The 45,058-nt window shown below is 73.2% G+C and carries 46 protein-coding genes and 2 riboswitches; of the genes, 20 read left to right on the top strand and 26 right to left on the bottom strand.

The features are described 5' to 3' along the window. The 3 genes from AB0L65_RS60150 to AB0L65_RS60140 all read left to right on the top strand — a co-directional run. The coding region (locus tag AB0L65_RS60150) for a TCP-1/cpn60 chaperonin family protein (RefSeq protein ID WP_364266159.1) at positions 1-198 on the top strand (198 nt) is incomplete at its 5' end. A gap of 131 nt (positions 199-329) precedes the next feature. Further along, positions 330-485, top strand: coding sequence for a hypothetical protein (locus tag AB0L65_RS60145; RefSeq protein ID WP_364266156.1), 156 nt, complete (start codon positions 330-332; stop codon positions 483-485). Between the two features lie 140 nt (positions 486-625). Further along, positions 626-985, top strand: a complete 360-nt coding sequence (locus AB0L65_RS60140) for a hypothetical protein (RefSeq protein ID WP_364266153.1) — start codon at positions 626-628, stop codon at positions 983-985. A 128-nt stretch (positions 986-1,113) separates the two neighbouring features. Here the strand turns inward: AB0L65_RS60140 and AB0L65_RS60135 are convergent, their stop codons facing one another. Next, the gene (locus AB0L65_RS60135) at positions 1,114-1,935 is read right to left on the bottom strand and encodes an isocitrate lyase/phosphoenolpyruvate mutase family protein (protein WP_364266150.1); all 822 of its coding nucleotides are present in this window, start codon (positions 1,933-1,935) and stop codon (positions 1,114-1,116) included. Between the two features lie 78 nt (positions 1,936-2,013). On the opposite strand from AB0L65_RS60135, the gene AB0L65_RS60130 reads away from it, so the two are divergent. Then, positions 2,014-2,928, top strand: a complete 915-nt coding sequence (locus AB0L65_RS60130; RefSeq protein WP_364266147.1) for a LysR family transcriptional regulator — start codon at positions 2,014-2,016, stop codon at positions 2,926-2,928. 279 nt (positions 2,929-3,207) lie between these two features. Here AB0L65_RS60130 and AB0L65_RS60125 read toward each other — a convergent pair whose 3' ends face one another. From AB0L65_RS60125 to AB0L65_RS60115, 3 genes are read right to left on the bottom strand one after another with little or no spacing between them, the layout of a single operon-like run. Next, positions 3,208-3,714 carry an FBP domain-containing protein gene (locus tag AB0L65_RS60125; RefSeq protein ID WP_364266145.1) on the bottom strand — a complete coding sequence of 169 codons (507 nt, stop codon included), beginning with the start codon at positions 3,712-3,714 and terminating at the stop codon, positions 3,208-3,210. Further along, a complete protein-coding gene (locus AB0L65_RS60120) occupies positions 3,698-4,297 on the bottom strand; it encodes a WHG domain-containing protein (RefSeq protein WP_364266142.1) in 600 nt (199 codons plus the stop codon). Before AB0L65_RS60120 ends, AB0L65_RS60125 begins: the two co-directional genes overlap by 17 nt. 58 nt (positions 4,298-4,355) lie before the next feature. Then, positions 4,356-5,219: an SMP-30/gluconolactonase/LRE family protein gene (locus AB0L65_RS60115; RefSeq protein WP_364266139.1), complete on the bottom strand. Its 864-nt coding sequence runs from the start codon at positions 5,217-5,219 to the stop codon at positions 4,356-4,358. 213 nt (positions 5,220-5,432) lie between these two features. Here AB0L65_RS60115 and AB0L65_RS60110 point away from each other — a divergent pair, with 213 nt between their 5' ends. The 6 genes from AB0L65_RS60110 to AB0L65_RS60085 all read left to right on the top strand — a co-directional run bounded on the left by AB0L65_RS60110 (position 5,433) and on the right by AB0L65_RS60085 (position 10,780). Then, positions 5,433-6,266, top strand: coding sequence for a putative protein N(5)-glutamine methyltransferase (locus AB0L65_RS60110; RefSeq protein WP_364266137.1), 834 nt, complete (start codon positions 5,433-5,435; stop codon positions 6,264-6,266). Positions 6,267-6,286: 20 nt separating this feature from the next. Then, positions 6,287-6,907 (top strand): TetR/AcrR family transcriptional regulator C-terminal domain-containing protein, encoded by a 621-nt coding sequence (locus tag AB0L65_RS60105; protein WP_364266135.1) that lies wholly within the window; start codon positions 6,287-6,289, stop codon positions 6,905-6,907. A 144-nt stretch (positions 6,908-7,051) separates the two neighbouring features. Next, on the top strand, positions 7,052-8,173 hold the full coding sequence (locus AB0L65_RS60100) for an esterase-like activity of phytase family protein (protein ID WP_364266133.1): 1,122 nt from the start codon (positions 7,052-7,054) through the stop codon (positions 8,171-8,173). 78 nt (positions 8,174-8,251) lie between these two features. After that, positions 8,252-9,040 (top strand): HAD-IA family hydrolase, encoded by a 789-nt coding sequence (locus tag AB0L65_RS60095; protein WP_364266131.1) that lies wholly within the window; start codon positions 8,252-8,254, stop codon positions 9,038-9,040. Between the two features lie 144 nt (positions 9,041-9,184). Beyond that, positions 9,185-9,841, top strand: a complete 657-nt coding sequence (locus tag AB0L65_RS60090) for a pyridoxamine 5'-phosphate oxidase family protein (RefSeq protein WP_355212112.1) — start codon at positions 9,185-9,187, stop codon at positions 9,839-9,841. A 138-nt stretch (positions 9,842-9,979) separates the two neighbouring features. Next, positions 9,980-10,780: a hypothetical protein gene (locus AB0L65_RS60085; RefSeq protein WP_364266129.1), complete on the top strand. Its 801-nt coding sequence runs from the start codon at positions 9,980-9,982 to the stop codon at positions 10,778-10,780. Positions 10,781-10,839: 59 nt separating this feature from the next. On the opposite strand, the gene AB0L65_RS60080 is transcribed toward AB0L65_RS60085, so the two are convergent. Continuing rightward, positions 10,840-11,415, bottom strand: a complete 576-nt coding sequence (locus tag AB0L65_RS60080; protein WP_364266127.1) for a transcriptional regulator — start codon at positions 11,413-11,415, stop codon at positions 10,840-10,842. A gap of 56 nt (positions 11,416-11,471) precedes the next feature. Here AB0L65_RS60080 and AB0L65_RS60075 point away from each other — a divergent pair, with 56 nt between their 5' ends. Continuing rightward, positions 11,472-11,948 carry an FAD-dependent oxidoreductase gene (locus AB0L65_RS60075; protein WP_364266162.1) on the top strand — a complete coding sequence of 159 codons (477 nt, stop codon included), beginning with the start codon at positions 11,472-11,474 and terminating at the stop codon, positions 11,946-11,948. Here the strand turns inward: AB0L65_RS60075 and AB0L65_RS60070 are convergent. Together AB0L65_RS60070 and AB0L65_RS60065 are read right to left on the bottom strand one after the other, a co-directional pair. Further along, entirely contained in the window at positions 11,938-13,035 is a 1,098-nt protein-coding gene (locus AB0L65_RS60070; protein WP_364266125.1) for an aminotransferase class V-fold PLP-dependent enzyme, read from the bottom strand. The genes AB0L65_RS60075 and AB0L65_RS60070 overlap by 11 nt on opposite strands. Continuing rightward, complete coding sequence (locus tag AB0L65_RS60065) at positions 13,032-13,442, bottom strand: RidA family protein (RefSeq protein WP_364266123.1); 411 nt, start codon at positions 13,440-13,442, stop codon at positions 13,032-13,034. The genes AB0L65_RS60070 and AB0L65_RS60065 overlap by 4 nt, the downstream gene beginning before the upstream one ends. Positions 13,443-13,655: 213 nt before the next feature. On the opposite strand from AB0L65_RS60065, the gene AB0L65_RS60060 reads away from it, so the two are divergent. Together AB0L65_RS60060 and AB0L65_RS60055 are read left to right on the top strand one after the other, a co-directional pair. Further along, entirely contained in the window at positions 13,656-14,483 is an 828-nt protein-coding gene (locus AB0L65_RS60060) for an IclR family transcriptional regulator (RefSeq protein WP_364266121.1), read from the top strand. Positions 14,484-14,625: 142 nt separating this feature from the next. After that, positions 14,626-15,519: an ABC transporter permease gene (locus AB0L65_RS60055; RefSeq protein ID WP_350743055.1), complete on the top strand. Its 894-nt coding sequence runs from the start codon at positions 14,626-14,628 to the stop codon at positions 15,517-15,519. A 15-nt stretch (positions 15,520-15,534) separates the two neighbouring features. Here the strand turns inward: AB0L65_RS60055 and AB0L65_RS60050 are convergent, their stop codons facing one another. Beyond that, the gene (locus tag AB0L65_RS60050) at positions 15,535-16,566 is read right to left on the bottom strand and encodes a TIGR04222 domain-containing membrane protein (protein WP_364266119.1); all 1,032 of its coding nucleotides are present in this window, start codon (positions 16,564-16,566) and stop codon (positions 15,535-15,537) included. A gap of 165 nt (positions 16,567-16,731) precedes the next feature. Here AB0L65_RS60050 and AB0L65_RS60045 point away from each other — a divergent pair, with 165 nt between their 5' ends. Continuing rightward, on the top strand, positions 16,732-17,190 hold the full coding sequence (locus AB0L65_RS60045) for a VOC family protein (RefSeq protein ID WP_364266117.1): 459 nt from the start codon (positions 16,732-16,734) through the stop codon (positions 17,188-17,190). 234 nt (positions 17,191-17,424) lie between these two features. On the opposite strand, the gene AB0L65_RS60040 is transcribed toward AB0L65_RS60045, so the two are convergent. Continuing rightward, on the bottom strand, positions 17,425-18,009 hold the full coding sequence (locus tag AB0L65_RS60040) for a hypothetical protein (RefSeq protein WP_364266115.1): 585 nt from the start codon (positions 18,007-18,009) through the stop codon (positions 17,425-17,427). A 31-nt stretch (positions 18,010-18,040) separates the two neighbouring features. After that, entirely contained in the window at positions 18,041-18,631 is a 591-nt protein-coding gene (locus tag AB0L65_RS60035; RefSeq protein ID WP_364266113.1) for a helix-turn-helix transcriptional regulator, read from the bottom strand. A gap of 95 nt (positions 18,632-18,726) precedes the next feature. On the opposite strand from AB0L65_RS60035, the gene AB0L65_RS60030 reads away from it, so the two are divergent. Then, positions 18,727-20,313, top strand: coding sequence for an FAD-dependent oxidoreductase (locus tag AB0L65_RS60030; protein ID WP_364266111.1), 1,587 nt, complete (start codon positions 18,727-18,729; stop codon positions 20,311-20,313). On the opposite strand, the gene AB0L65_RS60025 is transcribed toward AB0L65_RS60030, so the two are convergent. Beyond that, positions 20,310-20,912, bottom strand: a complete 603-nt coding sequence (locus AB0L65_RS60025) for a flavin reductase family protein (protein ID WP_364266109.1) — start codon at positions 20,910-20,912, stop codon at positions 20,310-20,312. The genes AB0L65_RS60030 and AB0L65_RS60025 overlap by 4 nt on opposite strands. Before the next feature lie 55 nt (positions 20,913-20,967). Further along, positions 20,968-22,125 carry a mannose-6-phosphate isomerase, class I gene (gene manA / locus AB0L65_RS60020; RefSeq protein ID WP_364266107.1) on the bottom strand — a complete coding sequence of 386 codons (1,158 nt, stop codon included), beginning with the start codon at positions 22,123-22,125 and terminating at the stop codon, positions 20,968-20,970. A 137-nt stretch (positions 22,126-22,262) separates the two neighbouring features. Between manA and AB0L65_RS60015 the strand changes: the two genes are divergently transcribed. Further along, the gene (locus AB0L65_RS60015) at positions 22,263-22,886 is read left to right on the top strand and encodes a helix-turn-helix domain-containing protein (protein ID WP_364266105.1); all 624 of its coding nucleotides are present in this window, start codon (positions 22,263-22,265) and stop codon (positions 22,884-22,886) included. An 18-nt stretch (positions 22,887-22,904) separates the two neighbouring features. After that, positions 22,905-23,801 (top strand): ABC transporter ATP-binding protein, encoded by an 897-nt coding sequence (locus AB0L65_RS60010; protein ID WP_364266103.1) that lies wholly within the window; start codon positions 22,905-22,907, stop codon positions 23,799-23,801. 34 nt (positions 23,802-23,835) lie between these two features. Here AB0L65_RS60010 and AB0L65_RS60005 read toward each other — a convergent pair whose 3' ends face one another. From AB0L65_RS60005 to AB0L65_RS59945, 13 genes are all read right to left on the bottom strand, one after another. Further along, on the bottom strand, positions 23,836-25,143 hold the full coding sequence (locus AB0L65_RS60005) for a cytochrome P450 (protein ID WP_364266101.1): 1,308 nt from the start codon (positions 25,141-25,143) through the stop codon (positions 23,836-23,838). A 27-nt stretch (positions 25,144-25,170) separates the two neighbouring features. Further along, positions 25,171-26,259, bottom strand: coding sequence for an FAD-dependent oxidoreductase (locus tag AB0L65_RS60000; protein ID WP_364266099.1), 1,089 nt, complete (start codon positions 26,257-26,259; stop codon positions 25,171-25,173). Next, positions 26,256-27,200: a hypothetical protein gene (locus AB0L65_RS59995; protein ID WP_364266097.1), complete on the bottom strand. Its 945-nt coding sequence runs from the start codon at positions 27,198-27,200 to the stop codon at positions 26,256-26,258. The genes AB0L65_RS60000 and AB0L65_RS59995 overlap by 4 nt, the downstream gene beginning before the upstream one ends. Before the next feature lie 99 nt (positions 27,201-27,299). Next, positions 27,300-28,721 (bottom strand): RICIN domain-containing protein, encoded by a 1,422-nt coding sequence (locus tag AB0L65_RS59990; RefSeq protein ID WP_364266095.1) that lies wholly within the window; start codon positions 28,719-28,721, stop codon positions 27,300-27,302. Between the two features lie 4 nt (positions 28,722-28,725). Beyond that, entirely contained in the window at positions 28,726-28,848 is a 123-nt protein-coding gene (locus AB0L65_RS59985; protein ID WP_364266093.1) for a hypothetical protein, read from the bottom strand. Between the two features lie 193 nt (positions 28,849-29,041). Beyond that, entirely contained in the window at positions 29,042-30,298 is a 1,257-nt protein-coding gene (locus tag AB0L65_RS59980) for an amidohydrolase (RefSeq protein WP_364266091.1), read from the bottom strand. Next, entirely contained in the window at positions 30,295-32,298 is a 2,004-nt protein-coding gene (locus AB0L65_RS59975; protein ID WP_364266089.1) for a hydantoinase B/oxoprolinase family protein, read from the bottom strand. The genes AB0L65_RS59980 and AB0L65_RS59975 overlap by 4 nt, the downstream gene beginning before the upstream one ends. A gap of 2 nt (positions 32,299-32,300) precedes the next feature. Continuing rightward, on the bottom strand, positions 32,301-34,391 hold the full coding sequence (locus AB0L65_RS59970) for a hydantoinase/oxoprolinase family protein (protein WP_364266087.1): 2,091 nt from the start codon (positions 34,389-34,391) through the stop codon (positions 32,301-32,303). After that, positions 34,388-35,188 carry an ABC transporter permease gene (locus AB0L65_RS59965; RefSeq protein WP_364266086.1) on the bottom strand — a complete coding sequence of 267 codons (801 nt, stop codon included), beginning with the start codon at positions 35,186-35,188 and terminating at the stop codon, positions 34,388-34,390. Before AB0L65_RS59965 ends, AB0L65_RS59970 begins: the two co-directional genes overlap by 4 nt. Further along, the gene (locus tag AB0L65_RS59960; RefSeq protein WP_364266084.1) at positions 35,181-36,038 is read right to left on the bottom strand and encodes an ABC transporter permease; all 858 of its coding nucleotides are present in this window, start codon (positions 36,036-36,038) and stop codon (positions 35,181-35,183) included. Before AB0L65_RS59960 ends, AB0L65_RS59965 begins: the two co-directional genes overlap by 8 nt. Beyond that, positions 36,035-37,132 carry an ABC transporter ATP-binding protein gene (locus AB0L65_RS59955; RefSeq protein WP_364266082.1) on the bottom strand — a complete coding sequence of 366 codons (1,098 nt, stop codon included), beginning with the start codon at positions 37,130-37,132 and terminating at the stop codon, positions 36,035-36,037. Before AB0L65_RS59955 ends, AB0L65_RS59960 begins: the two co-directional genes overlap by 4 nt. Continuing rightward, the gene (locus tag AB0L65_RS59950) at positions 37,111-38,211 is read right to left on the bottom strand and encodes an extracellular solute-binding protein (RefSeq protein ID WP_364266080.1); all 1,101 of its coding nucleotides are present in this window, start codon (positions 38,209-38,211) and stop codon (positions 37,111-37,113) included. The genes AB0L65_RS59955 and AB0L65_RS59950 overlap by 22 nt, the downstream gene beginning before the upstream one ends. Before the next feature lie 54 nt (positions 38,212-38,265). Continuing rightward, positions 38,266-38,386: riboswitch (SAM riboswitch) on the bottom strand. A 50-nt stretch (positions 38,387-38,436) separates the two neighbouring features. After that, on the bottom strand, positions 38,437-39,411 hold the full coding sequence (locus AB0L65_RS59945) for a DUF5937 family protein (protein ID WP_364266078.1): 975 nt from the start codon (positions 39,409-39,411) through the stop codon (positions 38,437-38,439). 59 nt (positions 39,412-39,470) lie between these two features. Between AB0L65_RS59945 and AB0L65_RS59940 the strand changes: the two genes are divergently transcribed. The 3 genes from AB0L65_RS59940 (at position 39,471) to tenA (ending at position 41,870) form a co-directional block, all read left to right on the top strand. Then, positions 39,471-40,685, top strand: a complete 1,215-nt coding sequence (locus AB0L65_RS59940) for an MFS transporter (RefSeq protein WP_364266077.1) — start codon at positions 39,471-39,473, stop codon at positions 40,683-40,685. 71 nt (positions 40,686-40,756) lie between these two features. Continuing rightward, positions 40,757-41,035, top strand: a complete 279-nt coding sequence (locus AB0L65_RS59935) for a hypothetical protein (RefSeq protein ID WP_364266075.1) — start codon at positions 40,757-40,759, stop codon at positions 41,033-41,035. Between the two features lie 40 nt (positions 41,036-41,075). Beyond that, positions 41,076-41,171: riboswitch (TPP riboswitch) on the top strand. Beyond that, entirely contained in the window at positions 41,163-41,870 is a 708-nt protein-coding gene (gene tenA / locus AB0L65_RS59930) for a thiaminase II (protein ID WP_364266073.1), read from the top strand. It overlaps the preceding riboswitch by 9 nt. Here tenA and AB0L65_RS59925 read toward each other — a convergent pair. Further along, positions 41,851-44,679 carry a BTAD domain-containing putative transcriptional regulator gene (locus AB0L65_RS59925; RefSeq protein WP_364266071.1) on the bottom strand — a complete coding sequence of 943 codons (2,829 nt, stop codon included), beginning with the start codon at positions 44,677-44,679 and terminating at the stop codon, positions 41,851-41,853. The genes tenA and AB0L65_RS59925 overlap by 20 nt on opposite strands. Positions 44,680-45,058: the final 379 nt, after the last annotated feature.

The following is a 45,058-nucleotide window of genomic DNA, read 5'->3' as shown; positions in this document are numbered from 1 at the left end:
GGCCTGAACGCCGCTTCCGGCGAGTACGTCAACATGTTCGAGGCGGGCATCCTCGACCCGGCCAAGGTGACGCGCTCGGCGCTGCAGAACGCCGCTTCCATCGCGGCGCTCTTCCTCACCACCGAGGCCGTCATCGCCGAGAAGCCCGAGAAGAACGCCGCCGCTCCGGCCATGCCGGGCGGCGACATGGACTTCTAGCCCGAGCCCTCCCTCCGGAGGTGACATTCCGCTTCCGCGGACGCACGTTGAGTAGGCCATACTCATGCGCCGCGCCCGGCCGGCCCTGACCCTGGTCAGCGAGGGGTCTTCGTACGAGGGAGTGGTGTTCAGTGCTGATGGTCACCTTCGCCGGCCGGGCCGCGATCCCCGGGCCCACCGCCGGCATCGGATACAGCATCTGGTCCTACCGGGTGGACACGAACAACCCGGGGCCGGGCGGGCAGGGCCCCGGCACGTCTTCCCCGAGCCCGGCACCCGTTTGGTGACCGTATGCGTGAGCTCCCAGCGTGGAGGCGACCCGGACGCGCCGTACGCGCATCGGCGACCTCGCCCGGGTGCGGGTCGTGGTCGGCTGACGTCGGAGGCCGCCGCGGATCATGTGGGGCGCACCCGGTAGATTGCGCGCATGCCCTCCACCCCGCGCCCGGACGACCGCGTCGCCTCCGCGTTCCGGTTCGCCACCGAGCTGATCGCCTGGGTCGCGACCCCGTGGGCCCTCGCCCCGCACTCCGTGCCGCTGGCCGTGTTGTCGGTCGTCGTGCTGATCGGCCTGCCCACGCTGTTCTCGACGCCGGGCGACAAACGGAACGTGATCGTCGCGGTGCCGGGGCCGGTGACGATCGCGCTGGTCCTGCTGCAACTCGTGGCCGCGGTGGCGGCGGCGTGGGCCGCCTGGCCCGTCGTCGTGGCCGTGGCGGTGTCGGTGCTGGCCGTGGTCACCGCGGTGCTGGAGCTGCCACGCTGGCGGTGGCTGCTCTCCCGGTGAGCCCGCGCATCGGCGACCTGCTCGGGTGACGATTCCCGGGCGGCGGCTCTCGGGAAGCCCGGGCGGCGGCGATCTCTTCGGGCGGCGGTTCTCGGGGGCAGTGCTCGGGAAGCTCGGGTGATGGCGGTCTATTCGGGCGGCGGGGCGAAGGCCTCGTGGAGCTCGGAGATCGAGGCCATCTCGGTGACGAACCCGAACCGGCCCGCTCGCATCTGCCGGGCTCCGTCCAGGAATGACCGCAGGGCCAGCCGGGAGAGCGCGCCGCCGATGCTCACCCGGCGCACGCCGATCTCGGCGAGTTGCTCCAGCGTGATCGAGGGGTCGGCGAAGCCCATCACGACGTTGACCGGCCTGCCGACGGAGGAGACGACCGCGCGCATCTGGTCGAGCGTGCGCAGGCCCGGCGCGTACAGGACGTCGGCGCCCGCCGCCTCGAACGCCTGCAACCGCCTGATCGTGTCGTCCAGGTCGGCGACGCCGTACAGGAGGTTCTCGGCCCTGGCGGTCAGGACGAGCGGGACGGGCAGGCCGCGGGCGACCTCGACGGCCGCGTGGATCCGCTCGACGGCGAGCCCGAAGTCGTAGATCGGCGTCCGGGGGTCGCCCGTCGCGTCCTCGATGGACGCCCCGACGGCGCCGTACGCGCAGGCGTCCTCGATCATCTTGGCCGCCTCGGCGGGCTCGTCGGCGTAGCCGTTCTCGAGGTCGGCGTTCACGGGCAGCGGCGTCGCCTCGCTGATGAGGCGGCAGTTGTCGAGGATGTCCTGCCGGGTCGCCCGGGTGCGGCCGAGCATGTTGGCCACGCCGAGGCTCGTGGTGGCGATCGCCTCGAAGCCGAGGCCGGCCAGCAGCCGCGCCGTTCCGGCGTCCCACGGATTGGGCAGCAGGAAGGGCTCCGGCCACTCGTGGAGAGCCCGGAACCGGGCGGCCCTGGTCATCTGATCGGTCATGAGCTCACTGTCGTCGCCGCCGTCGTGATCCGTCAAATGCATAGATCTGACATTTGACATCAGGAATACTGATGGGTCGTGACGGTGGAAGAGCTTGAGGCGTTCGTGTGCATCGCCCAGTCAGGCGGGTTCACGGAGGCGTCCAGGAGGCTCGACCGGTCCCAGCCCGCGATCAGCCGCCGGATCAGGGAGCTGGAGCGCTCGCTGGGCGCGGCGCTGTTCGAGCGGGCCGGTCGCCGGGTGGTGCTCACCGAGGCCGGACAGGCGCTGCTGCCGTACGCCGAGGCCGCCCTCGCCGCGATGCGCGACGGCGAGCGGGCCGTACGGGACCTGTCGCGGGAGCCCGCCGAGGCGCAGGCCCTCAGCCTGGCCATCGTCGGCACCCTGGCCGACTCGCACATCGTCCGGGCGCTGCGCGCGTTCGAGGCGGAGTTCCCCGACGCCTCGGTCGAGCTGCGCACCGCGACCAGTCGCGAGGTGAGCGCACTCGTACGCGGTGGCGAGGCGTCCCTGGGCCTTCGCTACTTCTCCGACGCCGACCCCAAGCTGGAGTCGATCCCGCTGGGTGTGGAGAAGCTCCTGGTCGTGGTGGCCGCCTCGCACCCGGTCACGGCCCGCCGCCTGCCCGACCTGCGGGAGCTCCAGGGGGAGCGGTGGCTCGGCTTCCCGCCCGAGCGGGGTCAGTCCGACTCCTTCGGCCACCTTCTCGAACGCCTGCTGCTCGCGTCCGGGCCGGCCGAACCCGCGATCACCAGGATCGACAGCCTCACCGCGCAGCGCAGGCTGGTCGAGGCCGGGCTGGGCGTCGCGCTCATGCCCACCGGCAGCGTCCGCGAGGAGCTGCGCATCGGCAGCCTGCGGGCGATCGAGGTAGAGAGCATGGACGCGGGCCTGCCCGTGGTCGCCGTGCGGAGGCGGAGCGGCCACCGGAGCCGGTTGGCGGCGGCCTTCCTGGACACGCTCAAGGATCACACGCCTGAGCTGCTGGGTTGACGCGGATGCGGGTTCGCCGGCGTTTCGATGGAACCGCCCGGCGGGCAAACGCTGTCCAAGCCATGGGCGACGCCCACACCGGCGCCTCACAGAGCGCCGGGACGGCGCCGCGGACGGCCCTTCCCGTCCACGGACGCGCGCTGGACGTCGCCCCCGCCAACCCACGTCACCTCAGGCCGCCGTCACCGAGGCACGTCGCCTCAGGCCGCGGTCACCGAGGCACGTCGCCTCAGGCCACCGTCACAAAGCCGCGTCCCCTCAGGCCGCCGCCGAGCCGCGTCACTTCAGGTCGCCGTCGAGCACCCGCTCCAGGAACCCGTCCAGGTTGGCGGCGGCCCGTACGATCCGCTCCTCCACCGTGAGCGACTCGAACCGGGTGCCCAGCTCCGTCCGCTTCTTGTCGCGGACGTAGAGGGAGCAGGCCAGGTCCGCGCACATGTAGGCGCCGACCGTGTTGCCCTGCCGGCCCGCCGCCCCGGTCCTGGGCGCGGTGAACAGCGCCACCCCGGTGCCCGAGTGCGGCGTCACGCAGACCGAGCACAGCGTGGACTTCGTGAAGCTCCTGCGCACCTCCTGCGCCGGGCGCAGCGCCACACCGACCGCCCGGCCGTCGCGCTCGGCCACCAGGTACGCCCGCTCGGGCGCCCCCGGGTCACGCCAACCCAGGAAGTCGAGGTCGGTCCAGGGGGACTCGGACAGGTCGCGCGGGAGGCCGAGCCGGCGGGCCTCGCCCTTGGAGCAGTTGACGAAGGACGCGCGGATGTCGTTCTCAGTGAGGGGATTCATGATCGTTTCCTTGGGGGTTGCTCGGCCAATGCCTCAGCGCGACGTCCAGCACGTCGAGGATCTTCGTCCAGGTGTCCTGGAGGTCGCGCGGGTGGTTGAACCCGGCGCTCGCCTCCAGGCTGAAGAATCCCTGGTACGTGCTGCGCAGCAGGCGGATGGCGTCGGTCAGGTCCGGCTCCGGCAGCCCGTACGCGCTCAGGTGCGCGTACGTGATGGACATGATCCGCAGATGCCCCGCGGACTCGGCCACCACGGCCGCGTCCAGGGGCATCTGGGTGGCCTGGTAGCGGCCGGGACGGGTCCGCGCGAACTCGCGCCACGCACTGGCGAACCCGGCCAGCGACTCCTTGCCCGCCCGTCCCGCCGTCGCGTCGGCGAGCCGGTCGGCCAGGTCGCGGGCGGCCAGGACCGCCACCCGGACCCGCAGGTCCTTGAGGTTCTTGACGTGCGAGTACAGGCTCGCGTCCGCCACCCCGAACCGGCGTGCCAGCGCGGACACGGTGATGTTGTCGAACCCGACCTCGTCGGCCAGCTCCGCGGCCGCCTCGGTCACCCGGTCCGCCGTCAGCCCGGCACGGGCCATGGCCACCTCCTGAACCTAAGCCATCTAGTTATCTTCCTAGATGGCCTAGGTTAGCACCTCACAAGGTAGTGAGGAGGACCGGCCGCCCCTGGACGCCGGGGTTGGCGGCGAAGACGGCGCCCGCGTCCGGCTGCTCCGCCCGGTCCACGCCGAGCGCGGAGGTGGTGATGAACAGCCGGTCGAGGCCCTCGCCGCCGAACGTCACCGCCGTGACCCTCCGTACCGGCAGGCTGACGACGGCGTCGAGCCGGCCGCTCGCGTCGTAGCGGCGCACGGCCGCGCCCTCCCACAGCGCCACCCAGACCCCGCCCTCGGCGTCGACGGTCAGCCCGTCGGGAGCCCCGTGCTCCGGATCGACGACCGCGAACGGGCGGCGCCCGCTCAGCCCGCCCTCCGGGTCGTAGTCGAGCACGTCCACCCGGCCGGTCGTGGTGTCGGCGTAGTAGGCCAGGGAGCCGTCCGGGCTGAAGTCGAACCCGTTCGAGATCGTCACCTCCGGCAGCACCACCCGCAGGTCGCCGCCGGGCCCGGCCACGTAGAACGACCCGCCCCCCGGGGTCTCGTCGTAGGCCATGCTGCCGATGTAGAAGCGGCCGTCGGGGTCGCAGCCGCCGTCGTTCATGCGGACCCCGGGGTCGCTCCACGCCTCGCCCAGGGAGCGCAGCGGGGCGTCCAGATCGTCGCCGTCGGACAGCAGCAGCTCGCGCTCGCCCGCGACCACGTAGCCGCCCGACGTGCGCGGCCGCAGGGCGGCGGCCACCTTGCCCACGTGGCGGCGGCGCACCCCGCCCCGCGGGTCGAGCGCCAGCACGTCGCCGGCCAGCATGTCCACCCACCGCAGCCCGCCCCACCGGCTCGACCACACGGGCCCCTCGCCGTGCTCGGCCACGGGGTCGGTCACGGTGTACGGGGCGATGCTCATGACGCTCTCCCAGGAGGTCGCGGGGTCGTGATCCAGACCCTATCGGGAGCCGGGGATCCCGCCTCGGGCGCGGTGAGAAAGCTCTGGTACGCTCACGGCCAGATCGTCCCTAGGAGGTGAGACCCATCAACGCTGTGGCAGGCCGGGTGCTCCCTCCCCATGATCAGGATTAGGTGACCACGGGAGCGCCCATCGGCATCCCGAAAGGCTCTCATGTCGGTTTTTTCGTCATCTGTCCCTTCAGCCGTCCCCACCCCCGCCGTCGTCGCCAGGCTGCGCGCCGCCGGCTGCGTGTTCGCCGAGGACGAGGCCGAGCTGCTCGTCTCCACCGCCCGCACCCCCTCGGAGCTCGCCGCGATGGTCGAGCGCCGCGTCGCCGGCGAACCCCTCCAGCACGTCCTCGGCTGGGCGGAGTTCTGCGGCCTGCGGATGGTCGTGGAGCCGGGGGTGTTCGTGCCCAGGCCGCGCACCGAGTTCCTCATCGGCCGGGCCGTCGCGCTGGCCCGCCGCGTCGCGGGGCCGCCGGTCCTCCTCGACCTGTGCTGCGGCAGCGGCGCGGCTGGGGCGGCGCTGGCGGCCGGGCTGGGGGAGGCCGAGCTGCACGCCGCCGACCTCGACCCCGCCGCCGTGCGGTGCGCCCGCCGCAACCTGGCCGCCATGCCCCTGCCATCGGGCGGCACGCTCGCGGGCCAGGTCTACCAGGGCGACCTGTACGAGCCGTTGCCCGCCTCGCTGCTGGGCCGGGTGGACCTCGTGATCGCGAGCCCCCCGTACGTGCCGTCGTCCTCCATCGACCTGCTGCCCGCCGAGGCCCGGCTGCACGAGCCGCTCATGGCGCTCGACGGCGGCGGCGACGGGCTCGACGTCGTGCGGCGGGTGATCGCGGGCGCGCCGCGCTGGCTCGCCCCTGGTGGCCACCTCCTGGTCGAGACCAGCGAGCGGCAGGCCGCCGCCACCGCCGAGGCCGTCGCCCGGGCGGGACTGGCCGCCCGGGTGGCGAGCTCGCACGAACTGGACGCCACCGCAGTGATCGGGACGCGCCCTTAGCGATGTTAAGGTGTCCCGCGATGGCACAGAAGGGACTGGCGCGGGACACCGTCGTGCGCGCCGCGCTGGAACTGCTCGACGAGGTGGGCCTGGACGGGCTGTCGGTACGCCGCCTCGCCGCCCGCCTCGGCGTGCAGAACCCGGCCCTCTACTGGCACTTCCGCAACAAGCAGGAACTGCTGGACGAGATGGCGCGCGAGCTGCTCGCCCCCGAGATGGGCGGCCCCGGCGAGGACGAGACCTGGCGGGAGTGGCTGACCCGGCGCGCCCACCGCTACCGGCGCACGCTGCTGAGCCACCGTGACGGGGCGCGGCTGGTCACCGGGAGCGACCCGGGCGCGAGCGTGGCGCGGGGGTTCGAGGAGGAGCTCAAGACCATGGTCGGGCTGGGGTTCACGCCCGGTCAGGGCCTGCACGCCATCGGGTCCGTCAGCCACTACACCCTCGGCTTCGTGCTCAACGAGCAGGCCCAGCGCGAACGCCGGGAGCGGGGCCAGGCCCGGGACCTGGACGCGTACGCCGACTACCCTCTCACGGTCGCCGGCGTGCGCGAGGGCGGGGCCCCCACAAGCGAGGAGGCGTTCGCGCACGGGCTGCGGCTCATCCTCGACGGCGTGGCCGTCTCTTTGCGGGACGCCTGAACGGCTTTCTTGCAGTGATTTGCCCTTTTTGATGGGCGGCGTGCTGTTATTTGTCCGTGGACTTCGCCTCTGATCCGCGCTTTCATTTTCTCCGTCGGTTCGGCATCGAATTACGGGGGTCAGATGGCTCGTTCGCGGCGAATCATGCAAATCGCCGTCGCTTTCACGGTGGTGGCGAGCGCCGCCCCTCCGGCGTCGGCGGCGCAGCGGGATCCCGTGCGGATCACGCGCTTCCTCGGGGAGCAGCGGCTGGCGCACCTGCTGAAGTTCGAGGACACCACGGTGGGCGGGCTGTCGGGGATCGACCGCGATCCCGGCACCGGCACCTGGTATTTCGTCTCCGACGACCGCCGGCGCTACAACCCCGCCCGCTTCTACACCGGGCAACTGGACTTCGACCGGGACACGGGGGAGTTCGTCGGCGTGCGGCTGACCGGGGTCAGGACGCTGACCAGGGCCGACGGCACGCCGTACGCGGCGTACGGCCGGCCGGGCTCGGCCGACCCCGAGTCGATCAGGTACGACCGGTGGAGCGGGCGGCTGATATGGGGAGACGAGGGGGACCGGCCGGACGGCGCCCAGCAGGACATTCCGATTTCCGCCGCCGCGGTGCACACGACTGACCTTCAAGGACGTAATGCCGGAGAATTGCGGGTGCCGCCGAATTTGCGGCTGACGGACACCGAAAGAGGGCCCAGGCGTAATTTCGGCTTCGAAGGGGTGGCGGTCACGGAAAGCGGCATCACCGCCGTCACCGAGGGCCCGCGCCACGAGGACGGACCCGTGCCCTCGGTGGCGCGTGGCGCGCCCGCGCGCCTGACCGTGTGGAACCGCATGGGCATCGCGCGCGCCCAGTACGCCTACCCGCTGGATCCCCTGCCCACCGCGCCGATCCCGCCCGAGGGGGACGCCGACAGCGGGGTGTCGGAGATCCTGGCGATCGACGATGACCGCTATCTCGCGCTGGAGCGGTCCTGGATCCAGGGCGTCAACTACCGGGTCAAGCTCTACGAGATCGACCTGCGCGGCGCCACGAACGTGCTGACCAGGGACGACCTGGCGCAGGGCAGACCATATCGGCCGGTGACCAAGCGGCTGGTCTACGACCTCGGCTCCTTCCGGCCCCCGGTCCAGAACCTCGAGAGCCTGGCCTGGGGGCCGCGCCTGGCCGACGGGTCGTGCACGCTGGTGATCGGCTCGGACGACAACTTCGACCAGCGCGAGGTGACCCAGTTCCTCGCCTTCGCCGCCACGGGGTGCCCGTGAGGACGCCGGCCCGGAAGGCGTGTCGTACCTGGTCAGGCGGCACGGCTGGGCACCGCGAGCGTGGGTAGCGTGCTGGATATGGCCACCTTCGACCTGACCATGCTCCGGGCGGTCGTCTTCGACACCGACGGGGTGGTCACCGACACGGCGCGGGTGCACGCCGCCGCGTGGAAGCACGTGTTCGACGCGTTCCTGCGGGGCCGTTCCGCGCCGTTCGACGTGCGCGCCGACTACCTGGCCTTCGTGGACGGGCGGCCCCGGCTGGACGGGGTGCGCACGTTCCTGGCCTCGCGCGGCATCTCGATCCCCGAGGGCGGCCCGCAGGACGAGCCGGGGGCGGAGACCGTACACGGGCTGGGGCTGGCCAAGGACGCGCTGTTCGTGGAGGCGATCGCGCACCACGGCGTGGCCGCCTTCCCCTCCACCGTCGCCTTGCTGCACGAGCTGCGGCAGCGCGGCTGCCGCACCGGCGTCGTCTCGGCCAGCAGGCACTGCCGGGCGGTGGTGTCGTCGGCGGGCCTGCTGCACCTGTTCGACGTGGTGGTCGGCGGGGAGGACGCCGCCGAGCTGGGGCTGCCCGGCAAGCCGGATCCCGCGCTGTTCCTGGAGGCCGCGCGCCGCCTGGAGCTGGCCCCCGGCGTGGTGGCGATCGTGGAGGACGCGCTGCCGGGCGTCGAGGCCGCGCGGAAGGGTGGGTTCGGCCTGGTCGTCGGGGTGGACAGGAGCGGGTCAGGGGTGCCGGGAAACGGGCCGCGGGCCGCCGCGGGGACCGGTGCCCGGGCGATGCTGGCCGCCGGGGCGGACGTCGTGGTCGCCGATCTGGCCGACACGGACGTCTCCGGCCGCGTGCCGGTGGGACGGCCATGAACGGCGCGCTCGGGCCCGTGCGCCGCGCGCCGCCGTTCGACGCCGATCCGCTACCGCGGAGGCCGGCTCTCCATCGACGCCGGCCACCACGAGGCACGCGTGAACGGCACCGCGCGCCGTAGCCACACGCGAGGAGAAACGATCATGACTGGCACCGGAGATCTCGGACGCCGCCTCATCCACTGCCGCGAACGCCTCGGCCTGACCCGTGAGCAGGTCGCCGAGCGTGCGGCCATGTCGGCGGGTTACCTGAGATACCTGGAGGAAAATCCCGATATGCCGGACACCGGGGCCCTCTACCGCCTGGCGGACGCGCTGCAGACCACGGTGCACGAGCTGCTGGGCGGCGGCCTGGACCGCCCACCCGGGCACGGCCCCGCCATGGCCAACCCGACGATGGAGGTGCTGGACCCGGAGGAGTGCCTGCGGCTGATCTCGCCGGGCGGGATCGGGCGGGTGGCGTTCAGCGGCTCGCGCGGGCCCACCGTGCTGCCCGTCAACTACAAGCTGCACCACGGCGTGATCGTCTTCCGCACCGCGTCCGGCGGCCCGATGGACCAGGACCTGCGTTCGGGGCTGGAAGGGGTGGACATCAAGATCGCGTTCGAGGTCGACAAGATCGACGAGGCCAACCGCGAAGGGTGGAGCGTCCTCGTGCAGGGGCCCGCCCACCACGTGACGGCGGACGAGATGGAGGAGGTGGCCGACTCGGGCGTCACGCCCTGGGCGGGCGGCGAACGCCGCCTCTACATCCGCATCGTCCCCCACCAGATCGCGGGCCGGCGCATCCACGGCATGTAGTGGCCCCGGCGTTTCGCCGCAGATCAGAGGCGGTGGGCTGGGATACTGGCGCCCGTCGTTTCGCTGCTGATCAGAGGCCGTCGGCTGGGATACCTCGGTAGCCGGCCGGGCATGATCGCCACTGTCAGGAGGTGCCGCATGAAACGCTTCACCGGGCCGGCCCTACAGGTGCTCATCGTGCTCGCGGTGGCGACCGCCGGCTGCGGGGCCGTGGGCGACCCGCGGGGCTCGGTCCCCGGGACGGCCTCACCCGAGGAGACCACCCCGCCGGGCAGTGCTACGACCACGCCTCCCGGCACGCCGGCCCCTGGCGGGGGCCTGGTCGCCGGCCGCTACCAGCCGCTGTGGCCGTTCTCCACTCCCGGCGAGGCGATGGCGTGGCGGGAGGCGCACCGCAGGGACGGCCGCGAGGCGTGGCACCTCGACGCCCGCCGCACCGCGCTCGCCTTCACCCGAGACTTCCTCCGCTTCACCGAGATCGACCGGGTCGCCAAGTCCGTCCGGCAGGGCGACCACGCGCGGGTGCACGTCGCCTACCAGGCCGAGGAGGGCCCGCGACTGCTGGTGGCGGCAGTCGTGCACCTGGTCAAGTTCGGCTCGGGCGAGGACGCGCCGTGGGAGGTGGTGGGCACGGACGACACCTCGCTCTCGCTCACCAGACCCCGCTACGGCGCCACCGTGCGGTCCCCGCTGACCGTGGGCGGCCGGATCACGGGCGTGGACGAGAGCGTCAAGGTCCAGGTCCGCCGGCCCGGCTCGACCACCCCGATGGGGGAGTCGTGCTGCGTGGGCGCCGGCGGGACCGGCTCGCCGTGGTCGGCCCGGGTCTCCTTCAAGGCGCCCCCGGGGCGGACGCTGACCGTCGTGGCGTCCACCGGCGGCCACGTGGCGACCGTCGAACGCTTCGCGGTGACGGGCGTGAACGTCGCCCCCTCCTGAACCCCTGCCCGGCAACCCCTGCCCGGCAACCCCTGCCCGGCGCGCCGCGAGATCCGGTCTCAGCAGGGGGTCTGGCCGGTCGGGTGGAGGCGGACGCAGCAGTGTTCGGGGGCGGGTTCCAGGCGGGCGGTGACGCCTGTCGCGGCGAGGCCTTCGAGGAGGCCGGTGAGGAGACAGAGGTTCATGCCGCAGACCAGCTCGGTGTGCTGCCGGGCCAGGCTGTGGAAGGGGCAGTTGACGAGGGTGATGGTGTCGCCTTCGGCGCGGGGCTCGAATCCGAGGGCTTCCAGGGCCGGCACGACCGCGGCGCGCGGGTCGGGGGCGGGGTCGGCGGGGCGGGCCTCGCGGCCGAGCTCTCTGCCCAGTTCGCGGGCCCGCCGGTCGAGCACGTCGCGTGGGGGCTCTCCTGAGGCCTGCGCTTCGTGGAGGGCGTCGGCGAGCAGGTGGGCGGCGGTTTCGTAGCGCCGGTCCGGCAGGGAGATCGTGATCTGCCCGAGCGCGCGCCGGTAGAGCTTGGCCGGGCGGCCGGCGCCGGGCCCGGTGCGGCCGGTGCGGCGTTCGTAGACGGCTTCGAGCAGCCCTTCGGCCACCAGTTTGTCCAGGTGGAACGAGACCGTGTTGCGCGGCGCCTGCACGGCGTCGGCGGCGGCTCGGCGCCCGCCTCGCCGCGGTCACCGAGGCCGGCGTACGGCTGGCCGACGGCACGCGCATCGACGCGGACGCCGTGGTGGCCGGCATCGGCGCCGTCCCGGAGACCGATCTGGCCGCCGCCGCGGGGCTGCCGGTCGACAACGGCGTCATCACCACAGCCGACCTGCGCACCGGCGATCCCGACATCTTCGCCGCCGGCGACGTCGCCAACGCCTACCACCCCCTCCTGGGCGGGCACATCCGCGTCGAGCACTGGGCCAACGCGCTCAACCAGCCCGCCGTGGCCGCCCGCGCCATGCTCGGCCGGCAGGCCGCCTACGACGAGCTGCCCTACTTCTACACCGACCAGTACGACCTGGGCATGGAGTACGTCGGCCACGTCCCGCCCGGCCTCGCCCATGACGTCGTCATCCGCGGGGACCTGACCGAGCGGGAGTTCCTCGCCTTCTGGCTCCGGAACGACACGGTGATCGCGGCCATGAACGTGCTGGCCGTGCTCGCCTACCTCAAGGCGTGATCCTCCCGTCGGTGAGGACGCTCAACGTCGCCCGTACGTCGTCCTCGTTGTTGAAGTAGTGAAAGCCGAAACGCACGCGGTCGCCGAGCGCGGTCGCCCGCACGCCCCGTTCGCGCAGCCGCGCGGAGAGGCGGTCGGCATGATCGGTGCGCAGCACGACGATCTGGGAGAGCGGGCCGTTCACCACCCGCCGGAACCCGGCCCTTCGCGCCTCCTCGGTGAGCTGCCGCGCGAGATCGAGGCAGTGCCGCTCGACGCGGCCGGCGTCCAGCGAGCGGAACAGGCGGAGGGCCGCGCAGGCGCCGATCCAGGAGAACCAGGCGGGGGAGGTGTCGCACCGGCCGGCATCGTCCGTCAACCGCATGGGGCCGCCGAAGTACCCGTGCGGAGGGCTGGTGGACTTCCAGCTCGGCGCGAGCGGCGTCAGGCCGCCGAGCCGGTCGGGCCTGGTGACGAGCCAGGCCGCGCCACGCGGGCACAACAACCACTTGTAGCCGTGTACGGCGAGGTAATCGGGGCGCACAGCCGCCGGGTCGTAGCGCAGCGCGCCCAGCGACTGCGTGAGGTTGACGAACAGCCGCGCGCCCACGCGGTCGGTCGCCTCCCGCAGGGCGGGCAGGTCGAGGCGCTGCCCCTCCCTGCTGGTCACCTCGCTGACGGCGAGCAGGACGGTGTCGTCGTCCAGTGCGGCGATCAGATCCTCCACCCGGGTCTCCCCGTCGCGCGCCGGGACGGCGACCACGTCGTGCCGGGCCAGCCACGGGAACAGGTTGCTGCGGAACTCCTCGGCCGCCACCACGATCCGGCCGGGCGGCAGGGACGCGGCGATCGTGGCGGCAGCCTCGGAGAGCGAGCCGAGGGCCGACACCGTGGCGGGTTCGACCCCGATCAGCCGGGCGAACAGGGCGCGGGCCCGGGCCGCCGCCGCGTCCCAGGCGGGCCAGTCGAGCTCGCCGGTGGACCAGTCGGACACGGCCTGGTGCATGGCCTCGGTCACCGGGTCCGCACCGGGAGGAACGCCCGGCGTGTCCAGCCATACCGTTGAGCGCAGCGCGGGGAAGAGCCCTCGGAAGTCCTCCGGGCTCATCGGCGCGGCAGGGCGGCCACGCCCTCGATCTCGACGGTCAGCGCCGGATCGGCCAGGGCCGTGACCACCGCGAGCGAATGGGCGGGCCAGTCGCCGTCCGGATACCACTTCGCGAACGTCTCCGCCCGCGCCGCGCGGCAGCCCGCGACGTGTTCGACGCCCGCGACCAGGGTGAACAGTTTCACCAGGTGCTGCGGCCCCGCGCCGAGCGAGTCGAGCAGCAGCTCGATGTTGGCGAAGATCTGCCGCGTCTGCGTCTCCGCGTCCGGGCCCGCGAGGGTGCCGTCCGGCAGCGCGCCGACCTGGCCGGAGATCATCACCAGCTCATGGTCCGCCGGGACCGAGGCGAGGTGACTGTACTGGCCGATCGGCGGGGCCAGCGTGGCGGGATTCCAGCGGCGGATCATCGGGTCTCTCCTTGGAGGGCCGGTTTCTGGGGCGTCATAACGCTAGGCGGGGGCGACCGGCCGGATCACGCGCCCACCTGCGGAATTTCAGATAGTCGAAAATCGGCCGCCCCCTTCGGCGCGACCGCGCCCCGCTGACGTGGCCGGGGCCCGGCGCACCATGATGGAGACCGCGGGCGTACTCGCCCGGCGGGACCTGACAGGGAGGCGGACATGAGCGAGCCGGAGGCCGGCGGGAAGACCGTGCTGCTCACGCTGGAACGCGGCCTGCAGGTGCTGGAGGCCGTGGCCGCCGCGGACGGCACCGCCACCGCGAAGGTGCTCAGCCGCCAGCTCGGCATCAAGCTCGGCACCTGCTACCACCTCCTGCGCACGCTGCTGGCCGGCGGCTACGTGGTGCGCCTTTCCGGCGGCCGTTACGACGTCGGCCACCGGGCGGCGTCGCTGAACCGGCACCTCCAGCGCCGGGCGGGGCCGGCACCCGAGCTGGCGGTGATCCTGGCCCGGCTGCACGACAGGACGCACGAGACGTCCTACATCTCCGGCTGGCAGCACGGAACGCTGACGTTGCAGCACTACATCTCCGGGCCGCACGCGATGAGCGTCGGCGAGCTCGACGTCGGCTACACCGGGCACCTGCACGCGCGCGCCTCCTGCAAGGCGGTGCTCGCCTTCCTGCCGGAGGACCAGGTGGCGGCGATGTTCAAGGGAGTGGAGCTCAAGGCGGTCACCCCGCGCACGATCGTCGACCACGACCACCTCACCGTCGAGCTGGCCCGGGTGCGCAGGCAGGGCTACGCGGTGGATCGTGAGGAGTTCAGCGAGGGCGTGTGCTGCGTGTCGGCGCCCTTCTTCGACGGGACGGGTTCGCCGACGGGCGTGTTCACGGTGTCCGTCCCGACGACCCGGTTCCAGGAGAGGCAGGCCACGATGACCATGGGGGTCCGGGAGGCGGCCGCGATGGCGACCGGCCTCCTGCGCGGGCGGGTCGTGGCCCACGCGGTGCCGGATGGGATGGTGCGTCCCTGCATCGCCCGATAAGGACACCGCCCAGGCCACGCCGCACGGAAACCGCTACCGCCCGCTAGCTGCGATGACGCCGGTTGATCCGTTAGCCTCGGCATCGGGAACGGGCGCGCGCCGCCACGACCGGGGCCGGGGACCGCAACGCAGTGAGGTGCTCATGAGCCAACTGGACAACGCCCCGCCGGAGAGCGGGTCACTGGCCGAACTCGCCAGGCGACACGGGCTGCGCCCCGCCATCGCGCGCCCGAGACTGCCGGTCTACACGCGCCAGCTGTGGGAGCGGCGGCACTTCATCCTGACGTACGCGACCTCGCGCAACGTCTCGAAATACTCGGGGTCCGCCCTGGGCCAGCTCTGGCAGATCCTCACTCCACTGCTGAACGCGGCCATCTACTACGTGATGTTCGGCCTCATCCTCGGCGGCAGCAAGAACATCGACAACTACCCGGCGTTCCTGCTCACCGGGATGTTCGTGTTCACGTACACGCAGCGGACCGTCACCGCGGGCGCCAAGTCGATCTCCGGCAACCTGTCGCTGATCCGCGCCCTGCACTTCCCCCGGGCGTCGCTGCCGCTGGCGTACACGATCCAGGAGCTGCAGCAGCTCACCATCTCCATGGGGGTGCTGCTGCTGATCGTGACGGTGACGGGGGAGTTCCCCACGTGGTTCTGGCTCATGGTGCCGATCGTGCTGGCGCTGCAGACGTCGTTCAACATCGGGGCGGGGCTGGTGCTGGCCAGGCTGGGGTCCACGGTGCGGGATCTCAGCCAGTTGCTGCCGTTCATCATGCGGACGTGGCTGTACGCGTCCGGGGTGTTCTTCGCCATCCATGACAAGGTCGTCAACAGCGCGCGCCTGCCGGAGTGGGTGGCGACGGTGATGTACCTGAACCCGGCGGCCTCCTACATCGAGTGGATGCGCGACATCCTGATCGGGAGTCATGTCCCGCCGCGGACGGTGTGGCTGTCGTGCGTGTTCTGGGCGGTGTTCTCGCTGATCTTCGGGTTCTGGTACTTCTGGCGGGCCGAGGACCGCTACGGGCGGGGCTGAGCGGGAACGGCGGCGTCACTGGCTTCCGCCGCCGCCGCACCCGGCGCCTCCACCCCCACCGCCGCACCCGCCTCCGCCCCCGCTGTCGGACCCGCCGTCTCCTCCGTCGGAGCCGCCCCAGCCTCCGCCGCCGTCATGGCCGTGGGACCCGCCGCCGCCGTCGAACAGGCCGCCGAAGTCGAAGAATCTGCCCTCGTACGAGGGGTCGCCGTAGGAGTAGGCGGGGCTGCCGTACGACCCGCAATGGCCGGGCGCGCAGCACGCCGCCCGCACCCCGCGGTGGTTCCTGGCCCGCGTGTCGCGGCCCAGCGAGTCGGCCAGCCGCCGGTCCGGCAGCTCGGTGAGCCCCCGCAGCGCCACCACCCCGGCGTCGTCCGAGCCCTTCCAGGACCCGTCCGCCAGGTCGTCGACCTCGGCCTGCCGCAGAGCGGCCCGCCCGGCCCTGGTCACCGGGTTCGCCATGGAGCGCCGCAGCAGGAAGAAGCAGAGCACGCCGACGACGGCGGCCGCCCCGGCGATCACGATCGTGGCCGGCGGGGCGCGCAGGATCAGGCTCACCACGGCCACGACCGCCGCCAGCCCGGCGAAGACGGCCAGCCAGCTCGTACGCCGCCGCGACCGCGTCCGGACGGCCGGCGACATCAGGAACCCCTGCCGCCACAACGGCGTCGCCAGCCGCCGCATCGCGTGATCGCGGACCGTCTGATGCCGCAGCTCGGCCGTCGTGTGCGGGCCCCCGCCCGAACGCACGTGCCGGTAGAGCGCCCGCTCGACCGGCACCGACTTGGTCACGCGGAACCCCTTCACCGGCGTGACCAGCCCCTCGGTCGACACCCGCACCCCGCCCTGCGAGACCAGCGACACCAGCGCCGCGTTGATGACCCGCCGCGGCCCGCCCGCGAGGAACGCCGCCTCGTAGACGCTCAACTGGTGGCTCCCGCGCGCCGCGACGGAACGGGCGCGGAACAACGCGAATTGCGTCCGGATCGCGGTGAGGACGACCAGCGCGAGCAGCACGATGGCAGCCGTGTGTAAGACCCCGTCCATACAGCCTCCCCAGAGGCAGCCCCTTTAGCATGAAGGACTCTTCCGGACGCGGGAGGGTTCCCGGAAACACTTACAGGTTTCTCGAACCATGCGAGCGGGATGAACGGACGGGGCAGGTGGGTTGCACGAGGCAATGAACGCCCGCATTCCCGCTGAGGAGATCGCATGAGCGCACCCACCGACGACCGCCCCGTACGGCAGCTCCGGCTGGTGGTGGAGGCCGAGGACTACGAGGCCGCGCTGGCCTTCTACCGTGATGTGCTGGGCCTTCCCGAGCAGGCCGCGTTCTCCGGCGGTGACGGCGCGCGGGTGGCGATCCTGGACGCCGGGCGGGCCACGCTGGAGATCGCGAACCCGGCGCAGAAGAAGATGATCGACGAGGTCGAGGTGGGACGGCAGGTGGCGCCGAAGCTCCGGGTGGCGTTCGAGGTGGACGACGCGCGGGGCACCACCGACCGGCTGGTGGCGGCGGGTGCGACGGAGGTGGCGCCGCCCACGGTCACGCCCTGGGAGTCGCTGAACGCCCGGCTGGACGCGCCCGCGGGCCTGCACGTCACGGTCTTCGAGGAGCTGCGCGACCTGGAGGAGCGCCAGGCGCTCGACGGCTTCGGCACCGACGCCTGAGTGCGTCAGCGGGGCGCCCGCACCGGCCGCGGCGGCTCCAGCTCCGCCTGGCCGGGCAGGACGCCCCGCGCCCGCACCCCGTTCATCCGGGTGACGCTTCCCATCCCCTACACCTTAGACGCCCGGAGATCACCGCGATTCGGGTGAATACCGCTCTTGACCTGGGCAGGCCCTTGACTCGGGCCCTGACCGGGCATGCGATTTCGGTATAGGACGGAATCGACGGCCCGGCGTCTACGACGAACGCCGGCGCCGCCACCGCGCGTCGGCCAGCGACCAGGCGGTCTCCCACTCGCGGTAACGTCCCCGGTCGAGCAGCAGCCGGAAGCCCGCGAACCCCAGCCCCGCGACCACCGCCGCCACCAGCACCAGCAGCAGCGTCGTCGCCACGGCCGTGACCCGGAGGTCGCCGGGGCTCGGCGGCGCGCTGACCCGCCGGCCGCCGGGATCGACCCAGATCCGCACCTCCGTGCCGGCCTTGGCCAGGGGCGGCGCCATCACGCGGCCGGTCGTCGCCAGCCCGGACGGCGTCGTCCAGTGCGCCGGGGCCGGCTCGCTCCGGGGCGCCTCCCCGAACGACAGGCGCGTGACCGGCGCGTCCGCCAGCAACGTCGCCACCACCTCCCGGCGCCCGTCGCCGAGCGCCGGCAGCGCGTGCTCGTACGACTGCCGCCCCGCCGCCGCCGCGGGCCACACGCTGAGCAGGACGAGGGCCACCGTCACGAGCAGCACGGCGCTCTCCAGGCGGTCGGAGCGCCGCCGCAGCGGGTTGCCGTCCGGCCGGTGCCGCCGCACCCACCGCATCACCGACTCGGTCACGTGCATCATCATGCACCAGACCACCGGGTGTTCACCGGGCGGTCGGGCGGGCGCGGACGTGCATGCGCTCCCCCTGAGGGCCGAACAGGGCGAGGATCTCGGTCGGCTCCGGGCCGGGATTGGCGGACGCGTGCGGCGTCCGCGTGTCGAACTCCGCCACCTCCCCCTCCGCCAGGATCACGTCATGCTCCCCGAGGAGCAGCCGCAGCCGCCCCGACAGCACGTAGATCCACTCGTAGCCCTCGTGGACCTTCTGCTCCGACGGCCCCGGCTCGTAGCCCGGCCAGTGCGGCGGGAGGATCTGCTTGTACGCCTGCACCCCGCCGGGCCGGCGGCTCAGCGGGATGAACGTCGTGCCGTGCCGTTTGAAGGGGCGCAGATGCACGCGCGGGTCACCGGTCACCGGCGCGTCGATCAGCTCGTCGAGCTGGACCTGGTAGGCCCGGGCCAGCAGCAGGAGCAGCTCCAGGGTCGGTTTGCGCTGACCCGACTCCAGGCGGGACAGGGTGCTGACGGAGATGCCGGTGCTCGCGGACAGCTGCGCCAGCGTCTCGCCACGCTCCTGGCGCACCGACCGCAGCCGCGGCCCCACGGACTGGAGTACGTCGTCGAGGTCGTCCATGCGACCCACTTTGCCATTTCGGCAATGAAATTTGTCAAATCGGCCGCCGGGCGCGGACAGTGTCGGACATCGGAATCACCGTGAGGAGAGGCGAGATGGACGCGAAGTACGACGTCGTGGTGGTCGGGGGCGGGGCCGCGGGACTGAGCGGGGCGCTCACGCTGGGCCGGGCGCGGCGCAAGGTGCTGGTGGTCGACGCCGGCCGGCCGCGCAACGCGCCCGCCGAGGGCGTGCACACGTACCTGGGGCGCGAGGGACTCTCGCCGCTCGAACTGCTGGCCGCGGGCCGGAAGGAGGTGAGCGGGTACGGCGGGGAGATCGTGACCGGCACCGTCACCACCGCCGAGCGGCTCGACGCCGGGGGCTTCCGCGTCGCGCTGGCGGACGGCGCCACGGTCGAGGCGGACCGGCTGCTGGTCACCACCGGCCTGACCGACGAGCTGCCGGACGTGCCGGGCCTGGCCGAGCGGTGGGGCAAGGACGTGCTCCACTGCCCGTACTGCCACGGCTGGGAGGTGCGCGACCAGGCGATCGCGATCCTGGGCACGGGACCGCTCTCCGTTCACCAGGCGCTGCTGTGGCGGCAGTGGAGCGCGGACGTGACCTTCTTCCCGCACACCGCGCCCGAGCTCGGCCACGACCAGCGGCGCCAGCTCGCCGCCAGGGGCGTATCCGTGGTCGAGGGCAAGGTGGCGGGCCTGGAGGTGACGGACGGCAGGCTGTCCGGGGTGCGGCTCGCCGACGGGCGCGTGGTCGCCTGCCAGGCGCTGGCGACCGCCGGCCTTCTCACCGCCCAGGCGGGCCTGCTCGCGGCGCTGGGGCTGGAGACGGAGGAGATGGAGATGTCCGGGCACGTGATCGGCACCCGCGTGCCCGCCGACCCGATGGGCGCCACCGGCGTGCCCGGGGTGTGGGTGGCGGGGAACGTGACCACCCTGAACGAGCAGGTCATCGGCGCCGCGGCGGCGGGAGTGCGGGCGGCGGCGGCGATCAACGCCGACCTGGTCGCCGAGGAGACCCGCCGCGCCGTCGCCGCCATGGACGCCTCTTACGTCGCCTCCCTCGGGGCGCCTGAGGAGTACTGGGATGCCCGTTACGCCGAGAAGACCCGGATCTGGAGTGGGAACCCCAATGTGACGCTCGTCCGTGAGGTGTCGGACCTCGAGCCCGGCACGGCGCTGGACCTGGGGTCCGGCGAGGGAGGCGACGCGATCTGGCTCGCGGGCAGGGGATGGCGGGTCACCGCGGCCGACGTCTCCGGCGTGGCGCTCGAACGCGCCGCCGGGCACGCCAAGGAGGCGGGCGTCGCCGACCGCATCGACTGGCAGCGCCACGACCTGGGCGTGTCCTTCCCCGAAGGTGTCTTCGACCTCGTCTCCGCCTGCTTCCTGCACTCGTTCGTGGACCTGCCGCGCGAGGAGATCCTGCGCGCCGCCGCGTCGGCGGTCGCCCCCGGCGGGGTGCTGCTGGTCGTCGGGCACGTGGGATGGCCGTCCTGGGAGCACAACCCGCCCGTCGAGGTGCACTTCCCGACGGCGCAGGAGGTCCTGGACGCTCTCGGCCTCCCGGAGGGGGAGTGGGAGGTGCAGGTCCGCGAGGAGTACGAGCGCGCCCAGGACGAGCCGGACGGCCGGCACGGCGCCCGCACGGACAGCGTGCTCAAGGTCCGCCGGCTGCCCTAGCGGGGCGTCTGGCTGCGGTAGGAGTGGCCGAGCTCGGGGCCGAGGCCGAAGTAGTGGCGGAAGTTGTAGATGAGCGGGCTCCACGTGCCCGGGTTCACGTGCTGGGTGCCGGGCACCACGATGCGCGGGTCCGCGTGCACCCTGCTCACGACGGCCTCCGCGATCACGAACGACCCCGAGACGTCGTGGCCCACCCGCTCCGCCCGCGCCTCGAACTGGAGGGGGCACTCGGCCACGCGCGGCGGCCGCACGGTCTCGGATGGCTCGGGCCGCAGCCCGGCCGCGGCGAACTTGCCGGGCTCGTACCGGCAGCCCGCGTGCTTGGTCGCCGGCACCGGGTGCCGGCCGGTGAGGGGCGCCAGCCGTTCGACCGCCTCCCACTGGTGGGGAGCGGGCAGGTTGACGACCACCTCCGGGCGGCTCATGAGGTTGCGGGCGGTCTGCCCCTCGGCGCCCAGCCCCAGCACGATCACCTGGCCCAGCGCCCAGGCCGAGGACATCGGGGCGAGGTTGAACGTCCCGTCCGGGTTCTCGGTGGAGAGCAGGACGACCGGGGTCCCGAAGTACAGGACGCTCGGCTCGATGGTCACAGTGTTCATGCGGGCGAGCCTAGGAACGGGACGTTCAACGCCGGACCGAAACGTCGTAGCGAATCTACAACGTAAAGGCGCCCGGCTCGGCGCGGTACGCGGTCCCCTTCCCCACAAGCGGCACCGACGCGGCAGCCGCGGGGATGAACGCCGACTCGCCCGGCCGCAGCGTCAGGCCGGCCAGGCGGGCCTCCCCGTCGATGCAGACGACGATCTGGGGGCCGCCTCCGGGCAGCGTGTGGGGGTTGTCGAGGTCATAGCGGGTGAGGGCGAACTCGGGGGCCGGCGGCCGGTAGCGGTGCTCGCCGGGCGTGTCCTGCTCCGGCCGGACCAGGTGCGGGGCGGACGGCGTGAAGTCGACGACGCGCATGAGCTCGGGCACGTCGATGTGCTTGGTGGTGAGCCCGCAGCGCAGCACGTTGTCGGAGTTGGCCATGATCTCGACGCCGATGCCGCCGAGGTAGGCGTGGGGGACCCCGGCGCCGAGGTAGAGGGCCTGGCCGGGGGCCAGGTTGACGTGGTGCAGCAGGAGCGCGGCGGTGACGCCCGGGTCGCCGGGGCAGGCGCGGGCGAGCTCGCCGTAGACGGCCAGGCCGGGGTCGTCGGACTCGCGCAGGGCCTGCTCGACCTGGGCGCGCAACGGCTCGTGGGCGTCGTCGAGCATCTGGGCGAACACCGTGCGCAGGTCGCCCGCTCTGAGCAGGTCGCTCCAGGGGGCCAGGTCCGGCACGGCGAGGCGGTCGAGGAGGGCGGCGGTCGCGGCGGGGTCGCGGAAGCCGCACAGGCCGTGGAAGGGGGTGATCGCGCAGACCATCTCGGGTTTGTGCGAGGTGTCCTTGTACGTGCGGGCGGGGTCGTCGATGGGGACGCCGCGGGCGTCCTCGTCGGCGAACCCGGCCCGGGCCTGCTCGGTGGTGGGGTGGACCTGGAGGGAGAGCGGCCGTTCGATGGCCAGGACCTTGAGCAGGTAGGGGAGGGCGGGGCCGAAGCGGGCGGCGGTGGCCTCGCCGAGGGTGCCGGCGGGGTCGTCGGCGATGAGCTCGTTGAGCGGGGTGCCGCCGACGGTGGAGGGGTCGCCGGGGTGGGCGCCCATCCACAGCTCGGCCTGGGGCCGGCCGGTGGGCTCGGTGCCGAAGAGCTGTGGCAGGGCCGTCACCGAGCCCCAGTCGTAGGGGCGGATGGCGGTGGCCAGGCGCATGGGCGCCGGGTCGGGCTGTGGCACGGCGTTGTCTCCGATCGTCGTGCTTGGAGCGTAGAACGAGACGGGCGGATGTGCGTAGCCGGGGGCCGCGTTGCGGGGCTGCTATACACGGGTATAGTCTGCTTTTCAGGTGAACAGCGAGCTATACAGGGGAACGGATGACGACCGTACCGGATCCGGAGGATCTCACGGCGCGTGCGCGGATCAGGGACGCGGCGATGCGGCACATCGGCGAGCACGGGTTCGAGCGGGCGACGATCCGCGACATCGCGGAGAGCGCCGGCGTGTCCCTGGGGCTGGTGCGCCATCATTTCGGCTCGAAGCAGGCGCTGCGCGAGGCGTGCGACGAGCACCTGATGAAGACGATCCGCAGGCTGAGCGACCTGGCCGCGAGCGACCCTTACGGCGCCGGGCTCAACCCGGCCGCCGTCCTGGGCCCGTACCAGCCCTATCTGGCGCGGGCGCTGACGGAGGGGTGGGCGGCGCCGCTGTTCGACGAGATGGTCGACCTCGGCGAGGGGTGGATCGCCGAGGCCGACAGGAGCCGTCCCGATCCTCCCGACGTGGACGCCCGGTCCCGTTCGACGATGATCGCGGCGATGGCGTTGTCGGCCACGGTGCTGCGCCGGCATGTCGAGCGTGGCATGGGTGTGGATCTGACCAGCCCGGAGGGGCAGGTCAAGCTGATGCGGGTGATCGTGGACCTCTACTCTCACCCGCTGCTCAGCCTGGAGGAGGCCGCTGAGGCCAGGAAGGCCCTCGATCGGGGCGCGACCGCGTGAATCTGGAGGAGCACCACCATGAGTGACGCCATCGTGGTGAAGGGGCTGGTGAAGTCGTTCGGGACGGCCAGGGCACTGGACGGGCTCGATCTCGACGTGCGGGCCGGTGAGGTGCACGGCTTCCTGGGGCCGAACGGCGCGGGGAAGAGCACGACGATCCGGATCCTGCTGGGCTTGGTGCGGGCCGACTCGGGCACCGCCCGGCTGCTGGGCGGTGACCCGTGGTCGGAGGCGGGGGAGCTGCACCGCCGCCTGGCGTACGTGCCGGGCGACGTGACGCTGTGGCCGTACCTGTCGGGCGGCGAGGTGATCGATCTGCTGGGCCGGTTGCGCGGCGGGCTGAACGCGCGGCGCAAGGCGGACCTGCTGGAGCGGTTCGACCTGGATCCGCGCAAGAAGGCGCGGACGTACTCGAAGGGCAACAGGCAGAAGGTGGCCCTGGTCGCCGCGCTGGCCTCCGAGGGGGAGCTGCTGATCCTGGACGAGCCCACGTCCGGCCTGGACCCGCTGATGGAGGAGGTGTTCCGGGAGTGCGTCAGGGAGGAGCGGGCGCGACGTACGGTGCTGCTGTCGAGCCACGTCCTGTCCGAGGTCGAGGTGCTGTGCGACCGGGTGACGATCATCCGGGACGGCCGCACGGTCGAGACGGGCACGCTGGCGGAGCTGCGGCATCTGACCCGCACGTCGATCGAGGCCGAGCTGGCGGGCCCGGCGGACGGGCTGGCCGGGCTGCCCGGGGTGCACGACCTGCGGGCCGGTGACGGGCGGGTGCGGTTCAGCGTGGACGGCGTGGCGCTGGACCCGGCACTGCGCCGGCTGGCGGAGGCGGGCGTGCGCAGCCTGGTGAGCCGGCCGCCGACGCTGGAGGAGCTGTTCCTGCGCCACTACGAGCGGCACGCGGAGAGCGTGCGCTGACCCCGGACGGGCAGGCCCGCCCGTCCGGGGCGCTTCAGCGGGCGCGCGGGCCGAGCAGGACGGGCATGCTGCGGGTGCTGTTGCCCAGCAGCGTGTCCAGCGGGGCCAGGTCCTCGGGCCGCGCGGCGGGCGCGATCTCCGGGAACGCCTCGAACAGCGCCTTCAGCGCGATCTCGGCCTCGATCCTGGCCAGCGGCGCGCCGAGGCAGAAGTGCGGCCCGTGCCCGAAGGCCAGGTGGGCGCTCGGCGGGTTGGTGATGTCGAAGCGGTGGGCGTTCTCGCCGAACTGGCCGGGGTCGCGCCCCGTGGCGGCGAAGCAGGCCAGCACGGGCTCGCCGGTCCGCAGGTGCACGCCGTCGATCTCGATGTCCTGTACGGCGTACCGCATCGGGAAGTAGGCGATCGGCGAGTCCCAGCGCAGCGTCTCCTCGACGGCCGCGGCGTAGTCGCACTGGCCGGTGCGCAGCAGTTCGAGCTGGTCGGGCCGGTTGAGCAGGGCGCCGATGGCGTTGGTGATGAGGTTGACGGTGGTCACGTGCCCGGCGATGAACAGCAGCTCGATGGTGGCGAACAGCTCGTCGGAGGACAGCCGGTCGCCGTCCTTCTCGCGCAGCCTGAACAGGTCGGTGATGAGGTCCTCGCCAGGTGTGTCCCGGCGCTCCTCGATGACCTGGTCGAGCAGTTCGTGCAGGGCCCGGCGTACGTCGGGCGAGTCGTCGAGCGTGTCGGACACCTGGGCCACGGCGTCGGAGAGCTCGTGCAGCGCGTCCTGGTGCTCGGCCGGGATGCCGATCAGCTCGGAGATGACCTCGCGCGGCAGCGGGTAGGCGAACTCCTTGCGCAGGTCCACCGGCTTGTCCGGCGGCAGCTCGGCGAGGGCGTCGACGAGCCTTTCTGTGAGCGCCTCGATCTTGGGGCGCAGCTGCCGGAGCCGGCGCGCGGTGAACGCGCCGGCCACGGGGGTGCGCAGGCGGCGGTGGTCGTCGCCTTCGGCGTTGAGCATCGAGGTGTCGGTGACGATGCGGTCGATGGCGGTGCCGGCCGGGCAGGTGTCGCGGGTGGCCCAGTGACGGATGTCCCTGGACAGGCTCGGATGGGTCAGGACCGTCAGCAGCGTGGCGTAATGGGTGGCGGCCCAGGCCGGTACGCCCTCGGCCGTCACGGGCACGAGCGGGCCGGCCGCACGCAGCCGGTCGTTGTCGGCGTGCAGGCTCGGGGTGGCCGGGTCGAGGACGAACCGGGCATGTGGGCACCCTGGGACGACGTCCGGGTCGTATCCGTCTGCGGCTTCTTGTTCCCGAGCGTCGAGAGTGTCCTGATCGAGGCGGCTTTCTTGGCTCATGGGTCTTCCCGTCCGTCTGTCGTTGGGTCATCCCGCGCGGCGCGGGCTCAAGGCCAGCGCGGTCACGTCGAAGCCGGGGTCCTGGTCGAGGTACAGGTCGCGGACCAGCTCCCCGGCGGCGGGCGCGTTGCACAGGCCGTGCCCGGAGAAGCCGGTCGCGTACAGGAAGGCCGGCGGTCCCGGGTGGTGGCCGATGAAGGCGGTCTTGTCGGGGCTGGCGTCGCGCAGGCCGGTGACGGCGGTGTGCAGCGCGAGCCCGGCCAGGCTCGGGTACGTGGCCGCGAGGCGTTCGGCGACCTGCCGCCGCCACGCCTCCCGGTCGGGCCCCGGGTAGCCCATGCCGATGAGCAGCCGGTCGCCGCGCAGCCGTACCAGCAGGCCGGTGGCGGCGTGCAGGGTGACCGGGATGTCCGGCGTGTCCGGCGGCAGCGGGTCGGTGGTGAGCAGTTCCTGCTCGATGGGTTCGGTGAGCGGCAGGTCCACGCCGGCGTCGCGGACGAGCGAGGCCGACCAGGCGCCGGCGGCGCAGATGATGGCGTCGGCGCCGACGTCGCCGGCGGCGGTCCGCACGAGCCCGGCCCGCGTGTCGATGGCGGTGACCGGGCAGCCGGTACGCAGCGTCGCGCCCGCCTGCTCGGCCGCCCGCGCGTAGGCGGTGACGATGGCCGTGGTGTCGGAGATGTAGGCCTGCGGCGAGTACGCGGCGGCCACCAGCGGGAGGTCCCCGATGAGCGGGTTGCGCTCCCTGGCCTCCTGGGCGCCGATCAGGTTCACGTCGACGCCGGCGGCGTGCTGGGCGGGCAGGTCGGCCTCGAACGCGGTCACCTGGTCGGCCTCGGTGAACAGCACCAGGTAACCGACCTGCCGCAGCGGCAGGTCGATCCCCGGCCTGGTCGGGAAGGCGTGGTAGGCCGCGAGGCTGCGCACGGCCAGCGCCGAGCTGACCGGGTTGCCGGCGAAGTAGGAGCGGACCACGTCGGCGGTGGCGCGCGAGGCGCCGGAGCCGAGCGTGTCCCGCTCCAGCAGCGTGGTGTCGACGCCGGCCTCGGCCAGGTGGAACGCGATCGACAGGCCGATCACGCCGCCGCCGACGACCACTACCTGCGGACCGCTCATACGGGCGTCTCCTCGCGGCGCAGGTGCTCGCCCGCCTCCCATGGGAACAGGTGCAGGTTCCAGCCGCCGAGGCAGTTGCAGTAGAGGGCCATGTGGGCCATGACGGAGACGAAGTCCTCGTGGTCGTCGAGCCGGTCGAGCCCGTCCAGCAGGCGCTGGGTGAAGCCCCACAGGGTGTCGAGGCCGCAGTAGCCGAGGAACTCGGCGGGCGTGTGCGCGAGCTGGCGGGTCATCTGGCGCAGCCACGGCATCGGCATGCCGTCGAGGGCGGCGCGGACGAGGCCGCCGTAGCAGCTGTAGCCGAGCGGCCGGGTCTCGCCGTTGACGAACAGCAGCGTGGTCAGGACCGTCTCGTAGCTGCCGGCGCCGGATGGGATGCGGCCCGCGTGCAGGTCGAGCAGCTCGCGGGGCGGGTCCAGCCAGATGCGCTCGGTCTCGGCGTGCACGTCCTTGACCAGCTCGTTGAGCTGCGGGTCGCCGATGGGCAGGCGCGGGAGCTGGTGGCCGCTGGGCTCGCCCTCGCGGCGCACTTCGGCGATGACGGGCCTCTTGGTGGTGTAGACGGAGTGCCAGACGTCGCGGCCGGCCTGGACCAGGGCGTCGAGGTCCTCCGGGACGACCTGGCCGATCGGGGTGGCGGTCATGGGCTCGGTGAGCTCGCCGTACTTGATGCCGAGATGCTGCAGTCGCGAACAGAACAGGGTGCCGTCGGGCACGGTGCGCCGGTCCACCTTGTATTCCGCTGGTGTGTGCAGCAGCGAATGGACCGGTGCGACGTGGTAGAGGTGATATCCGGCGACCAGGGCGTGCCCCTGCAGGCTACGGTAGGGCAGGGCGTCCCACAGGCACTGGGCCAGGGCGCGGTTGCGCTGGTCGAGTTCGGCGGCCACGGTGATGCCGAGGCTGGGCCAGGTGATTTCCACACGCTTCGATTCGTTCACAATACGTCACTCTAACGTCACGAATTGTGCTGAAAGAGGCGGGGTCGTGCTATTGACCGGTGCTTGACGTGCTCTTCTGTGGCTTGGGTTTCTGGTGGTTCACAGCGGGGTGCGGGTGAACTGCTGGTTCTGGCCGCCGTTGCAGGGATACTGCTTGAACTGCACGTCGTCGGCCTGCGAGGAGCTGGGCAGGTCGGCGCACTTGCCCGAGTGCCTGGCCACCAGGCGCAGGTAGCCGCCGCCCGCGTCCTGCAACGTCCACTGCTGGTTGGCGCCGGTGCCGCACGTGTACTGCTGGAGCGCCGCCCCGTCGGCGGTGGAGGCGCCGTTGACGTCCAGGCACTTGCCGGAGTTGCGGGCCACGACCTGCACGTAGCCGCCGCTGATCGACTGGACGCGCCACTGCTGGTTGGTGCCGCCGCCGCAGGCGTACTGGATGACCGCGGCCGCGTTGGCGGTGGAGCCGCCGCGCACGTCGGCGCACTTGCCGGAGTGGCGCACCGCCAGCCGGTCGTAGCCGGTGCCCGCCGTGGCGATCGTGCCGGCGGCGGCGTCGACGGTGAGCTGGCGCGCGTAGGTCAGGCTCATGGACGTGCTGCTCGGGAACTGCACCGGCAGCCACACGTACCGGGAGTCGTTGACGGGCCCGCCCCACGCGCCGGCCCACCGGTCGCCCAGGTACAGGTACGACGTGCCGGACGTGCCCTGCACCGGCAGCACGTAGGCCGGCTGGGAGCCGAACGTGAGCGAGTCGCCGGTGTTCTGCCAGGAGCTCCACGTGCCGGTGATGCTGGTGGCGGTGGCGTACTGGGCCTGGTTGGGCTGCCAGCCGGTCGCGGCCGAGGTCAGCATGAAGTACACGCCGTCTCGTTTGAACATCGCCGGCGCCTCCCGGTGGTCGCCGGCCCACATGCGCGCCAGAGTGGCCACGTCGGTGTAGTCGGCGCTGAGCCGGTAGACGTGCAGGTCGTAGTTCTCGTTCGCGGCCGAGATCATGTACCCGGTGCCGTCGGTGTCGACGAACGTGGTGATGTCGCGCGACATGTGGCCGAGCGGCCGGAAGCTGCGCAGGTAGGTGTAGGCGCCGTCCACCGTGTTCGAGACGGCCACGGCGGCGCGCGCCTCGCCGTAGTCGCGGCCGTTCTCCTTGTGCATCCACATGACGAACCGTCCGGTGGCGGCGTTGTAGACGACCTTGGGCCGCTCGATGTTGGCGACCTGCAGCTCGGCGGAGCTGGACTGGGTGAGCACGTGGTTGCGGAACTCCCAGGTGCGCAGGTCGGCCGAGCGGTAGGCGGAGACGTAGCGGAAGGTGCCGTCGGCGTTGCGGTTCTCCCCGAACCAGTAGTAGTACGAGCCGACCTTGATCACTCCGCCGCCGTGGGCGTGCAGCAGGTTGCCCGAGGTGTCGGTGAACTGCGCGCCGACCGGCACGGTCACGGGCGCGGCCGTCGCCGGGGTGACGGGGGTCAGTGTGAGCGCCAGGCAGAGCCCGGCCAGCAGGGTCAGGAGACGGGACATGGCGTCAGTCGGTGCAGTTCGCGGGGGACGAGCTCGCGGTGCGGAACGTGTCCGCGTGCGCCGGAGGGGAGGCCAGGGTGACCGCGGCGGCGAGCGCCAGCGCCGGGAGGAGGTGCCGAGGTGCCATCGGGGGTCCCTTTCGCGTGGGGGTCGCGCCAGGAGCGCCACTCCGGCACCCGTCGGACGGCCGGCGCCGGATAGGCACCGCCACCGTAGATCGGGCCGGAGGCGGGCACCAGCCAGGCGCTCGCCCGGCGGCGTCCGCCCAGCTCAGCACGTGAAACTTTCAGCGCAGGACAAGCCCCGGCACCGTCGGCCGGTTACGCCGGTAGCCAGGCCAGCGCGGCGGTGACCAGGGCCTCGACACCCGTGGGCAGGGTGGGGAGGATCTGGGGCGCGAAGAAGGGCGAGTGGTTGCTCGGGACGTCCTCGCGCAGCCGGCCCTCCCGCTCGGCGCGGGCGTACAGGCCGGGGTCGGCGCCGCCGAGGCCCCAGAAGACCGACGGCGCGCCCGCCTCGGCGCCGAACAGGCCGAAGTCCTCGCTGCCCATCAGCGGCGCCATGGCCGGCACCCGCTCGGAGCCGAACCGGCCGGCGAACGCCTCGCGCACCCGGGCCGTGGCGTCGTCGTCGTTGACGGTCAGCGGGAAGGCGTTGAGCGTGCGGATCTCCGGCGGGCGGGGCGCGCCGGAGGCGGCCGCCTCGGCGTTGACCACCCGCTCCACGGCTGCCAGCAAGGTGCGGCGCACCTCGGGGGAGAACGAGCGCAGGTTGATCGTGATCGACGCCTCGTCGGGGATGATGTTCTCCTTGTGGCCCGCGTGGATCTGGGCCACCGTCAGCACCGCCCGCTCGAACGGGGAGACCTCGCGCGAGACGACCGTCTGCAGGCGCATGACGGTCGAGGCGGCCAGGACGACCGGGTCGACGGTCCGCTCCGGCTGCGAGCCGTGCCCGCCCCGGCCGTACAGCCGGATCTCCAGGCTGTCGGCGGCGGCCAGGATCTCGCCGGGGCTGATGAGCAGCGTCCCGGCCGGGTTGGGGAAGACGTGCTGGCCGAGCACGACGTCGGGCGTGCCGATCCGGTCGAACAGCCCGTCGTCCAGCATGGCCCGCGCCCCGGCCGCGATCTCCTCCGCCGGCTGGAACAGCGCCACGAGCGTGCCCCGCCACCGGTCCCGGCCGGCCGCCAGCAGCTGCGCCGCGCCGCTCAGGCACGTCACGTGCATGTCGTGGCCGCAGGCGTGCATGAGCGGCACCCCGTCGGGCGTGGTGGCGGTGCTCGCGTACGGCAGGCCCGTGGCCTCCAGCACCGGCAGCGCGTCCATGTCGGCCCGTAATGCCACCGTGGGGCCCTCGCCGTTGCGCAGCACGCCCGCCACGCCCGTGCCGCCGAGGCCCGTGACGACCTCGAACCCGGCCGCCCGCAGCCGCCCGGCGGCGATGCCCGCCGTGCGCTCCTCCTCGAAGGCGGGCTCGGGGTGCCGGTGCAGGTCCTGATACAGCTCGGCGAGCTCGCCGAGCGCCGGGCCCGCGAGCCCGGCCATGATCGCGTCGATGGCGCCCTGATCGCTCATGCTGACATCCGTTCCAGTTCGGTGATCTCTTGGACGAGGGTACGGCGGGCCGCGTCACGCTGCTCGGGGGAGGGGGCCGTCCTGGGGAAGCCGGCCGGCAGCCCGGCCAGGACGGCGGTGTACAGGGCCGTCCTGCGCGGGGTGCGGGCCGGGCGGGGGAGCCGGAACAGAGCGGCCACCAGGCGGTCGACGGCGGCGGTGTCGAACACCGACTCCCACGCCCGCCGCTCCGCCCCGCCGTCGTGGGCGCCCCGGTCCGGGCGGTGCTCGCGGCGGGCGTCCGCCGTGGCCGGGTCGTCCACGGCCAGACCGCCGTCCACCTCCGCCAGCACCACGCCGTACGCGCGCGCCGCCGCCTCCCGGGAGACCACACCCCGCTCCACGTCCCGCAGCACCGCCTCCGGATCCCTGGTGTACGGGTCGCCGTAGCCGCCCGCGCCCGAGGTCAGCAGCGTGACGACGTCACCGGGCTCCAGCGGCAGCACGTCGATCTTGAAGTGCCTGCGCTCCCGGGCCGTGCCCGGATTGACGATCAGCTCGGTGGCCGCGCCCGGGCCGCCGCCGCGCACGCCCCACGGGCGGAAGCACATCCGCTCCAGCCCCCGGGCCAGCAGCTTCGAGCCCTCCCCGCGCACCCGGAACGTCAGCTCCAGCCCGCACCCGCCGCGCCAGCGCCCGGCGCCTCCCGAGTCGGTACGCAGCCCGTACCTGAGGATCTCGACCCCGATCTCCGTCTCGACGGTCTCGACCGGGTTGTTGGACAGGTTGGAGATGCCGCTGTCGCGGCCGTCCACCCCGTCGGCGCCGTCGCGGGCCCCCGTACCGCCCACCATCGGCTCCAGGACCTGCACGTTCTGGCCGGCGGCGCGCTGCTCGGCGACGACCACGGGCACCACCAGCCCGCTGGAGGCGGCCGGCAGCACGTGCGGGGCGGCCAGCCCGAGCGCGCCGCCGACGGCGTCGTTGACGCGGTTGGCCGAGGCGTGCCGCACGCCCACGGCGGCCGGGTGCACGGGGTTGACCAGCGAGCCCTCGGGCGTGGTGACGGTGATCGGCGCGATGAGCCCCGCGTTGAGCGCGATGCCGGGGTCGAGGGTGCAGATGAGCGCGAGCACCCTGGTGGTGATCCAGGCGTGCGGCCGGCCCAGGGTCGCGATGTTGAACGCCGCGGCGACCTGCGGATCCGTACCGGTGAAGTCGAGGTGCAGGTCGCCCGCGCGCAGCGTCGCGGCGACCGACAGGCGGACCGGGAGGCTGGAGACGGCGTCGTCGTCGAGGTAGTCGACGAAGCGGTGGGTGCCGTCGCCGAGCGCGGCCAGGGCGGCGCGTGCCTTGCCCGCGGTGTACTCGACCAGGTCGCGCTGCGCGTCGAGCACGGTGGCCAGGCCGTGCTGGGCGACGACGCCGGCCAGCCGCTCCCGGCCGGTGCGCAGCGCCGCGCGCATGGCCCTGATGTCGCCCAGGTTCGCCTCGGGGGTGCGGCTGTTGGCCGAGATCAGCGCCTCCACGTCGCGGCTCGGCTCCCCGGCGCGCACCAGCTTGACCGGCGGGATCTGCAGGCCCTCCTGGAAGATCTCGTCGTTGACCGGCGACAGGCTGCTCGGCACCCGGCCGCCGATGTCGGAGCAGTGGATGAACGCCCAGCCGTAGCCGACCAGCTCGCCGTCGTGGAAGTACGGCTCGATGAGCTGGATGTCCGTCAGGTGGGTGGCCAGGCCGCCGGAGCGGTACGGGTCGTTGGTGATGATCACGTCGCCGGGCTCCAGCGGGCCGGCGGCCTGGACGGCGGTCAGCACGTTCAGGCCGACGAAGCCGGAGACGCCGATGCCGCGCGGGTAGGCGACGAAGCCGCCGTCCAGGCCCGCGAAGGCGCAGCAGAAGTCGGCGGTCTCCTTGACGTACAGGGAGCGGCTGGTGCGCTGCAGGGTGAGGCACATCTCCTCGGTCATGGCGCTGAGCCGGTTGCCGACGATCTCCATGGTGACGGGGTCGAGCCGCACGTTCAGGCCTTCCGACGGGGGTTGTGGGCGCCGTCCGTCCGGCGCAGGTGCAGGTTGCCGGCCTCGTCCACGTCCGCCGACCAGCCGGGCGGCACGACCACGGTGGTGTCGTCCTGCTCGACGATCGCCGGGCCGTCGAACGCGTCCCCCACGCCGAGGGACGCGCGCAGGTGGACGTGGGCGTCGTGCCAGGCGCCGGCCAGCAGGACCCGCCTGCGGGCCGTGGGACGGGGCGCGCCCGCGCCCGGAGGGACGGCGGCGGGCGGCAGCTCGGCCGCCGGACCGACCACGCCGAGCCTGGCGGTGCCGAGCTCGATGGTCGCGCTCTGGTCGCGGAAGCCGTACAGGCGCTCGTGCTCGGCGTGGAACGCCTCGGAGACCGCCTCGACGTCAAGGCGGTCCGGGTCGAGGGCGACGCGGAGCTCGTACGCCTGGCCGGAGTAGCGCAGGTCGGCCGCGAACGACAGCCGTCCCCGCAGCCGGGCCTCGCCGTCCTGCTCGGCCAGCCACTCCCGGGCCCGGGCGGACAGCTCGGCGAGCACGCCCGCCAGGCGGGTGGCGCTCGCGGCGTCCAGGGGGAGGCGCAGGCTGCGGGCGAAGTCGCGGCGCAGGTCGGCGCCCGCCGCGCCCAGGGCGCAGAACGTTGCGGCGGTCGGCGGGACCACGATGTGCGCGATCCCGACCTCCTCGGCGAGCATGGCGGCGTGCGTCGGGCCCGCGCCGCCGAACGGCACGAGCGCGAACCGCCGCGGATCGAGCCCGCGCTGCGCCATGATCTTCTGCAGCTCGGTCGCCATCCCCGCCGTCGCCACCCGCAACGCCGACGCCGCCACCCGGTACGCGGCCAGGTCGTCACCGGCGGCATCCGGCCCGGCGATGCCCGACAGGGCCTTGAGCGAGGCGCCGGCGTCGAGGGGCATCCGGCCGCCGAGGAACGTGCGCGGGTCGATCAGCCCGGTCGCCAGGTAGCAGTCCGTCACGGTCGGCCGGTCGCCGCCCCGGCCGTACGCCGCAGGCCCGGGGTCGGCGCCCGCGCTGCCCGGCCCGACCTTGAGCACACCCGGCCCGTCCACCCAGACGACCGAGCCGCCCCCGGCCCCGATCGCGTGCACGGCCACGACCGGCACGATCAGGGGCAGCCCGCCCACCGTGGTGTGGGTGGCCAGCTCGGGCGACCCGTCCACGGACACGGCGATGTCGCTGCTGGTCCCGCCCATGTCGAACGTGACGATGGCCCCCGCGCCCAGCCGGGCGGCGGCGGCCACTCCGGCGGCCGGTCCCGACAGCACGGTCTCGACGGGTCGTTCCGCGGCCGAGCGCAGGCTCATCGAGCCGCCGTTGGACGCGCTGATGAAGATCGGCGCCGACAGCCCGAGCCCGCGCACCCGGCTCTCCAGGCGGGCGAAGTAGTCGCGCATGAGCGGCTGGATGTAGGCGTTCATGCAGGCCACCAGGGCACGCTCGTACTCGCGTACCTCCGGCCACACGGTCGCCGAGGCCGTCACCGGCAACGCGGGCAGCCGCTCGCGCAGGCCCGCCGCGACGCCCTCCTCGAAGGCCGGGTCGGTGTAACCGTGCAGGATCACGACCGCCGCCGCGTCGGCGCCGGTGGCCCGCAGCCGCGCGGCGACGCGGTCCAGCTCTGCGGCGTACGGCTGGGCCACGGGTTCGCCACGCGGGCCCAGCCGGGCGGAGATCTCGACGATGAGGTTGCGGGGGACGAGGGGCTCCTCCTTGCCCGCGTACAAGTCGAAGGAGGACGGCATGCGGCTGCGGCCGATCTCCAGGATGTCGCGGTAGCCCTCGGTCACGACCAGGGCGATGCGCGCGCCGCGCCGCTGGATGACGGCGTTCAGGCCGATCGTGGTGCCGTGGACGAGGCCCGAGACCTCGTCCGGCCGCAGGTCCGCGCGGGCGAGGAGGGCCGCCAGCCCGTCCGCGACCGCCAGGGACGGGTCGGCGGGCGTGCTCGGCTCCTTGTGGTGCACCACGAGGCCGCGGTCCGGTACGGAGGCCACGAGGTCGGTGAACGTCCCCCCGACGTCGATGCCGATCCGCGCGCCGGTCGCGCTTGCCGTACCAGTGCTTGTCATAGGGCCTCCGAAATGCGAGCGAATCGGTCCGCGACCACCATCACCACCACGCTCGCCGCCATGAGCAGCGTGGACACCGCGGCCATCGACGGGTCGAGCTGGTACTGCACGGCCGAGAAGATGCGCAGCGGCACCGTCGTGGTGTTCGCGCCCGCCACCAGGGCCGTGACGGCGACCTCGCCGAGCGAGGTGACCGCGGCGAGGATCGCGCCTGCGAGGATGCCGGGCCGCAGCAGCGGCAGCGTCACGGTCAGGAACACCCGGACCGGCCCGGCGCCCAGGCTCAGGGCGGCCCGCTCCAGCGCCGGGTCGAGCTGCGCGGCGCTCACCATGACCGCCCGCACCACGAACGGCAGCGCCACCAGCGAGTGCGCCAGCCACAGCCCGGTCACCGAGTTGACGAGGCCGACGCCGTGGAAGTAGTAGAGCAGGCCGAGCGCGACGATGATCTCCGGGACCATCAGCGGGGACAGCGCGAACCCCTGCAGCAGCCGCCGCCCGGGGAACGACCCCCGCGTCAGCGCGTACGCCGCCGGCGTCCCGATGACCACGGTCGTCGGCACCACCAGGAGCACCAGCAGGCCGCTCAGCCGGAACGAGACCTGCCAGTCGGGCGAGCCGAGCACCTCGGCGTACCAGCGCAGCGACAGCCCCGACGGCGGGAACGCCATCGAGCCCGCCCGGTTGAACGAGCTCGTCACCAGCACGACCAGCGGCGCGATCAGGAACAGGAACACCAGCGCCGCCAGGGCCGCGGCCACCAGCCGCACGATCCTGTCGTAGCCCCGCTCACCCATGAAGGCGCCTCTCCCAGATCCGGAACACGCCCGCCAGCAGCCCCGTGGACACGACGGTCAGCGCGAGCAGCGCGAAGCTCAGCGCCGCCGCCACCGGGTAGTCGAACACCGTCGTCACCTGGTCGTAGACCCGGATGCCGGTCAGCGGCTGGGTCACCCCGCCGACCAGCAGCGGCGTGATGTAGATGCCCATGGCCAGCGCGAAGACGATGAGGGCGCCGGCGACCGCGCCGGGCAGGCTGAGCGGGACCGTGACCCGCAGGAACGTCCTGACCGGCCCGGCTCCGAGCGTCTGCGAGGCCCGGTGCAGGTTGCGGTCCAGCCCGCCGAGCGCCGTCGTGAGCGGGATGATCGCGAACGGCAGCAGCACGTGCGTCACCGCGACCACGACGGCCGGGTAGCTGGTGAGCAGCTGGGCGGGCTGGTCACGCAGCCCGGAGGCGACGAGCGCCCGGTTGACGAGCCCGTTGCCGGACAGCAGCACGACCCATCCGTAGGTGCGTACGACCACGCTGGTCAGCAGCGGCGAGATCACGATGACGAACAGCAGGGTCCGCACGACGCCGGGCCGCCGGCGGGCCAGGAAATACGCGGCCGGGTACGCCAGCGCCACGCACAGCACCGCCACCAGGAGCGCGGTGGCCAGGGTCCGGAGCAGGGAGCCGTAGAAGTACGGCTCGGTCAACACCCGGGCGTACTGCTCGAAGGTGAATCCGGGCAGCGCCGCGTTGAAGGCGCCGACGGGGCTGAAGCTGAGCCGCAGCAGCCCTACGAGGGGGACCAGGAACAGGGCGGCCAGGAAGGCGACGAGCGGCAGGATGTACGGCAGGCCCGCCCAGCGGCGTGTCATGGCGACTCCGTTTCCAGGAGGATGACGTCGGCCGGATCCCAGTGCGCCACCACGGACGTGCCCGCGCCGGGCGGATCTCCGGCGCCGGTGTCGGCGACCCGCACGCTCAGGGTGCGTCCGTCGGCCAGCCGCACCTCCACGTGCCAGGCGTCCCCGGCGAAGGCCCGATACCCCACCGTCCCGGCCACGCCGCCGGCCCCCGGGCCTTGTGTGGCCAGGCGGATGCGTTCGGGGCGGACGGCGACGACGGCGCGGTCGCCCGCCCGGAGCGACAGCGGGCCGCACTCGACGACGATCCCGCCGGAGTCCAGCGCGCCCGAGTCGGTCACCGTGCCCTCCAGGACATTGGCCGCGCCGATGAACTGCGCGACGAACCGGGTGGCCGGCCGCCGGTAGACCTCGTCGGGCGTGCCGAGCTGCTCGACCCGGCCGCCGTTCATGACGGCCACCCGGTCCGACAGCGCGAGCGCCTCCTCCTGGTCGTGCGTGACGAAGACCATGGTGGTGCCGATGCGCCGCTGGATGGCGCGCAGCTCCACCCGCATCTCCCTGCGCAGCTTGGCGTCCAGGTTGGACAGCGGCTCGTCCAGCAGCAGCACGGCGGGCCGGATGGCCAGGGCGCGGGCGAGGGCGACCCGCTGCTGCTGCCCGCCGGACAACTGGCGGGGCCGCCGCCCGGCGTACCCCTCCAGGCCGACCAGGCTCAGCGCCTCCCGCACCCGCTCGTCCCGCTCCCGCCGGTCGAGCCGGCGCACGCGCAGCCCGTACGCCACGTTGGCGGCCACGGTCATGTGCGGGAAGAGCGCGTAGTTCTGGAACACCATGCCCAGACCCCGCCGGTACGGGGGTCGCCGGGTCACGTCGGAGCCGTCGATCACGATCCGCCCGGCCGTGGGCTGGACGAACCCGGCGACGCAGTTGAGCAGCGTCGTCTTGCCGCAGCCGCTGGGCCCGAGGATCGACAGGAACTCGCCCTTGCGGATCGACAGCCGGTCCAGGTCGAGCACGCGCGCGCCGTCGTACCCGGCGGCGAGCCCCTCGATCTCGACGTGCCCGCCGCCTTCTTCCGGGGTCAGCCGAAGATCTGGTTCCACCGCTGCTGCCATTCGTTCAGCTTCGGGGTGGCGACCGCGTAGTCCACCCAGATGAACTTCTTGAAGACGTCGGGACCGTGCTTCACCTTCTGCTCGAACGGCTCGCCGTAGGAGATCGAGTCGTTGCCCGCGGCGTACCAGGTGCCCTCGGCGAACGGCTGCTGGTTCTGCGCGGCCGTCAGGTGGTCGAGGAACTTGTTCGCCAGGTCGCCCTTCTGCGTCCCCGCGGCGATGAAGTACGAGGTCAGCGCGCCGACGGGGCCGGACTTGGGGTAGGTGAAGCCGATCGGGGAGCCGGCCTGGGCCATGGCGAAGGCGCGGCCGTCCCAGAAGGGCATGATCCAGGCGTCGCCGTTCTCGATGACGGTGGCGGCGTTGCCCGCGTTGGCGGGGAAGGAGGACACGCAGCCCTTCAGCGTCGCGAGCCTGTCGAACGCCTTGTCCACGGCGGCCGGGTCGGACAGCGTGCCGCCCTGGGAGGTGACGAGGGCGGAGAAGAACTCCAGGCCGGGGTTGTAGGTGAGCGGCGGGAGGGCGACGTGGCCGCAGTACTGCTTGTCGAAGATGTCCGCCCAGTCCGCGGGCGGCGTCTTGATCTTGTCGGTGCGGTAGAGGAGGCCGGTGGAGCCGGTGGTCAGCGGCACGCCGTACTGCTTGCCGTCGTACGCGGACTTGCCGGCGAGCACCGGGTCCAGCTCCTTGAAGTGCGCCAGTTTGTCGGTGGCCAGCGGCTGGAGCAGCCCGGCGGAGGCCGCGGGCAGTGACGCGTCCGGCGTGAACGCGATGACGTCGAACGGCGGGTTCTTGCCGCCGGCCGCGCGCAGCTTGGTGAGCCATTCGGCGTTCGCGCCGTAGACGAGGTTCACCTTGGCGCCGGTGTCGCGTTCGAACGGCTCCACGAACGACTTCTTGAACAGCTCCCCCCACGCGCCCGCGAACGCGGTCACCGTGAGCTCCTGCTTCGCCGCGCCGCCGGTGGAACCGCCCGTGGAGCCGCCCGTGTCGACGCCGCCGCAGGCCGTGACCGCCAGCGCGACCACCATGCCCAGTCCCGCGAGGCGAGTGAATCCGCCCTTCATCTTTCCCTTTCCTTTTCGAGCAGCCGGCCAAGGGCGCAGGGCAGCACGACTCGACATCCGCGCTTGCCGCCAGGAGCACCGTTCGGCTCGACGACCGTGTCATCACCCGGGGCACCCCGCCGCGGTGGGAGGGTTGCCGTCCAGCAAGCCGGGGCTTCGCACTGGACTCGTGACATAAGCGACTATATCAGTAGGATTTACATGAATAGGACATGAGGGGATGGGTCAGCCGTTGACCAGGGCGTCGCCGAGGGGCGTGCGCGCGTACAGGACGCCGCGGCCGACGCGGGTGCCCGCGATCAGGCCCGTCCTGCGCAGCGCCGCCAGATGGCCGCCCGTGGTGCCCAGGCTCTGCCCGAGCAGGGCCGCGAGCTGGGTGGTGGTGGCGGGCTCGGCCAGCTCGGCGAGGATGCGGGCGCGGCTGCGGCCGATCAGGGCCGACAGGTCGGCGTCGGCCACGGCGGGCACGGCCGCGGCGCCCCTCGCGGGGTAGATCATCGCGTACGGCCAGGCGTCCTCCAGATAGGCGCCGACGGCGGTCGTGAACGCCGACGGCAGGAAGAGCAGCCCCTTGCCGCCGAGCCGGCGCAGCCCGTGGAGGCTGGTCAGCTCGACCTCGATCTGCCCCCGGGGCCGCCAGTGGACCTGCGGGCTGAGGTCCTCCAGCGCCGCCGCCCAGCCGTAGGCCGCCAGCCGTCCCGCCCGATGGGCGACGTCGCGCTGCAGGATCGCGCGGAAGCGCGGCCACTCGTGGGAGACGACCTCCGTCCAGAGCGCCTCGTACGCGTCGGCGAACCGCTCCACCACCCGCGGTCCCGCCAGCAGCTCCCTGACCCCGTCCGCCACCGGCCGCCCGGCGAGCGCCCGGGCGATCTCCGCGTGCGCCTGCTCCAGCGGCGTCCTGCGCATGGCGGCCAGCTCCGCCTCGAACGGCACGTCCACCGCCGTCGGCGGCGGGGCGATGAAGGCGACGTTCGTGCCGCGCCGGTTGCCGCTGATCGCGTCCGCGGCCCGCAGCACGGGGTGGACGCGTTCGAGTTCCCGGTACGTGCCCCGCCACCGCGCGGCCCACCGGCCGTGCACGCCCGCCTCCAGCCGGCCCGCCAGCACCCACTGCGCGTGCATGGTCTCGATCAGCGGCGAGATCGCGAACCTGGTCGCCACCAGGTCCTGCGGGGTGACCTCGATTCTTACGGGCACCTTTCGGTTATATCCGAAAGAGTCGCCAGTTCGCCGGTCCGGTCCGCACCATCGTGGACGTGAATGGCGCGACGTTCGGCGAGGTGTTCGCCGTCAAGGAGTTCCGGGTCCTGTTCGGCAGCTTCGCGCTGCTGGTCGGCGGGGACTCGATCAAGATGCTGGCCCTGTCCGTGCTGGTCTATGCGCGGACCGGCTCGGCCGGCCTGTCGGCCGCCGCGTACATGGCCGGCTGGCTGCCGTTCATCGTGGGCGGGCTGTTGCTGCTCTCGCTGGCCGACCGGCTGCCGCCGCGGGCGCTGATGGTGACCGGCGAGGTGGTCCGGGCGGTGACGTGCCTGCTGCTGGCCTACGCGCGGCTGCCGGTCTGGGCGATGCTGGCGCTGGTGCTGGTCACGGGGCTGTTCACGCCGGTCTTCTTCGCCGCGCGGGCGGCGATGCTGCCCGACGTGCTGCCCGGCGACGCGTTCGTGCTCGGGCGGTCGGTCCTGAACGTGGCCTCCGCGAGCGCGCAGATCGCCGGGCTGGCGGCCGGGGGCGCGTTCCTGGCCGTCGCCGGGCCCTCGGGGGCGCTGGCCACCACCGCGGGCCTGGCCGCGGTGGCCGCCGTGGTGCTGCGGGCCGGACTGCCGTACCGGCCCGCCCGGGGCACGGCGCGAGCGGGCACGGTGGGAGCGGGCACGGTACGCCAGACGCTGCGGGTCAACCGGCGGCTGCTGGCCGACGGGCGGGTGCGCGGGCTGCTGCTGGCGGGGTGGCTGCCGTGCGTGTTCCTGGCCGGGGCCGAGGCCATGGTCGTGCCCTATCTGGGCGGGCAGGGGCAGGCCGGGGTGGTGCTCGCGGCGGCGGCCGGCGGGATGGCGGTGGGGGAGTTCGCGGTGGGCAGGTTCGCCGCGCCGGGGCTGCGGGAGCGGCTGTCGTTTCCGCTGGCGGTGCTGCTCGGCGTGCCGTGGGTGGGGTTCGCGCTCGGGCCGGGGATGGCGTGGGCCGCCGTGCTGGCCGCGGTGGCGACCGCGGGGCTGTCGTACCAGCTGGGGTTGCAGCTGCGGTTCGTGGAGTCGGTGCCCGAGGAGGTGCGGGGGCAGGCGTTCGGGCTGCAGTCGTCCGGGCTGATGACGGGGCAGGCGGCCGGGGCGGCGCTGGTCGGGGCGCTCGGAGAGGTGATCGCGCCCGGGCCCGCGATCGCGGTGGCGGGCGGTGCCGGGGTCCTGGTCGCGCTGGCGCTGGCGGGCGTGCTGCGCCCGGACGGCATGCGCGAAGCGGCCCCTCACCTCTGACCGGCCGCACCCTCGGCGCGGGCGCGGAAACCCCCCGCGATCGGGCGTGTCCCGGCTATATGGTGCCGTTCGTGGACACTCTGGAAAGCCTCGTCATCGCCCGGCGGCTGCGCGTCCCCATCGGCGCCGCGCCCGCCGGATCCGGGTCCGGCTGGGGGGAGACCGCCGCCCGCCAGCTCGACGCGGCGCTGCTCAGCGTCTTCCTGCGCGGCGCCGACGGCGGCTGGCTGGTGAAGTGGCTGCACCTCTACCTGAAGGGCCACCCCGGCTTCAACCAGGTGGAGGGCAACCGCGTCAGCGCCTCCCGGAGGGGGCGCGGGTCTACACCCCTGGCACGCTGCACGAGCTGATCCCCGCCTGACACGACCGGGCCGGGCCTCTGCTAGCGTTGGCCGTGACGCGGGGTGCCCGGGCTGCCGGGCTGAGATCACACCCGTCGAACCTGATCTAGTTCGCACTAGCGAAGGGACGTCATCGGTGACCTTCTGTGAGAAAATCTGGACGCGCACGGCCACGCTGCTCGAGGCGATCCACGACCACCCGTTCAACGTCGCGCTCGGCGACGGCACCCTCGACCGCGAGCGGTTCGCGTTCTACCTGGTCCAGGACGGCCGCTACCTGGTGGCCTACGCCAAGGTCCTCGCGACCGCCTCGGCCCGCGCGGGCTCCCCGGCCGACGCCGCGTTCTTCGCGCAGAGCGCGCACACGGCGCTCGTCGTCGAGCGGGCCCTGCACACCGGCTACCTCGAGGAGTTCGGGCTGACGGCCGGCGAGACGGCGGCCGTCGCCACCTCGCCGACCTGCCTGGCCTACTCCTCCTACCTCCAGGCCACGGCCCTGGCCGCCCCGTTGCCCGTGCTCGCCGCCGCCGTGCTGCCGTGCTTCTGGGTCTACCAGGACGTCGGCGCGGCACTGCTCGAACGTACGGCGGGCGCGGCCGACCACCCGTACCGGACCTGGATCGGCACCTACTCCGACCCCGCCTTCGCCGCCTCGGTGGAGCAGGCCAAGGCCATCACCGACCGGCTGGCCGAGAGCGCCGACCCCGAGACGCGCCGGGCGATGGACGAGGCGTTCTGCCGGGCCACCGAGTACGAGTGGATGTTCTGGGACAGCGCCTGGCGCCTGGAGACCTGGCCCACGGGACAGTGGCTCCGGCCGCAGCTCACGCGAACGACTCGCTGAGCTCCCTGCGCAGCTCACGGGCCTGGTGCAGGTAATCGGTGGCCAGCGCGGTGCGGCCGGACGAGCGGTACAGCTCGCCGAGCGTCTGGTACGTGTCCGCCTCCCCGCTGCGATCCCCCAGTTGCTGGAAGATCACCAGGGAGCGCTTCAACTGGTCGGAGCCGTCCGAACGGTCGCCCCTGGCCACCTGGAGCCCGCCCAGGTTCCGCATCGCGTACGCGCCGCAGTGGCGGTCGCCGAGCGCCTCGAAGATGCCCAGCGCGTGCCCCTGGTAGCGCATGGCCCGGTCCGACTGGGCGAACAGGTCGTACATGCGGCCGAGCTGCATCGACACGCAGCCCTCGCGGTGGGCGTCGCCGAGCTCCTCGGCCAGCCGCAGCGCGTCCCCCAGCCACCGGGACGCCTGCTGCAGGTCCCGCAGCGACAGGTAGACGCGCCCGATGGCCTGCCGCGCGTACGCCTCGCCGCTGCGGTCGCCGATGGCCAGGAACATGGCCAGCGCCTGCCGGAAGGACGCGAGCGCCTTGAGATGCCGGTTGGAGAACTGGCTGACCGCCGCCAGCCCGCAGATCGAGATGGCCTCGCTCCGCGTGTCGCCCAGCTCGTGGAAGATGACGCGGGCCCGCTTGAACATGTCCTCGGCCTCGGCGTACCGGTCCTGGTAGAGGCAGACCTGGGCCAGGCCGCGCAGCATGGCGGCCTCCCCGAGGCGGTCGCCGGCCGCGCGGGCGCTGTCGAGGGCGAGGCGGTGCGTCAGCTGCCACTCGTCCAGCAGGCAGTGCAGATCGAAGTACGGGACCAGGGTGGCGGCCAGCCCCCATGCGGACTGGGCCAGGCCCGCGCCGGCGGCGAGCTGTACGGCCTCGACCAGGGACTCCCGCTCGGCGTCGAACCACGACAGCGGCTGGGCGGTCAGGCGGCCGAGGGTCTCCCGCTCCAGGCTCCAGCGGGGCGCGAGGTCGGACGTCAGCCCGAAGAGAGTGGTGGGCAGCCGCAGGGAGGCGTGCTCGGCGGCGGTCAGCCAGCCGCCGAGCACCCGGGCCAGCGCGTGCCGCTCGGTGTCGCCGCCCGCCTTCTCCTTGGCGGCGCAGCGGATCAGGTCGTGGAGTCGGTAGCGGGGCTGGCCGACGTGGTCGGTGCCGGCCAGCCGCAGGAGGTTCGCGTCCACCAGGGTGTCCACGACGGCGTCGGCCCTGGGCCGGTCGAGCACGGCGTCGGCCACCCAGCCGGGCACGGACTGCTCGCCGAGCAGGCCGATCGCGCGGAAGGCCAGGGCGGCGTCGTCGGACAGCCGCCGGTAGCTGAGCTCGAACGAGCCGCGTACCTCCAGGTCGCCGGCGCGTAACTCGTCGAGGCGGCCGGCCTCGTCCTCCAGCCGCTGCCGCAGCACCCCCAGCGACCAGCCGGGCCGTCCGGACAGCCGGGCCCCGGCCACGCGGACGGCCAGCGGTAAGTGGCCGCAGGAGCGCACGATCGCCTGGGCTGCCTCGCGCTCCTCGGCCACCCGTTCGGGGCCGACGATCCGGCCCAGGAGCTGCTCGGCCTCCGCGGGCGGCAGCACGTCGAGTTCGAGCTGGAGCGCGCCGGGGAGCTCGGCGATCCGCCGGCGGCTCGTGACGAGCACCGCGCTGCCGCTGCCGGGGAGCAGGGCGCGTACCTGGGCGGTGTCGGCGGCGTCGTCGAGGAGGACGAGCATCGGGCGCTCGGACAGCAGGGAGCGGTAGAGCGAGGCCCGCTCGCGCACGGTCGGCGGCAGCGCCGGCTCCGCGACGCCCAGCGCGCGCAGCGCCTCGGCCAGGAGGGTGAGCGGGTCGGCGGGTTCGGCCTCGGTGCCGCCCAGGCACAGGTAGAGCTGGCCGGCGGGGTAGCCCGCCCGTAACGCGTGGGCGCAGTGCACGGCCAGCGCGGACTTGCCCACACCCGGAGGTCCGGTCACCACGGCGATCGCGGGCGGCCCGTCCGGCCGGTGGGCCTCGGGGGACAGGGCGCGCGTCACGGCCGCGACGTCCCGCGCCCTGCCGGTGAAGTCCGGCACGTCCGCGGGGAGCTGGTGGGGCGCCGCCGCGACGGGCGCGGGCGGGGCGTCGCCCGCCAGCACGGACGCGTGCACGTCACGTAACTCCTGCCCCGGCTCGATGCCCAGCTCGTCCACGAGCTGCCGCCTGATCGTGGCGTAGGCGTTCAGGGCCTCGGCCCGCCGGCCGCTGTGGTGCAGGGCGAGGATCAGCTGCTGCCACAGGTCCTCGCGGTAGGGGTGCTCGCCGATCAGGTCGCGCAGGTCGTCGATCGCGGCGGCGTGCTCGCCGCGCGCCAGCTTCAGCGCCACCAGCTCCTCGAACGCGGCCAGCCGGGCCTGGGTGAGCGCGCGCAGCCGCCCGTCCCACAGCGGGCTGGCGGGCAGGTCGCCGAGCGGGGTGCCGCGCCACAACGCCAGCGCCCGGCGTAAGTGCTCCGCCGCCTCCTCGGTACGCCCCGCCGCCCGCGCCCTGGCCACCAGGTCCTCGAACTCCAGGGCGTCCAGCCGCCCCGTGTCGAGCTGCATCACGTAACCGGAGGGCCGGGCCTCGATCTGGACGCCGGCCGAGCGCAGCGTGCTCACGTACGTGCGCAGGTTGGCCACGGCCGAGGACGGCTGCGTCCGGGGCCACAGCACCTCGACGAGCGCCTCCGAGCTGACCACCTCGTTGGCCTCCAGCAACAGCGAGGCGAGCAGGAGCCTGGGCTTCCTGCCCGCGATGCGTAGGGGCCCTGCCGGGACCCGGGCCTGCAGCGGCCCAAGAACACTGAATACGGGCTGTTCAACCACCATGACCGCGCGTTCTCCTGAGCTGGGCGCCGTGCGAGGGCGTCCGTTGGTGAAGCGTTCAAGCTGGAAGGGCCTTTATACCGATTTTGGATGTTCTTTGTATGCCGGACTCGCAATCTTGATCCCCAGCAAGAGCGCTTCGGAAGATCTAACGGACAAGATTCGCGGCTCCGGCGGGCATCGCCCCTCGCTGCGCGCAGAAAGGTATCCGCATGAGAACCAGAGGGGTGCTTACGGCCGGGCTCGCCCTGCTCTTCAGCCTCACGACCGGCCCGATCGCGACGGCATGGGCCGCTCCGACGCCGTCTCCGTCGCCGACGTCCTCGTCGAAGGAGGACGAGGGGGAGATGGGCAACCCGGACAACCAGGTGGACGTCCCGCC

The organism is Nonomuraea sp. NPDC052116 (assembly GCF_040680035.1).
GTDB classification, from domain to species: domain Bacteria; phylum Actinomycetota; class Actinomycetes; order Streptosporangiales; family Streptosporangiaceae; genus Nonomuraea; species Nonomuraea angiospora_A.
Note: the sequence above shows the minus strand (reverse complement) of the source record. Positions and strands in the feature narration are given on the sequence as shown.

Excerpts from the sequence above, each read along its gene's own strand:
- AB0L65_RS60140 (WP_364266153.1), top strand. The coding sequence starts at position 626 with ATGCCCTCCACCCCGCGCCCGGACGACCGCGTCGCCTCCGCGTTCCGG.
- AB0L65_RS59980 (WP_364266091.1), bottom strand. The coding sequence starts at position 30,298 with ATGAGCGATCAGGGCGCCATCGACGCGATCATGGCCGGGCTCGCGGGC.
- AB0L65_RS60095 (WP_364266131.1), top strand. The coding sequence starts at position 8,252 with ATGGCCACCTTCGACCTGACCATGCTCCGGGCGGTCGTCTTCGACACC.
- AB0L65_RS60010 (WP_364266103.1), top strand. The coding sequence starts at position 22,905 with ATGAGTGACGCCATCGTGGTGAAGGGGCTGGTGAAGTCGTTCGGGACG.
- AB0L65_RS60005 (WP_364266101.1), bottom strand. The coding sequence starts at position 25,143 with ATGAGCCAAGAAAGCCGCCTCGATCAGGACACTCTCGACGCTCGGGAA.
- AB0L65_RS60120 (WP_364266142.1), bottom strand. The coding sequence starts at position 4,297 with ATGGCCCGTGCCGGGCTGACGGCGGACCGGGTGACCGAGGCGGCCGCG.
- AB0L65_RS60090 (WP_355212112.1), top strand. The coding sequence starts at position 9,185 with ATGACTGGCACCGGAGATCTCGGACGCCGCCTCATCCACTGCCGCGAA.
- AB0L65_RS60115 (WP_364266139.1), bottom strand. The coding sequence starts at position 5,219 with ATGAGCATCGCCCCGTACACCGTGACCGACCCCGTGGCCGAGCACGGC.
- AB0L65_RS59985 (WP_364266093.1), bottom strand. The coding sequence starts at position 28,848 with ATGGCACCTCGGCACCTCCTCCCGGCGCTGGCGCTCGCCGCCGCGGTC.
- AB0L65_RS60110 (WP_364266137.1), top strand. The coding sequence starts at position 5,433 with ATGTCGGTTTTTTCGTCATCTGTCCCTTCAGCCGTCCCCACCCCCGCC.
- AB0L65_RS59960 (WP_364266084.1), bottom strand. The coding sequence starts at position 36,038 with ATGACACGCCGCTGGGCGGGCCTGCCGTACATCCTGCCGCTCGTCGCC.
- AB0L65_RS59970 (WP_364266087.1), bottom strand. The coding sequence starts at position 34,391 with ATGACAAGCACTGGTACGGCAAGCGCGACCGGCGCGCGGATCGGCATC.
- AB0L65_RS60125 (WP_364266145.1), bottom strand. The coding sequence starts at position 3,714 with ATGAATCCCCTCACTGAGAACGACATCCGCGCGTCCTTCGTCAACTGC.
- AB0L65_RS59950 (WP_364266080.1), bottom strand. The coding sequence starts at position 38,211 with ATGAAGGGCGGATTCACTCGCCTCGCGGGACTGGGCATGGTGGTCGCG.
- AB0L65_RS60000 (WP_364266099.1), bottom strand. The coding sequence starts at position 26,259 with ATGAGCGGTCCGCAGGTAGTGGTCGTCGGCGGCGGCGTGATCGGCCTG.
- AB0L65_RS60065 (WP_364266123.1), bottom strand. The coding sequence starts at position 13,442 with ATGATCCGCCGCTGGAATCCCGCCACGCTGGCCCCGCCGATCGGCCAG.
- AB0L65_RS60025 (WP_364266109.1), bottom strand. The coding sequence starts at position 20,912 with ATGAACACTGTGACCATCGAGCCGAGCGTCCTGTACTTCGGGACCCCG.
- AB0L65_RS60085 (WP_364266129.1), top strand. The coding sequence starts at position 9,980 with ATGAAACGCTTCACCGGGCCGGCCCTACAGGTGCTCATCGTGCTCGCG.
- AB0L65_RS59925 (WP_364266071.1), bottom strand. The coding sequence starts at position 44,679 with ATGGTGGTTGAACAGCCCGTATTCAGTGTTCTTGGGCCGCTGCAGGCC.
- AB0L65_RS60135 (WP_364266150.1), bottom strand. The coding sequence starts at position 1,935 with ATGACCGATCAGATGACCAGGGCCGCCCGGTTCCGGGCTCTCCACGAG.
- AB0L65_RS60050 (WP_364266119.1), bottom strand. The coding sequence starts at position 16,566 with ATGGACGGGGTCTTACACACGGCTGCCATCGTGCTGCTCGCGCTGGTC.
- AB0L65_RS60060 (WP_364266121.1), top strand. The coding sequence starts at position 13,656 with ATGAGCGAGCCGGAGGCCGGCGGGAAGACCGTGCTGCTCACGCTGGAA.
- AB0L65_RS60035 (WP_364266113.1), bottom strand. The coding sequence starts at position 18,631 with ATGGACGACCTCGACGACGTACTCCAGTCCGTGGGGCCGCGGCTGCGG.
- AB0L65_RS60055 (WP_350743055.1), top strand. The coding sequence starts at position 14,626 with ATGAGCCAACTGGACAACGCCCCGCCGGAGAGCGGGTCACTGGCCGAA.
- AB0L65_RS60070 (WP_364266125.1), bottom strand. The coding sequence starts at position 13,035 with ATGAGCCCGGAGGACTTCCGAGGGCTCTTCCCCGCGCTGCGCTCAACG.
- AB0L65_RS59990 (WP_364266095.1), bottom strand. The coding sequence starts at position 28,721 with ATGTCCCGTCTCCTGACCCTGCTGGCCGGGCTCTGCCTGGCGCTCACA.
- AB0L65_RS60015 (WP_364266105.1), top strand. The coding sequence starts at position 22,263 with ATGACGACCGTACCGGATCCGGAGGATCTCACGGCGCGTGCGCGGATC.
- AB0L65_RS60045 (WP_364266117.1), top strand. The coding sequence starts at position 16,732 with ATGAGCGCACCCACCGACGACCGCCCCGTACGGCAGCTCCGGCTGGTG.
- AB0L65_RS60100 (WP_364266133.1), top strand. The coding sequence starts at position 7,052 with ATGCAAATCGCCGTCGCTTTCACGGTGGTGGCGAGCGCCGCCCCTCCG.
- AB0L65_RS60105 (WP_364266135.1), top strand. The coding sequence starts at position 6,287 with ATGGCACAGAAGGGACTGGCGCGGGACACCGTCGTGCGCGCCGCGCTG.
- AB0L65_RS59965 (WP_364266086.1), bottom strand. The coding sequence starts at position 35,188 with ATGGGTGAGCGGGGCTACGACAGGATCGTGCGGCTGGTGGCCGCGGCC.
- AB0L65_RS60030 (WP_364266111.1), top strand. The coding sequence starts at position 18,727 with ATGGACGCGAAGTACGACGTCGTGGTGGTCGGGGGCGGGGCCGCGGGA.